This window comes from Streptomyces sp. NPDC037301 (assembly GCF_055602785.1).
Window position 1 is genome coordinate 140640 of sequence record NZ_JBVJWD010000011.1, and the last position, 43147, is coordinate 183786.

A 43147-nucleotide genomic window follows, 5' to 3' on the forward strand; every position below is an offset into this window, starting at 1 on the left:
TTGCTTTCTTCCTGCTGGGCGAGGCATACACCTGCCCTGCCGGGGGGGCCTTTGTTCCCCCCCCCCCCCCCCCCCCCCCCTTTTCCCCTCCCCCCCCCCCCCCCCCCCCCCCCGGGAGGCTCTAGGCCAGGCGCCCGCGGATCGCCTCGGCCACGTCCGGCAGGGGTACCGCCGTCTGCTCGCCGGACTCCATGTCCTTGAGCTGGACGACGCCCTCGGCCAGGTCCCGCTCGCCCGCGACGATCGTGAACCGCGCCCCCGACCGGTTCGCACTCTTCATCGCACCCTTGAGGCCGCGGTTTCCGTACGCGAAGTCCGCCGCCACACCCTCGCGGCGCAGCTGCGTGACGATCCCGAACAGCACCCGCCGGGCCTCTTCGCCGAGCGGTACCGCGAAGACGCTGGTGGCCGCAGGCAGTTCGAGCTCGATGCCCTCCGCCTCCAGCGCGAGCACCGTACGGTCCACGCCGAGCGCCCAGCCGACCGACGGAAGCGCCGGGCCGCCGATCATCTCGGAGAGGCCGTCGTAGCGGCCGCCGCCGCCCACCGCGGACTGCGAGCCGAGTCCGTCGTGGACGAACTCGAAGGTGGTGCGGGTGTAGTAGTCGAGGCCGCGGACCAGCTTCTCGTCGTCCTCGTACACCACACCTGCCGCGGAGAGCAGGTCGCGCACCTCCTCGTGGTACGCCTTGCAGGCGTCGCACAGATAGTCGCGCAATACCGGGGCGCCGGTCAGCTGCTTCTGCACCTCGGGCCGCTTGTCGTCGAGGACCCGGAGGGGGTTGATCTCGATGCGGCGACGGGTCTCCTCGTCCAGGTCGAGCTCGCGCAGGAAGCCCTGGAGCGCGTCCCGGTAGACAGGGCGGCACTCCTTGTCGCCCAGCGAGTTGAGCAGGATACGGAAGTTCTGCAGCCCCAGCGTGCGGTACGCCTGATCGGCCAGGATGATCAGTTCGGCGTCCAGCGCCGGGTCCTCGGCACCGATCGCCTCGGCACCGACCTGCGAGAAGTGCCGGTAGCGGCCCTTCTGCGGGCGCTCGTAGCGGTAGTACGAGCCGGAGTACCAGAGCTTCACGGGCAGATTGCCGAGCTTGTGGAGGTTGGCCTCCAACGCGGCGCGCAGGACGGACGCGGTGCCCTCGGGGCGCAGCGCCAGCTGGGAGCCGCCCTTGGTCGTGAGGGTGTACATCTCCTTGGTCACGATGTCGGTGGACTCACCGACACCGCGCGAGAAGAGGGCGACGTCCTCGAAGCCGGGCGTCTCGATGTAGCCGTAGCCGGAGTTCTTCAGGGGTGCGGCGATCGCCTCTCGCACCGCGAGGTACTTCGCGGAGTCGGGCGGGGTCAGGTCGTACGTGCCCTTGGGGGCCTTGAAGGTGCTCACGGAATTTCTCTCGTCACATTCCTCGTCGGGGCGCGTCCATACCGTGCAGATACGGATTCGAGGCGCGCTCGCGGCCGATGGTGGTCTGGGGGCCGTGGCCGGACAGCACCACGGTCGAGTCGTCGAGCGGCAGGCACACACGGGCCAGCGACTCGAGCAGCTCGGCGTGGTCGCCGCCGGGCAGGTCGGTGCGTCCGACGGAGCCGGCAAAGAGCAGGTCGCCCGAGAAGAGGATCTGCGGAACATCCGCGGCCTCGGGCAACCTGAACGTCACCGACCCCTTGGTATGGCCGGGCGCATGCGCGACACCGAATTCCAGACCGGCCAGCTTCAGCCGGGCGCCGTCACTCAGTTCCTTGACGTCGTCCGGCTCCCCCACCGTCAGCTCACCCATGAGCGGCATCCCGATGGAGCGGCCGAGGGCCTTCTCCGGGTCGCTCATCATGTACCGGTCCTCCGGGTGGATCCAGGCAGGGACGTCGTGCGCGCCGCACACCGGGACGACCGAGGCGACATGGTCGATGTGGCCGTGGGTCAGTACGACGGCGACGGGCTTCAGCCGATGCTTCTTCAGCGCTTCCTCGACTCCGGATGCGGCCTGATGGCCCGGGTCGATGATCACGCACTCCTCGCCTGCGGCCGGGGCGACCAGGTAACAGTTGGTCCCCCAGGCCCCGGCGGGGAACCCGGCAATGAGCACGATCGTCCTTAATGGTCGTCCGACGGTGGATTGCGACTGAGAAGGTCGCAGCAGTTCAGAGCCTACCGGCGCTCCTCATTCCACAGCTAACCCATATACGGTACGGGGCAGCCCAGGCCTCATCACACGACCTACAAGGAGATCACCCGGTGGTCAGCAGCGATCAGCGGCGGCGGCAGCTCGCCAGGGAGAAGTTCGAGCGGCAGCAGCAGCGCCGGGAGGAGGCCCGCCGCAAGACAAGGCGTCTGACGGTCGTCATCACGTCCGTGGTGGCCGTGGCGGCGATCGTCGGGGTGGGCTCGTATCTCGCCCTCGACGGCGACGGCAAGAAGGACAAGAGCGACGCGGCCGCGAGCGCGAGCCCGTCGGCCTCACCGTCGGCGAGCGAGAGCAGCGTGCCCGAGCCCGCGCTGAAGATCGACAAAAAGGCGAAGTACGCGATGTCGCTCAAGACGAGCCAGGGCGACATCGCGTTCACGATGGACGCGGCGAAGACGCCGCACACCACGAACTCCTTCAAGTCGCTGGCCGACAAGGGCTTCTTCGACGGTACGAAGTGTCACCGGCTGACCACGCAGGGCATTTTCGTCCTGCAGTGCGGTGACCCCAAGGGCGACGGCACGGGCGGCCCCGGCTACACGATCCCGGACGAGAACCTGACCGCGCTGGGCAAGGCGGGCAAGGACGGCACGGTGACCTATCCGGCGGGCACGGTGGCGATGGCGAACACCGGCCAGGCGCACACCGGTGGCAGCCAGTTCTTCCTCGTGTACAAGGACAGCAAACTGCCGCCCGCCTACACCCCGTTCGGCACGATGGACGATGCCTCGCTGAAGGCGGTCAAGGACATCGGTGCGGCGGGTGTGGCCGGCGGTGCGGCCGACGGTGCGCCGAAGAAGGCCGTGAACATCTCGAAGGCCGCTGTCGACAAGTCGTGACGCGGCCGGACCGGGCCGGCCGGTGGTGACGACGAAGGGCGGGCCGGATTATTTTCGGCCGCGCTGAGTGCGGACAGCCGGGCGGCCGGTCGCCTAGATTGGCGTTGTGCAGGGCGGGCGCTGCCCGCCCCAGGAAACTGTGGACGATGCCAGGGGGGCGAACCCTCTCGCAGGCATCAGGTGGAGGAGGCGCTGTGAGCAGCGACCCGTGGGGCCGCGTCGATGAGACGGGCACCGTGTACGTGCGTACAGCCGATGGCGAGCAGGTCGTCGGATCGTGGCAGGCGGGTTCCCCCGAGGAGGCTCTGGCCTACTTCGAGCGCAAGTACGAGGGCATTGTGGTCGAGATCGGCCTCCTCGAACGGCGGGTGAAGACCACCGACCTGTCGGCCAAGGACGCCACGACCGCCATCGAGCATCTGCGCCTGCAGGTGGACGAGCATCACGCCGTCGGTGACCTCGACGCGCTGCGCAAGCGACTCGACGCGCTGGTCGCGACGGTCGACTCGCGGCGCGAGGAGCGCAAGGCCCAGAAGGCGAAGCAGACCGACGAGGCGAAGCACGCCAAGGAGGCGCTGGTCGCCGAGGCCGAGGAGCTGGCGCAGAGCGAGCAGTGGCGCTCCGCGGGCGAGCGCCTCCGTGCGCTCGTCGACACGTGGAAAGGCCTGCCGCGGCTCGACCGCAAGTCCGACGACGAGCTGTGGCACCGCTTCTCGCACGCCCGCTCGGCGTTCTCCAAGCGCCGCAAGGCCCACTTCGCCTCGCTGGATGCCCAGCGCGAGGAGGCCCGCAAGGCCAAGGAGAAGCTGGTCGTGGAGGCCGAGTCGCTCTCCGGCTCCACGGACTGGGGAGCGACGGCCGCCCGTTATCGCGACCTGATGACGGAGTGGAAGGCTGCGGGCCGCGCCCAGCGCGAGGCCGAGGACGATCTGTGGAACCGCTTCCGTGGTGCTCAGGACGTCTTCTTCGCCGCCCGCGGCGAGATCTTCGCCGAGCGGGACGCGGAGCAGGGCGAGAACCTCAAGCTCAAGGAGGATCTCGCGGTCGAGGCCGAGAAGCTGGTGCCGGTGCAGGACCTGAAGGCGGCCAGGGCCGCGTTCAGGGCCATCAACGAGCGCTGGGAGGCCATCGGCCATGTGCCGCGTGACGCCCGCCCGAAGGTCGAGGGGCGGATGCACGCGGTGGAGCGGGCGCTCCAGGAGGCTGAGGAGTCGGAGTGGCGCCGGACGAACCCGGAGGCGCGTGCGCGCGCCGCGGGTCTGACCGGTCAGCTGCAGGCGGCCGTGGACAAGCTGCGTACGCAGATCGACACGGCCCGCGCCTCGGGCAACAACGCCCGGGCCGACAAGCTGGCCAAGGAGCTCGAAGGCCGGCAGGCGCTGCTGGACCAGGCGCTGAAGGGCCTGGAGGAGTTCGGCGGCTGAAAACAGCACCTGCTGTGCTGACCAGCTGTGACAAGGCCCCCTGTGCGCGTCCCTCGGGACGGGCACAGGGGGCCTCTCGTATGCGCGGGGTCCGTCGGTCAGGGCCTGCGGGCCGAAGTGACGCGGTAGACGTCGTAGACGCCCTCCACGCCCCGTACCGCCTTCAGCACGTGTCCGAGGTGCTTCGGGTCGCCCATCTCGAAGGTGAAACGCGAGGTGGCCACCCGGTCCCGGGAGGTCTGGACGGCCGCCGACAGGATGTTGACGTGCTGGTCGGACAGGACGCGCGTGACGTCCGAGAGCAGCCGCGACCGGTCCAGGGCCTCGACCTGGATGGCGACCAGGAAGACCGAGGACTGGGTGGGCGCCCACTCGACCTCCAGGATCCGCTCCGGCTGCTGCGACAACGAGTCGACGTTGACGCAGTCGGCGCGGTGCACGGAGACGCCGCTGCCGCGGGTGACGAAGCCGATGATCGGGTCGCCGGGGACCGGCGTACAGCAACGGGCCAGTTTGACCCAGACGTCCTCGACGCCCTTGACGACCACACCCGGATCGGCGTTGGAGCGGCGCTTGTGGCGGCTGCGCGAGGGCGGCGCGCTCTCCGCGAGGTCCTCGTTGGCGGCGTCCTCGCCGCCGAGCGCCTGCACCAGCTTCTGCACGACGCCCGCGGCCGCGACATGGCCCTCGCCGATCGCCGCATACAGCGACGAGATGTCGGGGTAGCGCATCTCATGGGCGAGCGTGACCAGCGAGTCGCCGGTCAGGATCCGCTGGATCGGCAGATTCTGCTTGCGCATGGCGCGCGCGATGGCGTCCTTGCCCTGCTCGATCGCCTCGTCGCGACGCTCCTTGGAGAACCAGGCGCGGATCTTGTTGCGGGCCCGGGGCGACTTGACGAAGCCCAGCCAGTCCCGGGAGGGTCCGGCGCCGGCCGCCTTGGAGGTGAAGACCTCCACCAGATCGCCGTTGTCAAGGGTCGATTCGAGCGGTACGAGCCGCCCGTTGACCCGTGCTCCTATGGTCCGGTGGCCGACCTCCGTGTGCACGGCGTACGCGAAGTCCACCGGCGTCGCACCCGCGGGGAGCGCTATGACGTCGCCCTTGGGCGTGAAGACGAAGACCTCGTTGCGGGAGAGGTCGAAGCGCAGCGACTCCAGGAATTCGCTGGGGTCCTCGGTCTCCTTCTGCCAGTCCAGGAGCTGGCGCAGCCACGCCATGTCGTTGACGGTGTCCTGACCGCGGCCGGTGTTCTTGGGCACGTCGGTACGCACCTTGGAGGCGCCCGCGACGGCCTCCTGCTTGTACTTCCAGTGCGCGGCGATGCCGTACTCGGCGCGGCGGTGCATGTCGAACGTGCGGATCTGCAGCTCGACGGGCTTGCCGCTGGGACCGATCACCGTGGTGTGCAGCGACTGGTACATGTTGAACTTGGGCATCGCGATGTAGTCCTTGAACCGGCCGGGGACCGGATTCCATCGCGCGTGGACGGTGCCGAGAGCCGCGTAACAGTCGCGGACGGTGTCGACGAGGACCCGAATGCCCACCAGGTCGTAGATCTCGGCGAAGTCCCGGCCCCGCACGATCATCTTCTGGTAGACGCTGTAGTAGTGCTTCGGGCGTCCGGTGACGGTGGCCTTGATCCGGGCGGCGCGCAGGTCGGCCTGGACCTCGTCGGTCACTATGGCGAGGTACTCGTCACGCTTGGGCGCCCGCTCGGCGACGAGGCGGACGATCTCGTCGTACATCTTGGGGTAGAGGATCGCGAAGGCGAGGTCCTCCAGCTCCCACTTGATGGTGTTCATGCCCAGGCGGTGTGCCAGTGGGGCATAGATCTCAAGCGTCTCGCGGGCCTTCTTCTCCTGCTTCTCCCGCTTGAGGTAGCGCATGGTGCGCATGTTGTGCAGCCGGTCGGCGAGCTTGATGACGAGGACCCTGGGGTCCTTGGCCATGGCGACGACCATCTTGCGTACGGTCTCGGCCTGTGCGGCCTCGCCGAACTTGACCTTGTCCAGCTTGGTGACACCGTCGACGAGCAGGGCGACCTGGTCGCCGAAGTCGCGGCGCAGCGTGTCCAGGCCGTACTCGGTGTCCTCGACCGTGTCGTGCAGCAGTCCGGCCATCAGCGTCGCCGGGTCCATGCCCAACTCGGCGAGGATCGTCGTGACGGCGAGCGGGTGGGTGATGTACGGGTCGCCGCTCTTGCGCTTCTGGCCGCGGTGCCAGCGCTCGGCGACCTGGTAGGCGCGCTCGATCTGGCGCAGCGTGGACGTCTCGATCTTGGGGTCGTTGCTGCGGACGGCGCGCAGCAGCGGTTCGAGGACCGGGTTGTACGGGCTGGAGCGCTGCACACCGAGGCGGGCGAGCCTGGCCCGTACCCGGTTGGAGGAGCCGCCGGAGCGGGTGGTGGGAGCATGCGGGGTGACCGGCTTCGCAGCGGGCTTCGCCGGGGGCTTCGGCGCGGAGGCGGCCGGGGAGGCCGGCTGAGCGGGCGAGGCGGGCGCGGGCCGCAGCGCCGGGGCACCGGCCCGCTCCGGGCCCGTGCCGGGCTCGGGGGCCGGGGGCTTCGGCTTCTCCGCGGCCTGATTCTTCCCGGGCGCGACTGGGGCCGCCACCGGCTTGTCGGGCTGCGGGGCGGCGACTGGCTGGGCCTCGTCTGGCAAGAGCGCTCCTCGTGCGGATCCGGATACCCCGGAAAGGCCATCGTATCGACCCTGTGGCCGGTCCTCCCCCGGGGACTGTGAGAGCCCTCACAACGCGGGACGGGCACCCGGTTGTTCCCGACTGTCCGTCCTTCGCGCATGAGCCGTTGCCACGTACGGTCCGCTGCTGCTCAGACAGTGATCAGAACCTCCGGAGGTACGACGCCGGCTGCGGGAAGAGCTGACCACATTTCGCGGACGCACAACGGGTGCCCCAGGAAAATCCCTGGGGCACCCGTTTCACGGTCGGCGGTTCTCAGACCTGGCTGAGCGCCTCCAGCGGTGCGCCCGCCAGAGCGGGCTCCAGACGGGCCCGGCCGGCGAGGAACGCGAGCTCCATGAGGACCGCGACGCCCGCGACCTGGGCACCGGCCCGCCGGATGAGTTCCAGCGACGCCTCAGCGGTGCCACCCGTGGCGAGGACGTCGTCGATGACCATGATCCGGTCGTCGGCGCACAGGTCCTCTGCGTGGAGCTCGATCTCCGCGGTGCCGTACTCCAGGTCGTACGCCTGCCGCAGCGTGGCCCTGGGAAGCTTCCCCGCCTTGCGTACGGGAATGAATCCCATCCCCGCCCGGACCGCGACCGGCGCGGCCAGGATGAAGCCGCGCGCCTCCAGGCCGGCGACCTTCGTGGCGCCGTGCCGTACGCACAGCTCCGCGAGGGTGTCGGTGAGGGCCGCGAACGCCGTCGGGTCCGCGAGCAGCGGAGTGATGTCCTTGAACAGCACACCCGGCTTCGGGTAGTCCGGCACGTCGCGGATCCGGCTGAGCAGGAGCTCGCGGGTGCTGTCGGTGGTGCTGGTCATCGACGCTTCCCCGGGGTCCGGCCGTGGCCCCTGGGGGGCTGCTGGCGCTGGCCGACGACCGCGGCGGCGGGGGCGGCGTCCTGCGGGAAGCCGTCGTCCGACGGGTCCTCCTCGGCGGACTCGCCCTTGGCGGCGGCTGCCGCGCGCTTGGCGAGGATCCGCTTCTTCAGGGCCTTCATCTGCGGGTCGCGTTCCTTGAGGTCGGCGACGAGCGGCGTGGCGATGAAGATCGAGGAGTACGCACCGGCGGCGAGACCGACGAAGAGCGCCAGGGAGATGTCGTTCAGCATGCCGGCGCCCAGGACGCCACCACCGATGAACAGCAGACCGGCGACCGGCAGCAGGGCCACCACGGTGGTGTTGATGGAGCGGACCAGTGTGCCGTTGATGGAGCGGTTGGCGATCTCGCTGTACGTCCACCGGGTCTGCTTGGTGATCCCCTTCGTGCCCTCCTTGAGGCTGTCGAAGACGACGACCGTGTCGTAGAGGGAGTAACCGAGGATGGTCAGCAGACCGATCACGGTGCCCGGGGTGACCTCGAAGCCGACCAGGGCGTAGACCCCGACGGTGATGGTGATGTCGTGGATCAGCGCGACCAGGGCCGCGATGGCCATGCGCCACTCGAAGGCGATGGCCAGGTAGATCACCACGAGGACCATGAAGATGCCGAGGCCGGTCCAGGCCTTGTTGGCGATCTGCTCACCCCAGCTGGGGCCGACCAGGTCGGCGGCGATCTTCTCCGCCGGGACGTCGAGGTCCTTGGAGAGCTTGTTCTTGATCTCGTCGGACTTCGCGGTGTCGACCTCGGTGATCTGGATGCGCAGACCACCGTTGCCGAGCTTCTGGACGATTGCCTGGTGGCCGGAGGCCTCCGTGGCCAGGTCCTCCGCCTTGGCGACGGTGACGCTGGTCTTCGGGGTGGTGAAGACCGCGCCGCCCTTGAACTCGATGCCCATGTTCAGGCCGCTGACCGCCAGGCCGACGATGGCCGTGATGGTGATCAGGATCGAGATCCCGTACCAGATCTTGCGCTTGCCGATGAAGTCGTAGCCGACCTCGCCTCGGTAGAGACGGGCGCCGAGAGTGCCGAGTCGCGACATCTCACGCCTCCTTCGGGTCAGTGGGGGCGTTGACACGGCGCGAGCGGCGCAGCGGCGGCTTGGCGCCGAGCCGCTTCGGGTCCAGGCCGGACCACGGGTGACCGCTGGCGAAGAACTTCGTACGGGCCATCAGCGTCATGACGGGCTTGGTGAAGAGGAACACCACGACCACGTCGAGCAGGGTGGTGAGACCCAGCGTGAAGGCGAAGCCCTGGACCTTGCCGACGGTGACCACGAAGAGCACCGCGGCGGCGAGGAACGACACGAAGTCGGAGACCAGGATGGTGCGCCGGGCGCGCGGCCAGGCCCGCTCGACGGCCGGACGGAGCGTGCGGCCCTCGCGGATCTCGTCGCGGACCCTCTCGAAGTACACGATGAAGGAGTCCGCGGTGATACCGATGGCCACGATGGCGCCGCAGACCGCCGGGAGGTTCAGCGCGAAGCCGATGGCCGGGCCGAGCAGCGACATGAGCGTGTAGGTCAGGATGCCGGAGACCAGGAGGCTCAGGAGCGCGATGAGCGCGAGGCCTCGGTAGTAGGCCACCAGGTAGATGACCACCAGGGCCAGACCGATGGCACCGGCGATCAGACCTGCCTGAAGCTGCTCGCCGCCGAGCGCGGCGGTGACCGTGGTGACGCTCTGCTCCTTGAACGAGAGCGGGAGCGCACCGTAGGAGAGCACGTTGGCCAGGTCCTCGGCGGACTGCTGGGTGAAGCTGCCGGAGATCTCGGCGCTGCCGCTGAGCGTCGTGTTCACCTGGGGCGCGGAGACGACCTCGCCGTCCAGGGCGATGGCGAACTGGTTCTGCGGGGACTGCAGCGCGGAGAGCTTCTTGGTGATCGTCTGGAACTGCTTGGAGCCCTGCTTGGTGAACTCCATGTTGACGACCCACATGCCGCGCTGCTGGTCGAAGCCGGCCTTGGCGTTGTCGACCTCGGTGCCGGACACCTCGGACGGGCCGAGGACGTACTTGGCGTCGCCCTCGGAGCTGCATGCGACGACCATGTCGGTGGGCTTGGCCCCCCGTGCGGCCTCGGCGCGGGACGCCTTGCTGGAGCAGTCCAGCGCCGCGAACTGCTTCTGCAGCTTGGCCGCGGCGGCCTCGTCGGCGGCGGACGCGGACGGCGTGGCGTCGGCCTTCGGCGTGGTGCTCGCCTTGGGCGTCGGCGTGGAGTCGGCCTTGAGGGCGCCGGTGACCGCGCGACCCTGGGTGGTGGCGCTCGCGTTCGGCGTCGCCGACGTCTTGCCCTTGTCGGCGGTGGGGGCGCTGGGGCTGCCGGACGGGGTGGGCTTGCCGGACGTCGAGGCGCTGGGCGTCGGGGTGGGCGTGCCCTGGGCGACGGTCAGCACCGGCCGGAAGTAGAGCTTGGCCGTGGTGCCGACCTGCTCCCGGGCCTGGGCGGAATTCGTGCCCTTGGGGATGTTGACGATGATGTTGCTCTTGCCCTGCGTCTGGACCTCGGCCTCGGAGACGCCAAGACCATTGACACGGCGTTCCATGATCTGGACCGCCGTGTCCATGTTGGTCTTGTTGATCGCCGATTCCTGGCCCGGCTCGCTCTTCGCCTCAAGCGTGATGGACGTGCCGCCCGCCAGGTCGATGCCCAGTCGTGGGGTCGGCTGATCGGCCAGGAACATCCCGCCGGTGAGCGCGACCATGGCGATCAGGATCAGAGCCAGGGAACGCCCCGGCCTGCCCTGACCGCCGGCCGGCCCTCGGCTCTTCTTCGGTGCTGCCACCTTCTCGTTTCTCCCTGTCCAACCGCCCCGCGCCGGGTACGCGCCCGAGCGGCCACGAAGTGTAGTGGGGACCCGCCCCCGCAGAAGATCGCACGGTCCGGGGAGTGCCGGATACCGGTGGGCTCACGGCATCCCCGGGTCGTGGGTTACTTCGCGTCGGCCTCGCCGTCGGTCTTGCCCTCGGACTTCTTGTCGGACTCGGCGTCCTTCGGCTCGGCGTCGTCGGCCTCGGCCTTCTTGCCCAGGTCGATCTTGGCGTCGTCCGAGGTGTCCTCGTCGGCGTCGGCCTCGGTCAGCGAGGAGGCGTCGTCCGGCACGACCGCGCCGTCGATGTCGAGGTCGTCATCGCCGTCGCCGTGGACGATGCGGTTGTACTCCGCGTCGTCCAGAACGGCGCCGATGGCGTTCTTGGCGTAGATGGCGTGGACGCCGGGCGCGATCTCAAGGAGAACCGTGTCGTCGTGAAGCTCCTTGACGGTGGCGTACATGCCCCCGATCGTCCGGATGCCGGTGCCGGGCTGCATCTCATTGCGCATCTGGGCAGCGGCCGCCTGCTTCTTCTTGGCGGACCGCGTCATCAGGAACATGGCCCCGATGAGCACGATGAAGGGGAGGAGAGTCACGGGATTCACGGGACGAGTTTCCTTCGCACGACCGCGCTGGAAGGCGGCCTGATCTACGGGGGTGGGTACACCGACCTGTACGGGCGGCATCGGCGGAGTCTAAGCGAGTCCGCATCGATGGAACAACGCCCGGCGTCCCTCGGTGGTTCCTGTCCGGGTGAACCTGTGATGCATCACGCCCCGAACAGGCCCTGTTGTCCCTTTCCGCCGTGCTGGGGAGGTACGAGGCCGAGGTGGGCCCAGGCCGCGGGTGTCGCGACACGCCCCCTCGGCGTCCTGGCCAGCAGTCCTTCCCGTACCAGGAAGGGCTCCGCGACCTCCTCGACCGTCTCGCGCTCCTCGCCCACGGCCACCGCAAGGGTGGACAGCCCGACGGGGCCGCCGCCGAAGAGCTTCAGCAGGGCGCCGAGCACCGCCCGGTCCAGCCTGTCGAGGCCGCGCGCGTCGACCTCGTACACCCCGAGGGCGACGGAGGCGACGGCGCGGTCGATCCGTCCGTCGGCCTTGACCTGGGCGTAGTCCCGGACGCGGCGCAACAGCCGGTTGGCGATGCGCGGGGTGCCGCGGGAACGTCCGGCGATCTCGGAGGCGCCCTCCGCGTCTATCGCCACGTCGAGGAGGCGGGCGGAGCGGTGGATGACGCGTTCCAGCTCCGTGGGGGCGTAGAACTCCATATGGCCGGTGAAGCCGAAACGGTCGCGCAGCGGGGGCGGCAGCAGTCCGGCCCTGGTGGTGGCGCCGACCAGGGTGAAGGGCGGCAGTTCCAGCGGGATGGCGGTGGCTCCGGGGCCCTTGCCGACGATGACATCGACGCGGAAGTCCTCCATCGCCATGTAGAGCATCTCCTCGGCGGGCCGCGACATGCGGTGGATCTCGTCCAGGAAGAGAACTTCGCCCTCCTGGAGTGAGGAGAGAATCGCGGCAAGATCACCCGCATGCTGGATGGCGGGGCCCGAGGTGATCCGGATCGGGGCGCCCATCTCGGCCGCGATGATCATGGAAAGGGTGGTCTTGCCGAGACCGGGGGCGCCGGAGAGCAGGACATGGTCGGCAGTGGCGCCACGGGCCCTGGCCGCCTTGAGGACCAGGTCGAGCTGTTCGCGCACCTTTTCCTGGCCGACGAATTCGTCGAGGTCCTTCGGTCGCAGCGCCGCTTCGACCGCGGTGTCCTCGCCGTCCGCGTCGGCGTCGACGAGGCGCTCGTCGGTGTCGGGTCCGGTCTCGTCCCAGTTCATTCAGTCTGTCCCGCCTCGGGTGTTTCGGTGCCGTGCGGTGCCCGGCCCGGCGTCGGGGTCTCCCCCGGTGTGACGTGCTCCGGTCAGCGCGCGCGGTTGAGGGTCTGCAGCGCGGCGCGCAGCAGCTGCGGCACGGGGGCCTGTCCGCCCTCGGCCAGGGCCGCCTCGGCCTGTGGGGCGACAGCGGTGACCGCTTCGTCGGCCTCGCGGGTGGCGTAGCCGAGACCGATCAGGGCGGCCTGCAGCTGATCGCGCCAGGAGGAGGTGACGGCGGTGCCGATGCCCTGTCGGCCGATGTGGGCGCCGACGGGCTCGCCGAGTCTGTCCTTCAGTTCGAGGAGGAGTTTCTGCGCGCCCTTCTTGCCGATACCGGAGACGGCGGTGAGCGCCTTCTCGTCGCCGCTGGCGACCGCGATCCGCAGGGCGTCCGGACTGTGCGTGGCGAGCATGGCCTGGGCGAGCCGCGGTCCGACTCCGCTGGCGGTCTGGAGCAGCTCGAAGACCTGCCGCTCGTCGTCGTCGGCGAAGCCGTAGAGGGTGAGCGAGTCCTCCCGCACGACGAGGGAGGTGGCCAGCCTGGCCTCCTTGCCGATCCGGAGGCCGGCGAGGGTGTTCGGCGTGCACTGGACGGCCATGCCGATGCCGCCGACCTCGATCACGGCCGTGGTCGGGGCGAGTGCGGCCACGGGGCCGCTGACGAAGGCGATCATCGGGGGACCTTCCGGACGGGAACTGCGGGTGTACGGGGAACGCGTGAGGTGCGAACCGCTGCGGCGGCTGCCGTGTGTGCCTGCTGGAGGCGGTTGACGGCGGGGGCGCGCCAGATGTGGCAGATGGCGAGCGCGAGGGCGTCGGCCGCGTCGGCGGGTTTCGGCGGGGCGTCGAGCCGCAGCAGTCGGGTGACCATGGATCCGACCTGTGCCTTGTCGGCACGGCCGCTGCCGGTGACGGCCGCCTTGACCTCGCTGGGGGTGTGCAGGGCGACCGGTATGCCGCGCCGGGATGCGCAGAGCATGGCGACCGCACTGGCTTGGGCGGTGCCCATCACCGTACGGACGTTGTGCTGGCTGAACACCCGTTCCACGGCGACGAATTCGGGCCGGTGCTCGTCGAGCCATTCCTCGATGCCGCGCTCGATGGCCACCAGCCGGTGGCCGAGCTCCGCATCGGCCGCGGTGCGGACCACTCCGACGCCGAGCATCGTCAGGGGCCGGCCGGCGACGCCTTCGACGACGCCGACACCGCACCGGGTCAGCCCCGGGTCGACGCCGAGTACCCGCATGGGAGGCCCCCTCCGTACCGATCGGTCAACTGTTCCCGCAGGCTATCGGCTCGCACTGACAATGCGACGGGCCGACGGGGTGTGTCCCCGTCGGCCCGTCCGTGAAGGCTGTGCTGAGCGTGGCTCAGGCGTCGACCTTCTCCATGACCTCGTCCGAGACATCGAAGTTGGCGAAGACGTTCTGCACGTCGTCGCTGTCCTCCAGCGCGTCGATCAGCTTGAAGATCTTGCGCGCGCCCTCCTCGTCCAGCTCGACCTGCATGGTGGGCAGGAAGTTGGCCTCGGCGGAGTCGTAGTCGATGCCGGCCTGCTGGAGCGCGGTACGGACCGCGACCATGTCGGTGGCCTCGCTGACGACCTCGTAGGTGTCACCGAGGTCGTTGACCTCCTCGGCGCCCGCGTCGAGCACGGCACCCAGGACGTCGTCCTCGGTCAGCCCGCCCTTGGGGACGATGACGACACCCTTGCGGTTGAAGAGGTACGAGACCGAACCGGGGTCGGCCATCGAACCACCGTTGCGGGTCATCGCGACACGCACGTCGGATGCGGCACGGTTGCGGTTGTCGGTGAGGCACTCGATGAGCACCGCGACACCGTTCGGGCCGTATCCCTCGTACATGATCGTCTGATAGTCGACGCCGCCCGCTTCGAGACCGCCACCGCGCTTGACCGCGGAGTCGATGTTCTTGTTCGGTACGGAGCTCTTCTTCGCCTTCTGGATCGCGTCCACGAGGGTCGGGTTTCCCTCGGGGTCCACACCCCCGGTGCGGGCCGCGACCTCGATGTTCTTGATCAGCTTCGCGAAGAGCTTGCCGCGCTTGGCATCAATCACGGCCTTCTTGTGCTTCGTCGTAGCCCATTTAGAGTGGCCGGACATCTGCCTTCTCCTTCGCGTCACCAAATTCGATCCGAACCCGAGAGATCCTACCGGGATCGAGTCAGCCGACCGCGCGCACCATGTCCACGAACAACGCGTGAACCCTGTGGTCCCCGGTCAGTTCCGGGTGGAATGACGTCGCCAGGGCGTTTCCCTGACGTACGGCGACGATGTGACCACCGTGCTCCGCCACCACCTTGGCCTGCGCGCCGACCGATTCCACCCACGGGGCGCGGATGAACACGCCTTCGACCGGGCCGCCCTCGATTCCGGCGACCTCGACGGCCGCCTCGAAGGACTCGTTCTGCCGCCCGAAGGCGTTACGGCGCACGATCATGTCGATCCCGCCGACCGTCTCCTGCCCCGAGCGCGGGTCGAGGATCTTGTCGGCGAGCAGGATCATTCCGGCGCAGGTGCCGTAGACCGGCATCCCGTCCCGTACCCGCTCGCGCAGCGGTTCCAGCATGCCGAACAGGGAAGCCAGCTTGGACATCGTGGTGGACTCGCCACCGGGAATGACCAGGCCGTCGACCTCGGCGAGTTCCTCGGGACGCCGGACCGGCCTGGCCAGGGCATCCGCCGAGGCCAGGGCGATCAGGTGTTCCCGTACGTCGCCCTGGAGAGCCAGGACTCCGATCACAGGGGTGTCGCTCATCAGTGATTACCAGCCACGGTTGGCGTAGCGTTCGGCCTCGGGCAGAGTGTCACAGTTGATGCCGACCATGGCCTCGCCCAGGTTCCGGGAGGCGTCCGCGATGATCTTCGGGTCGTCGTAGAAGGTGGTGGCCTTCACGATGGCGGCGGCGCGCTTGGCCGGGTCGCCGGACTTGAAGATGCCGGAGCCCACGAAGACGCCCTCGGCGCCGAGCTGGCGCATCAGCGCGGCGTCGGCGGGAGTGGCGACGCCGCCCGCGGAGAACAGCACGACGGGCAGCTTGCCGAGCTCGGCGACCTCCTTGACCAGCTCGTACGGGGCGCGGAGCTCCTTCGCGGCGGCGTACAGCTCGTTGTTGTCGTAGCCGCGCAGCCGGGCGATCTCGTTCTTGATCTGGCGCAGGTGACGGACCGCCTCGACGACGTTTCCGGTGCCGGCCTCGCCCTTTGAACGGATCATGGCCGCGCCCTCGGCGATGCGGCGCAGGGCCTCACCGAGGTTGGTGGCGCCACAGACGAACGGGGTGGTGAAGGCGAACTTGTCGCTGTGGTTGACCTCGTCGGCCGGGGTGAGGACCTCGGACTCGTCGATGTAGTCGACACCGAGGGACTGCAGGACCTGGGCCTCGACGAAGTGTCCGATGCGGGACTTCGCCATCACCGGGATGGAGACGGCCTCGATGATCTCCTCGATCATGTTCGGGTCCGACATCCGGGCCACGCCGCCATCCTTGCGGATGTCGGCCGGCACCCGCTCCAGGGCCATGACGGCCACGGCGCCCGCATCCTCGGCGATCTTCGCCTGCTCGGCATTGACGACGTCCATGATCACGCCGCCCTTGAGCTGCTCGGCCATGCCGCGCTTGACGCGAGCGGTGCCGGTGGCCGGGGAGTCGGCGGACTGCGGGGTGGTGGGAAGCGTGGACACGGATCGACCTCACTCGGAGAAAAAGTTACTGAAAGCGCTGGTTGGTGCAGTGCTGAGCAAACTCTCCGGGACCAGTCCACAGCAAGGGCCAATGGAAGGCCGGTGGATCGTTTTGCACGCGTACGAAACGGGTTGTGATCCCGGTCATGTATGAGCTCGGCCGCCGGGTCAGCTGACGGGGCGGTCCGCCAGGGCGACAGGCGGTTCGTCGTCCATCTCGAAGGCGAGCGGGAACGGGGCGTGCCCGGCCAGCCGGAACCACCGCACCGTACGGTGCCGGCGCAGCGCACGCGCCGCGCGCACCGCGTCGTTGTGGAACCGCCGGGCCATCGGGACACGACGCACGGCCGCGGCGAGTTCGAACGCCGCCTCCTCGCCGCCGGGGATCTCCTTCACGGACTCCACCTGCGCCGTCTCACCGAACACCGCCCGCAGCGCGGTGCTCAGCTCGCTCTCCGCAACCTCGCGATTCTCCTCCTCCGCCTGGCGGGCGGCGTGCGCGGCCTCGTACAGCACGATGGACGCGGCCGGGTCGAGGACACCCGATGTCGCCAGTTCCTGGGTGACCGAGGCGCGGCGCAGGAGCTGCGCGTCGAGGGCGGCACGGGCGGCGTCGATGCGCGTGTGCAGCCGGTCCAGCCGCCCGGCGGTCCAGCTGAGGTACATACCGATCGCGACGATCGCGACGGCGATCCAGATGAGGGTTTCGATCACGGGCGGCAAGGCTACCGTCGGGGCGCAGGCGGTGCGGCCGTCCGGTCCTGGGCGCGGAAGCGGGGGCAGGGCGGGTGCGGGCGGGCTCGATTGCCGCCGGGGTGCGGCCCCGGACCCCGGCCCTCGGTCTTCGGACAGGCGTGAACTGCTGCGCGCATCACTCTGCGGGCTCGACGCGAAAGGCAGATCGCCCGGCGGGCTTGAACCGGCGCCCCTAGTCCCGTGCCAGTCCCAAGCGTGCGCGCAGGCCCGTGCGTTCGTCGGCCGCCACCGACGCCGCGCCGTCCGTCACCGTCTCGTACACCGCGAGGATGTCCGCCCCGACCGTCGACCAGTCGAAGCGCCGCACGTGCGCGGTTCCCCGTTCGCGCAGCTCCGTACGCCGCTCCGGGTCGCCGAGCAGCCGGATCGCCGCCGCCGCCAGCGCGTCCGCGTCCTCGTTGGCGAAGAGTTCGCCCGCCGCTCCCAGGTCCAGAACCTGCGCGAACGCGTCCAGATCGCTGGCCAGGACCGGCGCACCGGCTGACATCGCCTCGACCAGGATGATCCCGAAGCTCTCGCCGCCGGTATTGGGCGCGACGTACACATCGACGCTGCGCAGCAGCCGCGCCTTGTCCTCGTCGCTCACCATGCCGAGGAATTCGACGCGCTCGCGCATCTCCTCGGGCAGCGAGGCGACGGCCTCCTCCTCGTCGCCGCGGCCCGCCACCAGCAGCCTGGTGTCCGGACGCGCGGCAAGGATCGCGGGCAGCGCCCTCATCAGGACGGGCAGGCCCTTGCGTGGCTCGTCGATACGCCCGATGAAGCCGATCGTGCCGCCCTGCCGTCTCCCACCACCGCCCTCAACCGAGCTCCGCGCGCCCTCTGATTGCCACTCGGCCTTGGGCTCGGCCCCGGCGAAGAAGCCGACATCGACCCCGTTGGGGATGACGACCGCGTCGCCGCCCAGGTGCTCGACCAGGGTCCGGCGTGCGTACTCGCTCACCGCGATGCGCGCGCTGATCTTCTCCAGCGCGGGCTGCAGGATCGGGTACGCGGCGATCATGGCCCGGGAGCGCGGGTTGGAGGTGTGGAACGTGGCGACGATCGGCCCCTGCGCCGCCCAGCAGGCGAGCAGCCCCAGCGACGGCGAGGTCGGCTCATGGATGTGGATCACGTCGAAAGTGCCGTCGTGCAGCCAGCGGCGCACCCGGGCGGCCGAGAGGAAGCCGAAGTTCAGCCGGGCCACGGAGCCGTTGTACGGGACGGGCACGGCCCGGCCCGCCGAGACCACGTACGGCGGCAGCGGTGTCTCGTCGTCGGCGGGTGCCAGCACCGACACCTGATGTCCCAGACGGATCAGGTGTTCGGCCAGGTCCCGGATGTGGAACTGCACACCGCCCGGTACGTCCCAGGAGTACGGGCATACGATGCCGATCTTCACGGCCGGTCCTCCCGGTTCTCCAGGTCGGCCAGCCAGAGCCGTTGCAGCATGTGCCAGTCCTCCGGATGCTCGGCGATTCCGACGGCGAAGGCATCGGCCAGCGCCTGTGTCATCGAGGACGTCTTCTCCGTACGGCTGCCTGACTCGGGCACCTCGACCGGCGGATGGATACGCGCCTTCATCACGGGCGTGTCGTCGTACGAGAGCGTCACCGGCAGCAGCAGCGCCCCGGTCTGCTGGGCCAGCAGCGCCGGCCCGGCGGGCATGCGTGCGGTGTCGCCGAAGAATTTCACCTCGACGCCGGTCGCCGACAGATCACGGTCGGCGACCAGACAGACCAGGCCGCCCGCGCGCAGCCGCCGCGCCAGGGTGCCGAAGGCGGCGCCGCCGCTGTGCGGCAGGACCTCCATGCCGAGTCCCTCGCGGTAGGCCACGAACCGGTCATACAGTGTCTCGGGCTTGAGCCGCTCGGCGACCGTGGTGAAGGGCACCTTGAGATCGGTGGTGACCCAGGCTCCGGCCAGGTCCCAGTTCCCCAGGTGCGGCAGGGCGAGGATGACACCGCGACCGGTGTCCAGCCCGTCGGTCAGCCGGTGCGCGTCCGTCACGTCTATGGACGCCTTGATCCGCGCCGGACTCCAGGTGGGCAGCCGGAACGACTCCATCCAGTAGCGCATGTACGAGCGCATCCCGGCCTTGGAGAGCGCGGCGAGCCGGGCCGGGGAAGCCCCGGGCACGACCCGTGCCAGATTCGACTCCAGCCGCAGCACGCTCTTGCCCCGCCGCTTCCACACCTGGTCGGCGATGGTGCGGAAGAGGGCCCGGGCGACTGGTTCGGGGAGCTTCTTGACGGCGGTCCAGCCGAGCCCGTACAGCCCGTCGGTCAGCCGGTCCCGCAGGCCGGACTGCGTGTCACCCGGTGCGCCGCTCATTGTGCGGCCCCGCTCCCCCGGTCCGCAGCAGCGGCCTCGGCCGCGTCGGCCTCCGCGGACTCGCGGCGCACCGTCACGACCCGCTGCACGAGCGTCACCAGGCTGCCCACGGCGACGATCCACAGCGCGATCGGCAGCAGGATCTGGATCCCGGGGACACCGAACGTGTGAAGACCCGCGAGTCCGGCCGCGACCAGCGAGATGACCAGCCGCTCGGCGCGCTCCACGAGACCGTTGACCGCGACCGGCAGCCCGATCGACTCACCGCGCGCCTTCGTGTACGAGACCACCTGGCCGCTCGCCAGGCAGAAGATCGCGACCGCGCACATCACGTTGTCGTCGCCGTTGCCCGCGTACCAGAGCGCGAACCCTCCGAAGATCGCCCCGTCGGCGACCCGGTCCAGGGTCGAGTCCAGGAACGCGCCCCAGCGGCTGGAGATGCCGGCCTGCCGGGCCATATTGCCGTCGACGAGGTCGGAGAAGACGAAAAGCGTGATGACGATCGTGCCCCAGAAGAACTCCCCCATCGGGAAGAAGACCAGCGCACCTGCCATCACCCCGGCCGTACCGATCAGAGTGACCGCGTCAGGGCTCACGCCGAGACGGAGCAACAGTGCGGCGAACGGTGTGAGGACACGCGTAAAAAATGCACGCGCGTACTTGTTCAGCATGGCCTTCCCGAGGGTCGGTGGGCCGAGCGGCCCCTACGGCCACCGGCTGGCCCATCGTAGTCACGCCCGCCGGACTCCACCGTCCGGGCACCCGGCATCGCGCCGCGGTGCACGACGTATGGACGCAGCCTGACCTGAGTGGAAAGCTCGAATTACCGCGGGCGTCGCCGTAGCCGCCGCGGCGGCTCCCCGTGCCCGTGCACCTTTCTCCCCACACCGCGCCGGCTTTTCTTCCCGCTCCGCGCCACTATCTGGGAGGCACGCATCATGGGCGACAAGGCACACGCACATACCGGGGCCGCCGGCAGGGCAGCGACGGCCGACCAGCCCTCATCCGTACGGAATGTGGTACTGGTCGGCCACAGCGGCTCCGGCAAGACCACCCTCGTCGAGGCCCTCGCACTGACCGCGGGGGCGGTCAACCGGGCCGGGCGGGTCGAGGACGGCGCCACGGTCTCCGACTACGACGAGATCGAACACCGCCAGCAACGCTCCGTACAGCTCTCGCTCGTCCCCGTCGAATGGGGCGGGTACAAGATCAATCTGCTGGACACTCCCGGATACGCCGATTTCGTCGGGGAACTCAGGGCCGGTCTGCGGGCAGCGGACGCGGCCCTGTTCGTTGTGTCCGCGGCCCAGGAGGCCGACGCCGTGGCGGGCGCCACCCGCGCCGTGTGGGAGGAGTGCGCCGCCGTCGGCATGCCGCGCGCCGTAGTCGTCACGCACCTCGACACGGCACGCACCTCGTTCGACGAGATGACCCGGATCTGCGGCGAGATCTTCGGCGGCGACGACCCCGACGCCGTACTCCCGCTCTACCTGCCGGTGCACGGACCCCAGGGCCCGGACGGGCACGCTCCGCTCACCGGGCTCACCGGACTCCTCACCCAGCGGATCTTCGACTATTCCTCGGGCGAGCGGCAGGAGAACCCGCCCGCCGACGCCCAGCAGACCACGCTCCAGGAGGCCCGGAACCGGCTCATCGAGGGGATCATCGCCGAGAGCGAGGACGAGGCCCTGATGGACCGCTACCTCAGCGGCGGCGAGATCGACATCAAGACACTCATCGACGACCTGGAGCGCGCTGTGGCCAGGGGCACCTTCCACCCCGTCCTCAGTGCGGCCCCCGCCGCCGAAGGCGCCCGCCAGGGCATCGGCACCGTCGAACTCCTGGACCTGATCACCGGCGGCTTCCCGACGCCGCTGGAGCGCCCGCTCCCCGAGGTCACCCCCCTACATGGGGCCCCGCGACCGGTCCTGACCTGCGACCCGCACGGCCCACTCGTCGCCGAGGTCGTCAAGACGGCCTCCGACCCGTACGTCGGCCGGGTCTCGCTCGTACGCGTCTTCTCCGGCACCCTTCGCCCCGACGAAACCGTCCACGTCTTCGGCCACGGCCTCAACGACCCCTGCCATGAGACCCGCCCCTTCCACGAGGCGGAGGTACGCGTCGGCGCACTCTCCTCCCCCTTCGGCAAACAACAGCGCCCCCTCACCGCCTGCATCGCCGGAGATCTGGCCTGCGTCGCCAAACTGGGCAGCGCCGAGACCGGGGACACCCTCTCCGCCAAGGACCAGCCGCTGCTGATGGACCCCTGGACCACACCGGACCCACTGCTGCCGCTCGCCATCGAGGCACACAGCAAGGCGGACGAGGACAAGCTCTCCCAGGGGCTCTCCCGGCTGGTCGCCGAGGACCCGACCATGCGCCTCGAACAGAACCAGGACACCCACCAGGTGGTCCTGTGGTGCCTCGGCGAGGCCCATCAGGATGTGGCGCTGGACCGCCTCCGCAGCCGCTACGGCGTCCAGGTCGACGCCGTACCGCACAAGGTGTCGCTGCGCGAGACCTTCGCCGGCCCGTCGACCGGGCGCGGCAGGCATGTGAAACAGTCCGGCGGCCACGGCCAGTACGCCATCTGCGAGATCGACGTGGAGCCGCTGCCACCGGGGTCGGGCATCGAATTCGTCGACAAGGTGGTCGGCGGGGCGGTACCGCGCCAGTTCATCCCGTCCGTCGAGAAGGGCGTGCGCGCCCAGGCCGCCCGAGGAGTCGCGGCCGGACATCCGCTCGTCGACGTACGCATCACCCTGCGGGACGGGAAGTCCCACTCGGTGGACTCCTCCGACGCCGCGTTCCAGACCGCGGGCGCACTGGCACTGCGCGAAGCCGCCGCGGACACCCGAATCCAGCTCCTCGAACCCGTCGCCGAGATCCAGGTCCTGGTCCCCGACGACTACGTCGGCCCGGTGATGAGCGATCTGTCCGGGCGGCGCGGCAGGGTGATCGGTACCGAGCAGTCCGGCCCCGGACGCACCCTCGTACGGGCCGAGGTCCCGGAGCTGGAGATCGGACGGTACGCGATCGACCTGCGCTCCCTGTCCCATGGCGCCGGTCGCTTCGACCGGGCGTACGCCCGGCACGAAGCGATGCCCCCACAGCTCGCGGAACGCATCCGCGAGCAGCAGGAGAACAACCCGAATGACGCGTAATCGACTGTGCCGCCCGCCCTTGTCCACAGAGGCGAGCGGCGTATTGATCCGGACGATACGCTGTGGTCCCAGCTCAGAAGGTGTGCCGGGCACGGTAGTTGGGAAACAGCCGCAGGAGCGGTTCCTTGGCGGCGAGTGGGGGCGACAGTGGCCAACGACGGATTCGATTTCTCTCCCGGAGCGCAGATCCCGCTCCAGGGCGCGGGCGCACAGGCGGTGGCGACGAACGCCCTCGCCTCCGCCGCGTACCGCGACAGCCCGGTTGAGAAGATCCTTGAAGCCAATAGCGAGTGGCACAAATCCGAAGTGAAGGCGGGCCGTTCCAAGCTCTTCAAGTCCGACTACTTCAAGCCCAACCTCGGCGAGGCATTCTCCCGCGCCGTCCAGGAACGCATGCTGGGCGGCGCCCGGAAGGCCCTCATCCAGTCCTTCGGAACCGACCCGCAGACCGTCGTCGAGCACTGCCTGTCCGCGACCCGCCTGCGCAGGGCACGCGACACCAAACTGACCGCCGTCACCGCCCTGTTCGGCTTTCTCTTCCTGCCCGGAATGCTCCTGTGGGTCATCGCCTTCCGACTGCGCGACTCGCTCGGCAACACCAAGGACAAGGCACTCGCCGCCCTGGGCAACGCCCTGCTCCCGGTCATCGGCATCGTGGCCCTGTTCTTCCTGATCAAGCTGCCGCTCACCGGATTCGCCGCACTCTACGTACGGGCGATGATGGTCGCTCCTGTCATCGGCTGGCTCATCGCCAAACGGATCGCCGAGTCCTCCGCCAAGGACATGCGCGCCCGCTGGGAAGGACTGCTCTCCGGCGGCGGCGTCATCGCCAAGATCCCCGAGGCCGTACCCAAGAACCCGAACGAGACCTCCCGCGAGGCACTCCGCCAGGGCCTGGAGAAACTCTCCGCCGAGCAGCAGTCCAACGCGGTCTTCTACGCGGGCCCCAAGGGAATCCTCGGTATGGGAACCCGCTGGGGCAGCTGGCAGCTCGCCGAACAACTCGTCGCCAAGGAACCCGGCAAGGAATTCCACCAGTTCCGCAGTTGGGACCTGATACGGGTCATCCACGACCAGCTCAAGGTGCTGGAGCGCGGCCCGCTGAACACCGGTGGATTCCCCACCCCGTCGGTCACCCACTGGATCGTGTCACCCGTCGGCGAGAACGCCGACGCGGTCTCCAGGCCCGACGGCGAGGACGTCGCCACCTTCCAGGTCAAGCCGCACGAAATACAGCGGATCTGCAACCACCAGCAGTTCGGCGGCGGCGACCGGCACTATCTGGGCGTCCAGTTCACCCTCTGGGACGGCCAGTTGGTCATCACGATGATGATCACGGTCACGGTGCTCTACGAAACCCTGCGCATCGAAGTCACCGGACACGCACTCGGCCCGGTCCACTCGCTCTTCACCAGCAAGCCGGCGGCCAAGAAGCGGACGGTCAACAAGACCGTCCGCTTCTGGGAGACCCGCGACATCACCCTCGCACTGGTCGAACCCCGCGAAGTTGTCCGCCTCGCCCTGCGCGCCCCCTTCACCTGGTATCCGCCGCTCCTCGACTACCTGGGCGGCAAGATCGCCCTGCCCGAGCCGTTCGGCCTGCGCCACGCCTGGGCCGAGAAGCCATGGCGCCACCGCTTCATGGCCGACGACGCGATGCGCGCCGCCACCCCCGTCCTGCGCGCCGTGCACAGCGCCGCCCTACGCGTCCTGGAGGAGAACGGCGTCGACACCGAACGCTTCGACAACCGCTCGATGATACTGAGCGGAATGGTGCAGGACCCGACCCCGCGCAAGGCCGACCTGTACGACGCATAGACATGCGCAGGGCGCCCCGGCAAAAAGCAGAAACCGGGGCGCCCGCGCAGAGGCAACGGCTCGGATCAGGCCGTCGGCCAGGCGTCGGCAAGCATCTTGCGCGTATCGGCGAGCAACTGCGGCAGCACCTTCGTGTGCCCGACCACCGGCATGAAGTTGGTGTCACCACCCCAGCGCGGCACCAGATGCTGATGCAGGTGGGCCGCGATACCGGCCCCCGCCACCGAGCCCTGGTTCATGCCGATATTGAACCCGTGGGCCCCCGACGCCGCCCGCAGAGCCACCATCGCCCGCTTGGTGAAATCGGCCAGCTCCATGGTCTCCGGACCGTCCAGCTCCGTGTAGTCGGCGACATGCCGGTACGGCACCACCATCAGATGCCCGCCGTTGTACGGATACAGATTCAGCACGGCGTACACCTTCTCGCCGCGCGCGACGACGAGTCCGTCCTCGTCCGATTTCGCCGGGATCGCACAGAACGGACAGCCGTCGCCGGCTTCCGGACCGGTCGGCTTGTTCTCGCCCTGGATATACGCCATCCGGTGGGGCGTCCACAGGCGCTGGAACGCGTCGGGCGTTCCCACTCCGATCTGCTGCTCCGGCTCACTCGTCATGCCGATCAGCATATTGCTTCGCTCCCGGGCAGCGTGTCGCCGGGGCCGCACCCGTCGGCGCACGGCGATGCTGAGGCGATGAGCGACCAGCCCGCGGACTCCACCCCTCTTCGTTTCAGGCGCTGGGAGCAGCGCACAGAAGTGCCGCTCTTCGGCGCCTCGCTGCTCTTCCTGCTCGGTTACGCAGTCCGCGTCCTCGCCCCCCACGACGCCGAGCCCTGGCACGGCCTCGCCCTCGCCCTGGTCGGCGCCACCTGGCTGGTCTTCGCCGCGGACTACGTCGTACGGCTCCGTCTCAGCGGCCTCGGCCACCGCTTCATCCGTGTGCACTGGCTGGACACGGTCGTCCTGCTGCTCCCCCTGCTGCGGCCGCTGCGCCTGATCCGGGTCTACAGCACGATCCAGCGGCGCAGGGAGCAGCCACGGCTGAGCCTGCACGCTCGCGTGATCACGTATGCCGGTGCGACCGCCCTGCTGCTCGGCTTCTCCGCCGCGCTCGCCGTCTACCACCAGGAGTACACGGCGAAGGGGGCTTCGATCCGTACCTTCGGCGACGCGGTGTGGTGGGCGTGCGAGACGCTCACCACGGTGGGGTACGGGGATACGGTGCCGGTCACGGCAGGTGGCCGAGTCGTGGCGTCGGGCCTGATGGCCTGCGGGCTGGCGCTGCTGGGGGCGGTGACGGGTTCGTTCTCGTCGTGGCTGTTGCAGGTGTTCACACGGGAGGACGAGAAGAGGCCCCCGGAGGGCGAGTAGCTCTCCGGGGGCCTCTCACTTCGTACCCGTCAGACCTGGACGCGGTCCTCGACGACCTTCTGGATCTTGGCGATGGCGTCCTCGACGGGGATGCCGTTCTCCTGCGATCCGTCGCGGTATCGGAAGGAGACGGCGCCGTTGGCCATGTCCTCATCGCCCGCGATGATCATGAAGGGCACCTTGGCCTTCTGCTGGTTCCGGATCTTCTTCTGCATCCGGTCGGACGAGGCGTCCACCTCGACCCGCAGGCCCTTCTTCCGGGCCTTGGCCGCGAACTCCTGGAGGTACGGGATGTGCGCGTCGCCGATCGGGATGCCGACCGCCTGGACCGGGGCCAGCCACACCGGGAACGCACCCGCGTAGTGCTCGAGAAGCACCGCGAAGAAGCGCTCGATGGAACCGAACAGGGCGCGGTGGATCATGACCGGGCGCTGCTTGGTGCCGTCGGGACCGGTGTACTCCAGGTCGAAGCGCTCCGGCAGGTTGAAGTCGAGCTGCACGGTAGACATCTGCCAGGTGCGGCCGATGGCGTCCTTGCACTGCACCGAGATCTTCGGGCCGTAGAACGCGGCGCCGCCCGGGTCCGGAACCAGGGGCAGCCCCTGCTTCTCGGCGACCTGTCGCAACGTCTCGGTGGCCTCTTCCCAGACCTCGTCCGAGCCGACGAACTTCTCCGGGTCCTTGGTGGAGAGCTCCAGGTAGAAGTCGGTCAGACCGTAGTCGCGGAGCAGGTTCAGGACGAAGGTGAGCGTCCGGTCGAGCTCCTCCGCCATCTGCTCCTTGGTGCAGTAGATGTGCGCGTCGTCCTGAGTGAAGCCGCGCGAGCGGGTCAGGCCGTGCACCACACCCGACTTCTCGTAGCGGTACACCGTGCCGAACTCGAAGAGACGCAGCGGCAGTTCACGATAGGAACGCCCACGCGCATCGAAGATGAGGTTGTGCATCGGGCAGTTCATCGGCTTGAGGTAGTAGTCCACCCCGTCGTCGAGCTGCATGGGCGGGTACATGCCTTCGGCGTACCAGTCCAGGTGGCCGGACTTCTCGAAGAGCTTGCCCTTGGTGGCGTGCGGCGAGTAGACGAACTCGTAGCCCTCCTCCTCGTGCCGCCGGCGCGAGTAGTCCTCCATGGCGCGGCGGATGATGCCGCCCTTGGGGTGGAAGACCGCGAGACCGGGGCCGATCTCGTCCGGGAAGGAGAAGAGGTCCAGCTCGTTGCCGAGCTTGCGGTGGTCGCGCTTGGCGGCCTCCTCCAGGAACTCCAGGTGCGCCTTGAGCTCGTCCTTGGTGGGCCACGCCGTGCCGTAGATGCGCTGCAGCATGGGGTTCTTCTCGCTGCCCCGCCAGTACGCCGCGGCGTTCCGCATCAGCTTGAACGCCGGGATGTTCCGAGTGGTGGGCAGGTGCGGACCACGGCAGAGGTCCTTCCAGCACAGGTCGCCGGTCTTCGGGTCGAGGTTGTCGTAGATGGTCAGCTCGCCGCCGCCCACCTCGACATCCGCGCCGTCGCCGGCGTTCTCGACGGAGTCGGAGCCCTTGATGCCGATGAGCTCCAGCTTGTACGGCTCGCCGGCCAGCTCCTCGCGGGCTGCCTCGTCCGTCACGACCCGGCGGGAGAACTTCTGCCCCCGCTTCTGGATCTCCTGCATCTTCTTCTCGATGGCCTTGAGGTCCTCGGGAGTGAACGGCTTCTCGACGTCGAAGTCGTAGTAGAAACCATCCTTGACCGGCGGACCGATGCCCAGCTTGGCCTCGGGGAAGAGCTCCTGCACGGCCTGCGCCATGACGTGCGCGGTCGAGTGCCGGAGGATGTTGAGGCCGTCCTCGGAGGAGATCTCGACGGGCTCGACGACCTCGCCGTCGGCGACGACGTACGCGAGGTCCTTCAGCTCACCGGCGACCCGGGCGGCGACAACGGTGCGCTCGCCGGGGAAGAGCTCGGCTGCCGTAGTGCCCGTCGTCACCACGCGCTCTTCCCGCTCGGAATCGCGTTGGATGATCACACGGACGTCTGACACCGGTCTCTCCTGACTCAGGGGGTACGCACGCATTCGTGGTGCACGTGCGATACGAATCGTACCGAGCCGTGGGCCCCCTCTGCGAAACGGTTGAGCGCGAAGGGCGCCTCTTGCCCGCGGCCCGCCCTCTGCGCCCCTCATTCGCCGGTGCACGCCTCCTCGAAATAGTCGACGTTCTCCTGGAGCGACTTCATCAGCCGGTCCCGTTCCGCCTCGTCCACCTGCACGGGCACGACCTGTGAGGTCCGGGTCAGCCGCCGGAAGCCGCCGCGGCTCTCCAGCCTGCCCTCCACCCGGATCGGCAGCCCCACCAGGTGGGCGTGGCCGGCGATCCGGTACGCCTCCTCGTCCAGCTCCAGCCGTACGTGCGGCACCTCGGCGCCGGCCAGCACCCGCAGCCGTACGATCCCGGCGCCACGCGGTCCCGAGCGGCGCAGCCGGACGACGGCGCCGGTGATCCGTACCGTCACGGCGGGTTCGTCCTGGAGGTAGCGGGCACCCGCCCGGCGCAGGGCGGGCAGGTCGCCCGGGGAGAACTCCACCCGCTCGGGGCGGGCCGGGCAGCCCTCGGGGATCCCGGCGGCGGGCGCCCATTCCAGGGCGATCCCGGCCCCTTCCGAACCCCGGACCAGTGCGATGACGGCCTCGGTGAGTTCCCGGCTGACACCTGCCTCGACAGCGGTGTCGAAGGCTTCGAAGCCACCGGTGGCCCGCTGGTAGTCCACTGCCTCGCGGGTCGCGTGCAGGGCGTGGTAGAGCCGTACGGCGACGGCACGGCCCGGTTCGACGGGGACGAAGGCGGTGAGATCGCGGCCTCCGGGCGCGGGCCCGACGAGGACGCCTTCGAGGGCTGCCAGGGCCCTGCGGCGGTGGCGTGCGCCGTGGTAGCCGGTGCGCCCCCGTACGGCGAGCGCCCCGGCGAGCAGGATCTGCCGGGCGGCTGTGTGCAGCTGCTCCGCCCCCGTCCAGCTGGCGGCCCCGGCCGCTCCCGCGACCGGTTCGGGGACCTCGCGCCACCAGCGGATCTCGTCGCTGGGTACGGCGAGGGAGACCAGGACTTCGCGGGCGGAAGGGGCGGCGCTGCGGGCGAGCGCGGTCAGCGCCTCGCCGAGGAGGTCCTCGCTGTCGGGGAAGGCGGTGGTGTCGGGGACGAGGAGGCTCGTACCGCCGCCGGGCGGAGCCGGTGGTCCCGGCGGGGTCCAGCGGCTGTAGCGTCCCGCCGCCCCGCCGCGGCGGTGCCAGCCGTGCCGGTCGAGCAGGGCGCCGAGGACCGCGGGGTCGATACGGGCGGGGTCGGGGATGTTTCCGAGCGGCTCGGCAGCGATGGGCCACGGTCCCGCGGATTCACTGGGGTGCGGGCGTGTCGCTGACGGGATCGCTTCGTTGACGGACTCGTCCATCGGCCGGTGCATCAGGGTCTCCCTCCCGCCCCTACGCGGGTCATGATCTCGCAGAGCGCCCGGTCGTCGAATATGCGCGAGGTCGGGATCCGCACAGTGGTCCTGTGGCGGCCTGTCACCGCGTGACCGGCCAGGTTGGTCCAGTAGCAGCAGTGCCGCAGGTCGAGCCGGTCGTGTCCGGCGCGCAGCCAGTCGTCCTGGCTGCGCGGCACGATCATCACGACCAGGATCTTGTGCACCGACACGGGGGTCCGGGCGAGTTTCACGAGATGTGCGTTGTCGAGCGTGAAGGAGAACGTCGGTCCGGTCGGGTGCGGCGGGATCTGGTAGGTGCATTTGAGCTGCACCTTTATGGTCACTTCGTCGTCCACGGTGTGGCCGGGGGCGCCGTGGCTGACGTGCCAGTCGATGCCGTTGTCGGGGAAGGGCTGTGACAGGGAGCACCCCGCCGCGGCCGCGACGGCGTGCAAGTAGCCCACCTGGAGGGTCTCCATGCAGGCGGTGGTGGCGAGTGTGCCGCGCAGCGGAGCGATCCGCTGGGGCAGCAGCCCGCTCGGTTCGGGCTGCGCGAGCGCCATGGCTGCGTGTGCCTTCCGGGCTGTGCCGATCGGTTCTTCGTTGCAGGGGTGACGGACAACTTCCCTTCCCGTCACCTGTGTTGTCACCGCACAGGGCGGCCCGCAAACGGCGTATCAGGCAAAGGGTGCGGGTATCACCGAACCGGGCAGGGGAATCACACCATCTGCCGTTCGCGCACGAGGAGTTCGGGGATGACTCACTGGTACGAAGGGCCACTGGCCGCTTTTGACACCGAGACAACGGGAGTGGACGTCGAGGAGGACCGGATCGTTTCGGCCGCCCTGGTCGTCCAGGACACGACAGGCGGGCGGGTGCGTGTCACTCGCTGGCTGGTGAATCCAGGGGTGCCGGTGCCCGCCGGGGCGACCGAGATCCATGGCCTGACCGACGATCATCTTCAGCGCAACGGCCGCTGGCCGGCGCCCGTGGTGGAGGAGATAGCCCGGGCGCTGGCCGAGCAGTGTGCGGCCGGCCGTCCGCTCGTCGTGATGAACGCGCCGTTCGATCTGACTCTGCTGGACCGGGAGTTGAAGCGTCATCGCGCGTCGTCGCTCGCCGGTTATCTGCAGAACGCACCGCTGTGTGTGCTGGATCCTCGCGTACTCGACAAGCATCTGGACCGTTACCGCAAGGGCCGGCGGACCCTCACCGATCTCTGCGAGCTGTACGGGGTGGTGCTGGACGGCGCACATGACGCGGCGGCCGACGCGGCGGCCTCGCTGGAGCTGGTACGGGCGGTGGCGCGGCGGTTCTCGTCCCGCCTGGAGCGGCTGACACCGGCGGAGCTGCACACCGTGCAGGCCGTGTGGCATGCGGCACAGGCGCGCGGCCTGCAGGCGTGGTTCGCGAAGAACGGCACGGCGGAGGCGGTGGATCCTGCGTGGCCACTGCGCCCGGGGCTTCCTGCCGCGGCGTGATCGGTCACGCCCCGGAGCCTCTTCCCGGACACGCAGAAGCCGGTCCGTCGATTCTGCTGACGGACCGGCCTCTTCCGGGTGGGCGATACTGGGTTCGAACCAGTGACCTCTTCGGTGTGAACGAAGCGCTCTCCCACTGAGCTAATCGCCCGGGAACGGGTTGAACCATACAGGGCCCGGCGGGTCTGGTTCAAACTCGTTCCAGCCGGGCCGTGAGGCCCCGCCGTCCGGCACGCATCATCAGGGCGTGGTTGGCCCGGAACACGGCGCGTCCGGGCACCGCGAGGAGCCGCATCAGCCGTCTGTGCACCTCGACCTCCTGCTCGTAGGTGGCACGGCTGCCGGTGCCGTGCGCGGTGACCGTCCACCGGGCCCAGCCGTCGAGGTCGCCGCTGAGGGTCGCTTCGAGGACCCTGGCCCGGGGGTCGCGGCGGCGTTCGCGGACGGTCATGACGAGGTCGTAGGGGAGGAGGGAGCGGATGCGGGTGGTTCCGTTGGTGCCGTCGACCGAGGTGACCTCGCGGATCTGTGGCCACCATCGCGGGTAGTCATCCGCGCGTCCGAGGATCTCGTACACGGCATCGGGTGGACCTGGCAGGTCCCAGATACTCACAAATCGGTAGTGACTCCAGTCCATGGTCCCAGTCTGCGCGTACTCAGCCGGATAACTGAGTACCCGAGCGCATGTCCGAATCTGTGGCTCGCGCCACACTCCCGTTCATGGAACATGTGCCGCCGCCCGCCGAGGAATTGGCGCTCCTCGATCGCGAGCTGGCCCGGCTGGATGCCCGCCGGTCCCAGTTGCTGGTTCGTCGTACCTGGCTGCTGAGTGTGCTGACGCCGCCCGTCGCGCGCCCTGCCGCCCCGCCCGCACCGCCGATCGCCGCTCCGTTCGGGCCGCCGTCGCCGGTCCGGCCGTCGGCGCCGTTCGCGGCTCCGTTCGGGCCTCCTGCCGCACCTGCCGGGCCGCGCAGTGCGCAGAATGTGCTGCTCACCCTGGGCGGCCTGCTGCTGACGATCGCGGCGATCGCGTTCACTCTGGTCAGCTGGGGGCACATGGGCATCGGTGGCCGCTCGGCGGTGCTCGGGGTGGTGACGGTCGCGGCGCTTTCCGCCCCTGCCGTGCTGCTGCGTCGTGGGCTGCCCGCGACAGCCGAGTCGCTCGCCGCCCTGGCTTCGGTGCTGATGGTGCTGGACGCGTATGCGCTGCACGGGGTGGCGGTGCCGGAGACCGACGGGCGAGGTTTCGCCGCGGTCGCCGCGGCACTGCTGACCGTGCTCTGGGGCGCGTACGGGCTGCTGCTCGACCGGCTGCGACTGCCGCTGCCCCTGGCGGTGGTGAGTGCGCAGCTGCCGCTGCTGCTGTGGGCGTGGGCGGCGGGTGCGGGAGCCACGGTGTTCGGTTGGGCGTTGCTCGTGACGGCGGCGCTGGACTGCGCGATCGCGGCGTGGGGCAAGGGTGTTGCCGTACGGGTGACGGCCTGCGTCTGCTGCTGGGCGACGGGTCTGCTGGGGCTGCTGGTGGCCCTGGCGCAGTCGGTGTCCGCCGATGCGGCGTCGGCCGCGCTGGCGCCGGGTGTGCTGTTGCTCGTGGGAGCGCTGATCGCGGTGTCCGGGGCGTGGCGTGCACCGGCGGGGCTTGCGGTGGCCGGTGGTGTGGTGGCCGGGTTGTGCGGGGTGGCCGCCGTGGGTGGTGTGCTGCGTGCCGGGGTGGCCTGGGGCTGGTCGGTGCCGGTGTATCTGCTGTGCGGTGTGGTGCTGTTGGTGGCGGTGCGCGCTCCGCTGCCGCGTCCGGTCGGGCAGGGGCTGGCGTGGGCCTCGTCGACGGTGACCGTCGGAGCGGTGCTGGCCGCGGCGCCGCCGGTCGGCCTGTCGCTGATGGGTGCGGTGTCGCAGCTGGCCCGGGTGTGGTCGGGGACACCGGACGATGGTGTCCGGGGCGCGCTGGGCGTGGAGAGTCCGGCGTGGTCCCAGATGGCTGCGGCGCCGGTGGTGCTGCTGGTGGTGGCCGGTCTCCTGGGGGCGGCGTCCCGGTCGTGGGCGTGGCTGGTGCGGGTGGCCGGGCCGGTGCTGTCGCCGGGTGCGGCGGGGCGGGGTGCGGCGGGGGCGGGGGCGGTGGCGCTCGGCTGGGCGGGGTTCACCGTGCTGCCCGCAGTGCTGGGGATGTCGTACGCGGCCGCTGTGTCGGTGCAATTGGCTCTCGTCGCCGGGGTGTTCGGGGTGGCGGTACGAGGTCTGCGCCGCAGGATTAATGGTGCGGGGCTGACTGCGCTGGTGTGCGGTCTGGCCGGCGCGGTGAGTGCGGGGATGCTGTCGCTGGCGGCGGAGGCTGCCACGTACGCGGCGTTCGCGGTGCTGCTGGTGGTGTCCGGCGGGGCCGCGGTGATGCTCGGCGGCGCTGCGGTGCCGGCGGCGCGGACATTGCCGCCGCTGCCGCCCGTTCAAGCGGCTCGATCCGTAAGGGCGTTGCAGATCGTGCAGGCGGTACCGGCGTGCGCCGCGGTGCTGTGCGGGATGGTGCTCGCCCGTGCGGTCGGGGCGTCGCTGGGGCTTGCCGCGCATCAGGCGGCGCCTGTCATGCTGGTCGTCCCTGCGGTGACGGTGTTGCTCGGAGCTCGTCTGCGGGGTCTCCCGTCGGCTCTGCCCGTCGAGCTGACCGGGGCCGTGGCGGGTGTGGTGGCGGTGGGCATGGCAGTGACGGACCGGCCGTTCCTGGCGTTGGTGCTGGCGCTGTGCGGGGTACTGGCGGCGGGTACGGCCGTACGGGCCGAACGGCGGCCGGTGGCCGGGTATCTGGCGATGACGCTGTTCATCCTGGCGGCCTGGCTGCGGCTCTCGGCTTCGGGGGTGTCAACCCCGGAGGCGTACACCCTTCCGGTGACGGTGCCCGCTCTGGCGGTCGGTGCGCTGCGCCGGCGCCGTGATCCGGAGGCGTCGTCGTGGACGGCGTACGGTGCGGGCCTCGCGGCGACGCTGGTGCCGAGCCTCTTCACGGCATGGGCCGATCCGCACTGGGTGCGGCCACTGCTGCTCGGTGTGGCGGCACTGGTGATCACCCTGTCGGGCGCGCGGCTGCGACTGCAGGCGCTGTTGCTGCTCGGTGGTGCGGTGCTGGCTCTGGACGCCCTGCACGAACTCGCGCCGTACGTGGTCCAGGTCGTCGGCGCCCTGCCGCGCTGGCTGCCGCCCGCGCTGGCCGGGGTGCTGCTGCTGGTGGTCGGGGCGACGTACGAGCAGCGGCTGCGCGACGCCCGGCGACTGAAGGAGGCTCTGGGCCGGATGCGTTGACGGTGTGGCTACGTGGCCGGCCCGGGGCGCCCTCATGGGCCTCGGGCCGGCTTGTGCTCATCAAGTCGCTGCCGGAGGCGTACCGGACAAGGAAGTCGTCGCAGCCGAACTGCCCCTCGGAGTCGCGCAGTACGCGTTTCTCGTTGTACTTGCACAGAAAAGCGACGGAGTTCCGGAAGGTATCGGGAGATGCATTTGCCCACGGGAGCTCGGGTGTTGAGCTCTTTCCTGAAATTCTCGTAGTCCTGGAAGGCGGCCCTGGCAGCCCGTCCCGACCCTGATATCCGGATGCTTCTTCCCGAAGAACGAATCCCGGCGTCACCGCTGCCACGATCGATTGAAACGTTCGCATAGGTGTCACGACGAGTGGACGTGGAAATGACGAGTGGACGTGGAAATGCAGAGGGCCCGTGAGACTCTGCGGTCTCACGGGCCCTCTGTCCGGGGTGGGCGATACTGGGTTCGAACCAGTGACCTCTTCGGTGTGAACGAAGCGCTCTCCCACTGAGCTAATCGCCCGGGCGCAGGCCAAACATTACCCCATGTCAGCGGCGCCCCATGACCATCCCCGGGTCACTCGTGGATCTTCCACGGCATGGTGACACCGAACTTCCAGACGTAGATCCCCACCAGCACCGCGATGATCACCAGACCGATCACGGTGAGGATGATGTTGCGACGCCGGACCTTGGGGTCGAGCGCCCGCTGAGCAGCCTCGGTGACCTTCCGCCGAGTCCAGCGCAGCACCAGCTGCGCCCAGACGAACTCGGTCGCCCAGATCGCCATGCCGCCGAAGATCACCAGCCAGCCGGGGCCGGGCAGCGGCAGCATGATGATGCCCGCCACGACCACCGCGAGGCCGACCACGAAGACGCCGACCTGCCAGCTCATGTGCAGCGCCCTGGATGCCTTGATGAACCCGGGCGCCCTGGAGCCGAGCTCCCGGTCCTCCTTCGTCACACCCTCCGTGACATCTCCTGTCACGCTTTCCGTCACATCCCCCGCGGCGGACACCGGTTTCGCCGGCACGGCGACCCCGTCCCGCTCGTCACTGTCCGCATTCATGGGAGCCAACCTACCGGAACGGTCTTCGTCACCGGAATGGCCGCATAACCCAAAGTTACACACCACCGTACGAGCTACCTGAAGGAACACAAAAAGGTCAGAGGGGTTTACAACGCCACCGTAGGTGGCATGTCGATTTCGCCGACGTGCGAATCCCCGAGCGCACACTGAGCGAAAGGCCCTGGCGCTTATGAACACCACGGTCAGCTGCGAGCTGCACCTGCGCCTCGTTGTGTCGAGCGAGTCCTCACTGCCTGTACCTGCGGGCCTGCGGTATGACACGGCCGATCCTTATGCCGTGCACGCCACCTTCCACACCGGAGCGGAGGAAACGGTCGAGTGGGTTTTCGCCCGCGACCTCCTTGCCGAGGGGCTTCATCGGCCCACCGGCACCGGAGACGTCCGCGTCTGGCCATCCCGTAGTCACGGCCAGGGCGTCGTCTGCATCGCGCTGAGCTCCCCAGAGGGCGAAGCCCTGCTCGAAGCCCCGGCGAGGGCCCTGGAGTCGTTCCTGAAAAGGACCGACGCCGCGGTTCCGCCAGGCACCGAGCATCGTCACTTCGACCTCGATACGGAGCTCTCACACATCCTGGCCGAGAGCTGAGCCAGGCCGAGAGCTGCACGGCGCCGTCCGACTCGGGGAGGCGGCGCCGCGCGGAAAACCTCATAGGGCTGACACCGACGCCGTCATCACGGAATCCACCGTGGTGACGGCGTCGGTGCGTTCCCCCGCAGCCGTGCCCGCATACCCCACGCGCCGACACGCGCCCCGGGACCCCGGGGCGCCCGCTCACGGCCCGGACAGGCAGCCTCCGGCCACGGATACCCATAGGTGGCCGGTAAGCACCCCCCGCGCCCCTCGTGGGCTCTCTCGGGCCTCTGTGCGCCGACGCCGAGCCAGTAGAGTCAGCCGCCATCGGCGGACACCCGCCCGCCGGAGGCCAGGGAGCGAAAGCGTGCTGATCCCCCACGACACCCGGATCGCCCTCGACACGGTGGTCGATCTGCTGAACACCGCACCGGAGAGCGAACCCCCGGGAAGCGGACAGCCGGAGGGCGAGCCGATCGACGGTCTCGCCGACATCGCAGCGCTGTACGACTTCGCGCAGCGCCATCGCATCAGCGGCGTGGGTGAGCTCCACGAGAAGGACCTGCGCGCCGTACAGGACGTACGGACGCGCTTCGCCGCGATCTTCGCGACGGACGACGCGCAGATCGCCGCCCCGCTCGTCAACGCCCTCATCGCCGCCGCCGGCACCACACCGCAGCTCAGCAATCACGACGGCTACGACTGGCATGTCCACTACTTCGCACCGGACGCCTCGATCGCCGACCACCTCGCGGCCGACTGCGGCATGGCACTGGCCTTCATCGTGGTGGCGGGCGAGCAGGAGCGGCTGCGGCGCTGCGAGGCTCCGGACTGCCGGCACGCCTTCGTCGATCTCTCCCGCAACCGCTCCCGCCGCTACTGTTCCAGCCGGACCTGCGGTAACCGCCTGCATGTGGCCGCGTACCGGGCACGCCGCAAAGAAGCGGCCGGCTGACCGCTCACAGCATGAAGAGATCATGCAACGCGGCCATCAGCAGCAGGCTGCCGATCACCGCGAGGAAGATCATCAAAGGGGGCTGGGAAAGCGCGAAGAGGCAGCCGCGCGGCTCTTCGGCAGGGCTTGCGGGGGCATCGCCCCGGGAGGTGTCCACCATCTCGGGACGATCATGACTCAGTCCGGGCCCCATTGGCGATCAACACGCTTTCTTGTGCGGTGAGTTCACCCAACCCGGGGCCGGTCACGATTCGCTCCGCCGTCCGATCATCCGTCACATTTTCGGTAGGACGGCCGGCGCGCTCCTCCATCGCACGCGGCACATCGAGGACGTCGACGTTGCTCAACACCGTGTTGCGCAGGCCGAATTCGAGGCCCGGCGGGTAAGCGGCCGGCCGGCCACGGACGCGCCGTCAGAAGACATCGAAGCCCTCCGGGTCACCGGACTCCGGTCGGCAGTCGCCGAGTTGGGACAGGAGCGGCGTGAAAGAAGCCGGGCGGTGGGGCCGCGGCCTCAGCGCGGCGTCGCACTGGAGACGCGCACCACGAGTTCCGGCTGGAGCACCACGCTGCGGTGCTCGTGCGTGCCGCCCTCGTCGTCCGCCTCCTCCAGCAGGAGCTCCGCGGCCATCCTGCCCATGACGGCCGCGGGTTGGCGGACCGAGGTGAGCGGTACGGCAGCGGCGGCGGCGAATTCGATGTCGTCGTAGCCGACGATGGCGATGTCGTGCGGCACCCGCACGCCCGCCGCGTACAGCGCCTGAAGCACACCGAGGGCAAGCAGGTCGTTGGCGCAGAACACCGCGGTCGGCCGCGGCACAAGACCGAGCAGCCGGGCCCCGGCATCGCGGCCCGCCGCCACGTCCAGGCGGTCGGAGGGGATCTCGACGAGCGCCTCGGGCGGCAGTCCGGCGTCGGCGAGGGCCGACAGGGCACCTTCGCGCCTGTCCTTGATCTGATGCAGGTCGCCGGGGCCGCTGACATACGCCACCGAGCGGTGCCCGGCCGAGACCAGATGACCGACGGCGAGAGCGCCGCCGCGGACGTCGTCGACGGAGACCGCGCAGGTCCCCGCGCCGGACGCCACCCGGTCCACCAGCACGAAGGGAATCCGGTGACGGCTGAACGCCCCCAGGTTGCGGCCGGTCGCGTCGGCCGGGGTGACCAGGACGCCGCACACCCGCTGCTCGGCGAAGAGCCCGAGGTACTCGGCCTCCTGGGTCGGGCTCTGGCCGCTGTTGCAGACCATGACACCGAGGCCGGCCGCACGGGCGGCACGCTCGGCACCACGAGCCACGTCGACGAAGAACGGGTTGCCCATGTCGAGGACGAGCAGTGCCATGATCCGGCTGCGGCCCGCCCTGAGCTGGCGGGCCGATTCGCTGCGCACGTACCCGAGCCCCTCGATGGCGGCCAGCACCCTGGCGCGGGTCTCCGGCAGCACCGCCTCGGGCCGGTTGATCACGTTGGACACGGTGCCCACGGAGACTCCGGCCTGCCGGGCCACGTCCTTGATCCCTGCCACACGCGCCACTTGCCCTGCCCCACTGATGCCCTCGGCCGCACAGATCCGCGGCGCCGCCCCATCGTACGGACGCCGTCATGAGGCACTCCGTCGCCCCGGGCCGGTTTCTCGGGGAACCCCCGTAGCGGAATGAATTGTTTCAATCCGATCGGGACGCTCGCTCCATCCCCATGCACCGTCAAGGTGATTCATGAATCGATTCATTCATTCGAGGACGCACACGCCCCCCGCCGGAAGACGGCGGGGGCGCGGGTCAGATTCCGTGCTTCTTCAGAATCGCCTCGATGTCGCTGAAGTCCTCGCCCGACGAGGCGGACTGCTGCTTCGGCTTCGCCTTCGGACGCGCCTGCGTCTGCGTCGCCGGGAGCCGGGACCCCAGGGAGGGCGCCGAAGCCGCGGGAGCGATGGCCTCGCTCTGCGCCGCCCGGCCGGCGGCCTTGCGTTCCTTGCGGCTACCGACGCCGCGGCGCTCGATCGCACGAGTGGTCATGAACAGCAGCCAGGCCACGGCGAGCAGCCCGAAGCCGATCCAGACGCTCGGCTTGAAGGCGATTCCGGCGACCCAGTCCACGACCCCGGTCAGCACCAGGCCGATCGGCACCAGGGAGTAGGCAGCGATCCGGGCCGCGGCGAGGAAGCGCTTCCGGTACGCGGTGACGGCGGCGATGCCCAGGCCCGCCGCGGACGCCGCGGAACAGATGGTCTCGGCAAGCATCGGGGCCTCCAGGCGCAAGGGGAAACGTCCCTTCCATCCTGCACCGGTCACCGCCCGGGCGGCCACGATCCGGGACCACATCAGGGACATTTCAGGGCCGACATCCTCCCCAGGTGCCGATCGGAAGCGATCCGGTCGTACGGAGCCGGAGCGGATCGGCTGCCGATTGGGACGCTCGAGCGGGCCCTGGGAGACTGGCCGCATGAGCGATTCCACCCCCGCAGCGCCCGTCGTCCTCGACGTCTGGTGCGAGCTCCAGTGCCCCGACTGTCACCAGGCCCTCACCGATGTGCACGCCCTACGGGCCAAGTACGGCGACCGCCTCGAGGTGCGGCTGCGGCACTTCCCGCTGGAGAAGCACAAGCACGCCTACGCCGCCGCGCAGGCCGCCGAGGAGGCGGTGGCCCAGGGCAAGGACTGGCCGTACATCGAGGCGGTTCTCGCCCGTACCGACGACCTCGGCCGCACCGGCGAGCCGCTGCTGCTCGAGGTGGCGCGGGAACTCGGCCTGGACGCCGAGGAGATGGACACCGCCCTGATCGACGGACGCCACATGCTGATCGTCGACGCCGACCAGGCCGAGGGCAATGCGATCGGGATCACCGGCACGCCGACGTATGTGATCGGCGGCGAGCTGCTGGACGGCGGCAAGAGCCAGGCCGGGCTGCGCGAACGGATCGAGGAGATCGCAGACCGGCTGCTCGCCGAGCAGGGCTGAGCCGACGCGGCCCCTAGAGCGTCTTGGCCAGGTTGTACTGAGTCGTTCGGTATCCGAGCGACTCGTACAGCCGCAGGGCCGGCGTGTTGGCGGCGAGGACATGCAGTCCGATCCGGTCGTCGCCCGCCCCGAGCGCGATGCGTTCGGCCTGGAACATCAGCGCCCGGCCGTACCCCCGCCCCCGGAACTCCTCACGCACCTCGACGTCGAACACGTAGCCCACCAGCATCCCCGGGTGCATTTCGTGCCGCGCCACCCAGACATGTCCCACGACCTCGTCCTCGTGGACGAGGACGTGCAGATACGCTCCCTCGGTGGCGAGGCCATGCGGCAGGTTCTGGCCGTGGCTGGTCTCGGCCTTCCTCATGGCCTGTTCCACGGGGACGCCACGGTCGATCCAGGTCTGCGCATAGCCGGTGATCGCGTCGCGCTCCCATTGCGCGAATTCGTCGTCCGTCATCGGCCGGGCAATGACACCGTCAGGCAGCGCGGGTGGGGTCTGCGGCAGTGTCTTGACCATGTTCCTGCTGCGCTCGGCGTAGCCCAGCGCCGTGGCCAGTCCTTGCCCCGCGGTGGCCTGCGCCGGGACCGCCACCGTCATCTGGGTGCAGCCCCAGCCGCGCAGCGCCTCTTCGGCGGCCAGCGCGGCGATGGTGCCGCGGCCGCGCCTGCGGCGGGATTCGTCGATGTGCAGGGAGCGGAGCACTCCCGCCCTCTCGCCGAACCCCGGATCCGTGCCGATCTCGACGGCGCCGACGGGCCGCCCGTTGTCGCACACGTCGTACATACGGCTCTTCGCGCCGTCGGCGCCTTGCTGGATCGGCCCGGTCGGCCGGAGGGTCGTGGTCATCGGAGACGTTCTATCCGCTGAGCCCCGGCCCGTCACCCTGTTTTACGGGTTCGAGGTACGCGTTCTACGGGTCGAGGTCGTTCCCGGCCCGCTCGTCGAAGATCCGCATGGCCTTGGCGGTCACCGGTCCGGGCCCGCCCGGCAGCTCCCGGCCGTCCACCCGGTGGACGGCCTGCACATCACGCAGCGTGGAGGTCAGGAAGATCTCCTCGGCCCGTCCCAGGGCATCGAACGGCAGGTCGGTCTCCACGGCCCCCGTCCACTCCACGGCCAGTGCACGGGTGATCCCGGCGAGGCAGCCGGAGGCGACCGGCGGGGTGTGCGCCTGCCCGTCGAGGACGACGAAGACATTGGACCCGGTGCCTTCGCAGAGCTGTCCGACCGTGTTGGCGAAGAGCGCCTCCGACGCGCCGTGCTCATGGGCGCGGGCGAGGGCGACGACGTTCTCGGCGTACGAGGTGGTCTTGAGCCCGGCGAGCACGCTGCGCTCGTTGCGCGTCCAGGGGACGGTGATCACGGCAGTGGTGTCGGGGCGGCGCCCCGCCTCCCCCAGGGCCACGACGAGGCCGGGGCCGGCGTTGCCGCGGTCGGAGCCGAGCGGGGAGAGCCCTCCGGTGTAAGTGATGCGCAGCCGGCCGAGCGCCATCGGGTTGGCGTCGATGACGGCGGTACAGGCGCGGCGCACCTCGTCGAGGTCGGGGTCGGGGAGGCCGAGGCCGCGGGCGGAGCGGGTCAGTCGATCGAGGTGGCGGGTGAGGGCGAAGGGCCTGCCGCCGACGGTCTTGACCGTCTCGAAGATGCCGTCCCCCACGGTAAGTCCGTGGTCCAGCACGGACACCCGGGCGTCGTCGGCGTCCCTCAGTTCGCCGTTGACCCAAATCCTCATCACACGGTCCTTCCAGTCGCTTCGTAAGCGCCCGACGCTACAGCGAGCAGCCGGGAGGCCTTGAGTTCGGTCTCGTCCCATTCGCGCTCCGGGTCGGAGCCCCAGGTGATGCCGGCCCCGGTGCCGAAGCGGAGTACCGGTGCGGTGCGGGTCCGGTCGATCCAGAAGGTCCGTATGCCGACAGCCAGGGAGGCGGTGCGGCGGTCGGCGTCGACCCAGCCGATGCCGCCGCAATAGGGCCCGCGCGGTGCGGTCTCCAGTTCCTCGATGATCCTGAGGGCGCTGGACTTGGGTGCCCCGGTGACGGAGCCGGGCGGAAACGCCGCGTCGAGGAGTTCGGGCCAGCCGGTGCCCTCGGCGAGCTCTCCGCGCACGGTGGAGACGAGGTGGACGAGGCCCGGGTGCTTCTCCACCACGCAGAGGTCGGGGACCGTGACCGATCCGGTGGCGCAGACCCGGCCGAGGTCGTTGCGGACCAGGTCGACGATCATCACGTTCTCGGCGCGGTCCTTCTCCAGCAGATCGTCCTCGGTCCGTCCGGTGCCCTTGATCGGTCCCGACTCGACGATCCGGCCGTCACGCCTCAGGAAGAGTTCGGGGGAGGCTGTGGCGATCCCGACGCCGTGCGCGGGCAGCCGAATCGTTCCTGCATACGGGGCGGGGTTGCCGCGTGCCAGCAGCGCGGTCAGCGCGTCCACATCCGCGGCGGCCGGGTCGGGCAGTGGCGCGGTCATCACCCGGCAGAGGTTGGCCTGGTAGACCTCGCCCGCCGCGATGTACTCACGGATGCGCCGTACGCCCGCGGTGTACGCGGCACGGTCCAGGGACGAGTTCCAGTCACCGGCCGCGGGGCCACGCCAGGCGCCGAGCACCGGGGCGGGCACCGCCTCCGTACGTACGGAGGCGAAGCGCGCGCAGACGAGGCGGCCCTCGAAATCGGCGGATACGGCCCAGAAGCCGGACGAGTCGAGGGCTGCGGGATCACTGGTCACGTCCTGCAGATCGGACGCGACGAGGCCGCCGAAGCGGGCCATTGGAGCGAGGTCGTGCACGCCGTTGAGTCTAGGACGGCGCGCGATGACCTGCGCCGGGGCGAACGCACCTCAGCACGCTGCACAAACGCGTTTTTGTACTGGCCCGGGAATCCGCTAGAGTTCAACACGTCGCCGGGACGCGCAAGCGGACCGGGAAAGACAAGCGGACGTAGCTCAGTTGGTAGAGCGCAACCTTGCCAAGGTTGAGGTCGCCAGTTCGAACCTGGTCGTCCGCTCGCAGAAAGTGGGGGATCTTCCCGAACCCTCACTCCTGGTGGAGTGGCCGAGAGGCGAGGCAACGGCCTGCAAAGCCGTCTACACGGGTTCAAATCCCGTCTCCACCTCCAAGGACGATTAGCTCAGCGGGAGAGCGCTTCCCTGACACGGAAGAGGTCACTGGTTCAATCCCAGTATCGTCCACTGATCCGCAAGGATCCCCCGCGCGATTAGCTCAGCGGGAGAGCGCTTCCCTGACACGGAAGAGGTCACTGGTTCAATCCCAGTATCGCGCACGCAGTACACGCAGGTTTACCCTGCGCGATTAGCTCAGCGGGAGAGCGCTTCCCTGACACGGAAGAGGTCACTGGTTCAATCCCAGTATCGCGCACCAGCAAAAGCCCCGGTCGTCTCGGCGACCGGGGCTTTCTCGTTTCCGTGATCAGCAGCGGCGGGTACCGGTGAGCGGCCGGACGGCGGAACGCACCGCGGGGGGGGGGGGGGGGGGGGGGGGGGGGGGGGGGGGGGGGGGGCGGTGGGGGACCCGCCCCGAGAAGGGAAGGGAGGGGGGCGAAAAG

General features: G+C 69.7%; 39 protein-coding genes and 7 tRNA genes. 15 read left to right on the forward strand and 31 right to left on the reverse strand.

The features are described from left to right. Positions 1 to 121: 121 nt before the first annotated feature. Together hisS and ACZ7IB_RS19705 are read right to left on the reverse strand one after the other, a co-directional pair. Positions 122 to 1384 (reverse strand): histidine--tRNA ligase, encoded by a 1263-nt coding sequence (gene hisS / locus ACZ7IB_RS19700; protein ID WP_402001696.1) that lies wholly within the window; start codon positions 1382 to 1384, stop codon positions 122 to 124. A 13-nt stretch (positions 1385 to 1397) separates the two neighbouring features. Continuing rightward, positions 1398 to 2084 (reverse strand): MBL fold metallo-hydrolase, encoded by a 687-nt coding sequence (locus tag ACZ7IB_RS19705; RefSeq protein WP_470913970.1) that lies wholly within the window; start codon positions 2082 to 2084, stop codon positions 1398 to 1400. A 149-nt stretch (positions 2085 to 2233) separates the two neighbouring features. On the opposite strand from ACZ7IB_RS19705, the gene ACZ7IB_RS19710 reads away from it, so the two are divergent. Next, positions 2234 to 3022 carry a peptidylprolyl isomerase gene (locus ACZ7IB_RS19710; RefSeq protein WP_470913972.1) on the forward strand — a complete coding sequence of 263 codons (789 nt, stop codon included), beginning with the start codon at positions 2234 to 2236 and terminating at the stop codon, positions 3020 to 3022. Positions 3023 to 3216: 194 nt separating this feature from the next. Further along, the gene (locus ACZ7IB_RS19715) at positions 3217 to 4446 is read left to right on the forward strand and encodes a DUF349 domain-containing protein (protein WP_470913974.1); all 1230 of its coding nucleotides are present in this window, start codon (positions 3217 to 3219) and stop codon (positions 4444 to 4446) included. A 98-nt stretch (positions 4447 to 4544) separates the two neighbouring features. Here the strand turns inward: ACZ7IB_RS19715 and ACZ7IB_RS19720 are convergent, their stop codons facing one another. From ACZ7IB_RS19720 to pgsA, 15 genes are all read right to left on the reverse strand, one after another. Continuing rightward, a complete protein-coding gene (locus ACZ7IB_RS19720) occupies positions 4545 to 7109 on the reverse strand; it encodes a RelA/SpoT family protein (RefSeq protein WP_470913976.1) in 2565 nt (854 codons plus the stop codon). A gap of 295 nt (positions 7110 to 7404) precedes the next feature. Next, positions 7405 to 7956: an adenine phosphoribosyltransferase gene (locus ACZ7IB_RS19725; RefSeq protein WP_470913978.1), complete on the reverse strand. Its 552-nt coding sequence runs from the start codon at positions 7954 to 7956 to the stop codon at positions 7405 to 7407. Then, the gene (gene secF, locus ACZ7IB_RS19730; RefSeq protein ID WP_470913980.1) at positions 7953 to 9056 is read right to left on the reverse strand and encodes a protein translocase subunit SecF; all 1104 of its coding nucleotides are present in this window, start codon (positions 9054 to 9056) and stop codon (positions 7953 to 7955) included. The genes ACZ7IB_RS19725 and secF overlap by 4 nt, the downstream gene beginning before the upstream one ends. A 1-nt stretch (position 9057) precedes the next feature. Next, on the reverse strand, positions 9058 to 10797 hold the full coding sequence (secD, locus tag ACZ7IB_RS19735; protein WP_470913982.1) for a protein translocase subunit SecD: 1740 nt from the start codon (positions 10795 to 10797) through the stop codon (positions 9058 to 9060). Positions 10798 to 10943: 146 nt separating this feature from the next. Further along, positions 10944 to 11429 (reverse strand): preprotein translocase subunit YajC, encoded by a 486-nt coding sequence (gene yajC / locus ACZ7IB_RS19740; RefSeq protein ID WP_470913984.1) that lies wholly within the window; start codon positions 11427 to 11429, stop codon positions 10944 to 10946. 164 nt (positions 11430 to 11593) lie between these two features. Continuing rightward, positions 11594 to 12655: a Holliday junction branch migration DNA helicase RuvB gene (ruvB, locus tag ACZ7IB_RS19745; RefSeq protein ID WP_189276039.1), complete on the reverse strand. Its 1062-nt coding sequence runs from the start codon at positions 12653 to 12655 to the stop codon at positions 11594 to 11596. Positions 12656 to 12738: 83 nt separating this feature from the next. Then, entirely contained in the window at positions 12739 to 13365 is a 627-nt protein-coding gene (gene ruvA, locus ACZ7IB_RS19750; protein WP_470913987.1) for a Holliday junction branch migration protein RuvA, read from the reverse strand. Beyond that, complete coding sequence (gene ruvC, locus ACZ7IB_RS19755) at positions 13362 to 13937, reverse strand: crossover junction endodeoxyribonuclease RuvC (protein WP_470913990.1); 576 nt, start codon at positions 13935 to 13937, stop codon at positions 13362 to 13364. The genes ruvA and ruvC overlap by 4 nt, the downstream gene beginning before the upstream one ends. 124 nt (positions 13938 to 14061) lie before the next feature. After that, entirely contained in the window at positions 14062 to 14814 is a 753-nt protein-coding gene (locus tag ACZ7IB_RS19760; protein ID WP_266363104.1) for a YebC/PmpR family DNA-binding transcriptional regulator, read from the reverse strand. Positions 14815 to 14875: 61 nt separating this feature from the next. Then, the gene (gene pdxT, locus ACZ7IB_RS19765) at positions 14876 to 15469 is read right to left on the reverse strand and encodes a pyridoxal 5'-phosphate synthase glutaminase subunit PdxT (protein WP_266363102.1); all 594 of its coding nucleotides are present in this window, start codon (positions 15467 to 15469) and stop codon (positions 14876 to 14878) included. A 6-nt stretch (positions 15470 to 15475) separates the two neighbouring features. After that, the gene (pdxS, locus tag ACZ7IB_RS19770; protein WP_093898403.1) at positions 15476 to 16396 is read right to left on the reverse strand and encodes a pyridoxal 5'-phosphate synthase lyase subunit PdxS; all 921 of its coding nucleotides are present in this window, start codon (positions 16394 to 16396) and stop codon (positions 15476 to 15478) included. Between the two features lie 168 nt (positions 16397 to 16564). After that, a complete protein-coding gene (locus ACZ7IB_RS19775) occupies positions 16565 to 17062 on the reverse strand; it encodes a hypothetical protein (RefSeq protein WP_176740353.1) in 498 nt (165 codons plus the stop codon). Positions 17063 to 17324: 262 nt separating this feature from the next. Then, the gene (locus tag ACZ7IB_RS19780) at positions 17325 to 18533 is read right to left on the reverse strand and encodes a glycosyltransferase family 4 protein (protein WP_470913993.1); all 1209 of its coding nucleotides are present in this window, start codon (positions 18531 to 18533) and stop codon (positions 17325 to 17327) included. After that, a complete protein-coding gene (locus ACZ7IB_RS19785) occupies positions 18530 to 19465 on the reverse strand; it encodes a phosphatidylinositol mannoside acyltransferase (RefSeq protein WP_470913996.1) in 936 nt (311 codons plus the stop codon). The genes ACZ7IB_RS19780 and ACZ7IB_RS19785 overlap by 4 nt, the downstream gene beginning before the upstream one ends. Next, the gene (pgsA, locus tag ACZ7IB_RS19790; protein ID WP_470913998.1) at positions 19462 to 20136 is read right to left on the reverse strand and encodes a phosphatidylinositol phosphate synthase; all 675 of its coding nucleotides are present in this window, start codon (positions 20134 to 20136) and stop codon (positions 19462 to 19464) included. The genes ACZ7IB_RS19785 and pgsA overlap by 4 nt, the downstream gene beginning before the upstream one ends. Before the next feature lie 267 nt (positions 20137 to 20403). On the opposite strand from pgsA, the gene ACZ7IB_RS19795 reads away from it, so the two are divergent. Both ACZ7IB_RS19795 and ACZ7IB_RS19800 read left to right on the forward strand, forming a co-directional pair. After that, positions 20404 to 22629: an elongation factor G-like protein EF-G2 gene (locus ACZ7IB_RS19795; protein ID WP_470914002.1), complete on the forward strand. Its 2226-nt coding sequence runs from the start codon at positions 20404 to 20406 to the stop codon at positions 22627 to 22629. A 147-nt stretch (positions 22630 to 22776) separates the two neighbouring features. Then, entirely contained in the window at positions 22777 to 24447 is a 1671-nt protein-coding gene (locus ACZ7IB_RS19800) for a hypothetical protein (protein ID WP_470914004.1), read from the forward strand. A gap of 65 nt (positions 24448 to 24512) precedes the next feature. Here ACZ7IB_RS19800 and ACZ7IB_RS19805 read toward each other — a convergent pair whose 3' ends face one another. Beyond that, the gene (locus ACZ7IB_RS19805; RefSeq protein WP_470914005.1) at positions 24513 to 25073 is read right to left on the reverse strand and encodes an HIT family protein; all 561 of its coding nucleotides are present in this window, start codon (positions 25071 to 25073) and stop codon (positions 24513 to 24515) included. A 66-nt stretch (positions 25074 to 25139) separates the two neighbouring features. On the opposite strand from ACZ7IB_RS19805, the gene ACZ7IB_RS19810 reads away from it, so the two are divergent. Continuing rightward, positions 25140 to 25817, forward strand: coding sequence for a potassium channel family protein (locus tag ACZ7IB_RS19810; protein WP_470914007.1), 678 nt, complete (start codon positions 25140 to 25142; stop codon positions 25815 to 25817). Positions 25818 to 25846: 29 nt separating this feature from the next. Here the strand turns inward: ACZ7IB_RS19810 and thrS are convergent, their stop codons facing one another. The 3 genes from thrS to ACZ7IB_RS19825 form a co-directional block, all read right to left on the reverse strand. Beyond that, positions 25847 to 27832 (reverse strand): threonine--tRNA ligase, encoded by a 1986-nt coding sequence (thrS, locus tag ACZ7IB_RS19815; protein WP_402001747.1) that lies wholly within the window; start codon positions 27830 to 27832, stop codon positions 25847 to 25849. Positions 27833 to 27969: 137 nt separating this feature from the next. Beyond that, complete coding sequence (locus tag ACZ7IB_RS19820; RefSeq protein WP_470914009.1) at positions 27970 to 29244, reverse strand: hypothetical protein; 1275 nt, start codon at positions 29242 to 29244, stop codon at positions 27970 to 27972. After that, positions 29244 to 29810: a DUF4365 domain-containing protein gene (locus tag ACZ7IB_RS19825; protein WP_470914012.1), complete on the reverse strand. Its 567-nt coding sequence runs from the start codon at positions 29808 to 29810 to the stop codon at positions 29244 to 29246. Before ACZ7IB_RS19825 ends, ACZ7IB_RS19820 begins: the two co-directional genes overlap by 1 nt. A gap of 192 nt (positions 29811 to 30002) precedes the next feature. Between ACZ7IB_RS19825 and ACZ7IB_RS19830 the strand changes: the two genes are divergently transcribed. Further along, entirely contained in the window at positions 30003 to 30728 is a 726-nt protein-coding gene (locus ACZ7IB_RS19830) for an exonuclease domain-containing protein (RefSeq protein WP_470914014.1), read from the forward strand. 79 nt (positions 30729 to 30807) lie between these two features. On the opposite strand, the gene ACZ7IB_RS19835 is transcribed toward ACZ7IB_RS19830, so the two are convergent. Then, positions 30808 to 30879 (reverse strand) — tRNA-Val (locus ACZ7IB_RS19835). A gap of 39 nt (positions 30880 to 30918) precedes the next feature. Continuing rightward, positions 30919 to 31365, reverse strand: a complete 447-nt coding sequence (locus tag ACZ7IB_RS19840; protein ID WP_470914016.1) for an SRPBCC family protein — start codon at positions 31363 to 31365, stop codon at positions 30919 to 30921. Positions 31366 to 31448: 83 nt separating this feature from the next. Between ACZ7IB_RS19840 and ACZ7IB_RS19845 the strand changes: the two genes are divergently transcribed. Next, complete coding sequence (locus tag ACZ7IB_RS19845; protein WP_470914018.1) at positions 31449 to 34016, forward strand: SCO7613 C-terminal domain-containing membrane protein; 2568 nt, start codon at positions 31449 to 31451, stop codon at positions 34014 to 34016. 447 nt (positions 34017 to 34463) lie between these two features. On the opposite strand, the gene ACZ7IB_RS19850 is transcribed toward ACZ7IB_RS19845, so the two are convergent. Together ACZ7IB_RS19850 and ACZ7IB_RS19855 are read right to left on the reverse strand one after the other, a co-directional pair. Next, positions 34464 to 34535, reverse strand: a tRNA-Val gene (locus ACZ7IB_RS19850). 54 nt (positions 34536 to 34589) lie between these two features. After that, positions 34590 to 35081 (reverse strand): TIGR02611 family protein, encoded by a 492-nt coding sequence (locus ACZ7IB_RS19855; protein ID WP_470914019.1) that lies wholly within the window; start codon positions 35079 to 35081, stop codon positions 34590 to 34592. Positions 35082 to 35271: 190 nt separating this feature from the next. Between ACZ7IB_RS19855 and ACZ7IB_RS19860 the strand changes: the two genes are divergently transcribed. Further along, on the forward strand, positions 35272 to 35685 hold the full coding sequence (locus tag ACZ7IB_RS19860; protein WP_003959770.1) for an SsgA family sporulation/cell division regulator: 414 nt from the start codon (positions 35272 to 35274) through the stop codon (positions 35683 to 35685). Between the two features lie 352 nt (positions 35686 to 36037). Next, entirely contained in the window at positions 36038 to 36625 is a 588-nt protein-coding gene (locus ACZ7IB_RS19865) for a CGNR zinc finger domain-containing protein (protein ID WP_470914020.1), read from the forward strand. A gap of 4 nt (positions 36626 to 36629) precedes the next feature. Here ACZ7IB_RS19865 and ACZ7IB_RS19870 read toward each other — a convergent pair whose 3' ends face one another. The 3 genes from ACZ7IB_RS19870 to ACZ7IB_RS19880 form a co-directional block, all read right to left on the reverse strand. Beyond that, positions 36630 to 36785, reverse strand: a complete 156-nt coding sequence (locus tag ACZ7IB_RS19870; protein WP_327366311.1) for a hypothetical protein — start codon at positions 36783 to 36785, stop codon at positions 36630 to 36632. Between the two features lie 354 nt (positions 36786 to 37139). Further along, positions 37140 to 38159, reverse strand: coding sequence for a LacI family DNA-binding transcriptional regulator (locus tag ACZ7IB_RS19875; protein WP_470914022.1), 1020 nt, complete (start codon positions 38157 to 38159; stop codon positions 37140 to 37142). A 244-nt stretch (positions 38160 to 38403) separates the two neighbouring features. Next, positions 38404 to 38865, reverse strand: a complete 462-nt coding sequence (locus tag ACZ7IB_RS19880; protein ID WP_470914128.1) for a hypothetical protein — start codon at positions 38863 to 38865, stop codon at positions 38404 to 38406. Between the two features lie 202 nt (positions 38866 to 39067). Between ACZ7IB_RS19880 and ACZ7IB_RS19885 the strand changes: the two genes are divergently transcribed. Beyond that, a complete protein-coding gene (locus ACZ7IB_RS19885; protein ID WP_470914024.1) occupies positions 39068 to 39583 on the forward strand; it encodes a DsbA family protein in 516 nt (171 codons plus the stop codon). 13 nt (positions 39584 to 39596) lie between these two features. On the opposite strand, the gene ACZ7IB_RS19890 is transcribed toward ACZ7IB_RS19885, so the two are convergent. The 3 genes from ACZ7IB_RS19890 to ACZ7IB_RS19900 form a co-directional block, all read right to left on the reverse strand. Continuing rightward, positions 39597 to 40433, reverse strand: coding sequence for a GNAT family N-acetyltransferase (locus ACZ7IB_RS19890; RefSeq protein WP_470914026.1), 837 nt, complete (start codon positions 40431 to 40433; stop codon positions 39597 to 39599). 64 nt (positions 40434 to 40497) lie between these two features. Beyond that, positions 40498 to 41319, reverse strand: a complete 822-nt coding sequence (locus tag ACZ7IB_RS19895) for an aminotransferase class IV (RefSeq protein ID WP_470914028.1) — start codon at positions 41317 to 41319, stop codon at positions 40498 to 40500. After that, complete coding sequence (locus ACZ7IB_RS19900) at positions 41319 to 42353, reverse strand: chorismate-binding protein (protein ID WP_470914130.1); 1035 nt, start codon at positions 42351 to 42353, stop codon at positions 41319 to 41321. The genes ACZ7IB_RS19895 and ACZ7IB_RS19900 overlap by 1 nt, the downstream gene beginning before the upstream one ends. 163 nt (positions 42354 to 42516) lie before the next feature. Between ACZ7IB_RS19900 and ACZ7IB_RS19905 the strand changes: the two genes are divergently transcribed. The 5 genes from ACZ7IB_RS19905 to ACZ7IB_RS19925 all read left to right on the forward strand — a co-directional run bounded on the left by ACZ7IB_RS19905 (position 42517) and on the right by ACZ7IB_RS19925 (position 42963). Further along, positions 42517 to 42589: transfer RNA gene (locus ACZ7IB_RS19905), tRNA-Gly, on the forward strand. 37 nt (positions 42590 to 42626) lie between these two features. Next, positions 42627 to 42700: transfer RNA gene (locus ACZ7IB_RS19910), tRNA-Cys, on the forward strand. A gap of 1 nt (position 42701) precedes the next feature. Then, positions 42702 to 42773: transfer RNA gene (locus ACZ7IB_RS19915), tRNA-Val, on the forward strand. Positions 42774 to 42793: 20 nt separating this feature from the next. After that, a tRNA-Val gene (locus tag ACZ7IB_RS19920) sits at positions 42794 to 42865 on the forward strand. Positions 42866 to 42888: 23 nt separating this feature from the next. Then, a tRNA-Val gene (locus ACZ7IB_RS19925) sits at positions 42889 to 42963 on the forward strand. Positions 42964 to 43147 lie beyond the last annotated feature (184 nt).

Excerpts from the sequence above, each read along its gene's own strand:
- ACZ7IB_RS19890 (WP_470914026.1), bottom strand. The coding sequence starts at position 40,433 with ATGACCACGACCCTCCGGCCGACCGGGCCGATCCAGCAAGGCGCCGAC.
- ruvA (WP_470913987.1), bottom strand. The coding sequence starts at position 13,365 with ATGATCGCCTTCGTCAGCGGCCCCGTGGCCGCACTCGCCCCGACCACG.
- ACZ7IB_RS19895 (WP_470914028.1), bottom strand. The coding sequence starts at position 41,319 with ATGAGGATTTGGGTCAACGGCGAACTGAGGGACGCCGACGACGCCCGG.
- ACZ7IB_RS19820 (WP_470914009.1), bottom strand. The coding sequence starts at position 29,244 with ATGCACCGGCCGATGGACGAGTCCGTCAACGAAGCGATCCCGTCAGCG.
- ACZ7IB_RS19830 (WP_470914014.1), top strand. The coding sequence starts at position 30,003 with ATGACTCACTGGTACGAAGGGCCACTGGCCGCTTTTGACACCGAGACA.
- ACZ7IB_RS19725 (WP_470913978.1), bottom strand. The coding sequence starts at position 7,956 with ATGACCAGCACCACCGACAGCACCCGCGAGCTCCTGCTCAGCCGGATC.
- ACZ7IB_RS19805 (WP_470914005.1), bottom strand. The coding sequence starts at position 25,073 with ATGCTGATCGGCATGACGAGTGAGCCGGAGCAGCAGATCGGAGTGGGA.
- ACZ7IB_RS19775 (WP_176740353.1), bottom strand. The coding sequence starts at position 17,062 with ATGTACCTCAGCTGGACCGCCGGGCGGCTGGACCGGCTGCACACGCGC.
- ACZ7IB_RS19840 (WP_470914016.1), bottom strand. The coding sequence starts at position 31,365 with ATGGACTGGAGTCACTACCGATTTGTGAGTATCTGGGACCTGCCAGGT.
- ACZ7IB_RS19810 (WP_470914007.1), top strand. The coding sequence starts at position 25,140 with ATGAGCGACCAGCCCGCGGACTCCACCCCTCTTCGTTTCAGGCGCTGG.
- ruvC (WP_470913990.1), bottom strand. The coding sequence starts at position 13,937 with ATGCGGGTACTCGGCGTCGACCCGGGGCTGACCCGGTGCGGTGTCGGC.
- ACZ7IB_RS19760 (WP_266363104.1), bottom strand. The coding sequence starts at position 14,814 with ATGTCCGGCCACTCTAAATGGGCTACGACGAAGCACAAGAAGGCCGTG.
- ruvB (WP_189276039.1), bottom strand. The coding sequence starts at position 12,655 with ATGAACTGGGACGAGACCGGACCCGACACCGACGAGCGCCTCGTCGAC.
- ACZ7IB_RS19870 (WP_327366311.1), bottom strand. The coding sequence starts at position 36,785 with ATGGTGGACACCTCCCGGGGCGATGCCCCCGCAAGCCCTGCCGAAGAG.
- ACZ7IB_RS19860 (WP_003959770.1), top strand. The coding sequence starts at position 35,272 with ATGAACACCACGGTCAGCTGCGAGCTGCACCTGCGCCTCGTTGTGTCG.
- pgsA (WP_470913998.1), bottom strand. The coding sequence starts at position 20,136 with ATGCTGAACAAGTACGCGCGTGCATTTTTTACGCGTGTCCTCACACCG.
- ACZ7IB_RS19900 (WP_470914130.1), bottom strand. The coding sequence starts at position 42,353 with ATGGCCCGCTTCGGCGGCCTCGTCGCGTCCGATCTGCAGGACGTGACC.
- ACZ7IB_RS19785 (WP_470913996.1), bottom strand. The coding sequence starts at position 19,465 with ATGAGCGGCGCACCGGGTGACACGCAGTCCGGCCTGCGGGACCGGCTG.
- ACZ7IB_RS19885 (WP_470914024.1), top strand. The coding sequence starts at position 39,068 with ATGAGCGATTCCACCCCCGCAGCGCCCGTCGTCCTCGACGTCTGGTGC.
- ACZ7IB_RS19825 (WP_470914012.1), bottom strand. The coding sequence starts at position 29,810 with ATGGCGCTCGCGCAGCCCGAACCGAGCGGGCTGCTGCCCCAGCGGATC.
- secF (WP_470913980.1), bottom strand. The coding sequence starts at position 9,056 with ATGTCGCGACTCGGCACTCTCGGCGCCCGTCTCTACCGAGGCGAGGTC.
- ACZ7IB_RS19795 (WP_470914002.1), top strand. The coding sequence starts at position 20,404 with ATGGGCGACAAGGCACACGCACATACCGGGGCCGCCGGCAGGGCAGCG.
- ACZ7IB_RS19855 (WP_470914019.1), bottom strand. The coding sequence starts at position 35,081 with ATGAATGCGGACAGTGACGAGCGGGACGGGGTCGCCGTGCCGGCGAAA.
- pdxT (WP_266363102.1), bottom strand. The coding sequence starts at position 15,469 with ATGAGCGACACCCCTGTGATCGGAGTCCTGGCTCTCCAGGGCGACGTA.
- ACZ7IB_RS19880 (WP_470914128.1), bottom strand. The coding sequence starts at position 38,865 with ATGCTTGCCGAGACCATCTGTTCCGCGGCGTCCGCGGCGGGCCTGGGC.
- ACZ7IB_RS19845 (WP_470914018.1), top strand. The coding sequence starts at position 31,449 with ATGGAACATGTGCCGCCGCCCGCCGAGGAATTGGCGCTCCTCGATCGC.